The organism is Rhodospirillales bacterium, assembly GCA_014323865.1.
Lineage (GTDB): Bacteria > Pseudomonadota > Alphaproteobacteria > SP197 > SP197 > SP197.
This window is the reverse complement of record JACONG010000012.1, coordinates 1-57,501: the sequence shown is the minus strand read 5'-3', so window position 1 is coordinate 57,501 and position 57,501 is coordinate 1. Positions and strand designations below refer to the sequence as shown.

The 57,501-nt window shown below is 63.0% G+C and carries 53 protein-coding genes, 1 tRNA gene and 3 pseudogenes (1 of these 57 only partly in view); 36 read left to right on the top strand and 21 right to left on the bottom strand.

Translation table 11 applies throughout. The annotated features are described in order from the left end of the window. The 15 genes and pseudogenes from glpX to dusA all read left to right on the top strand — a co-directional run. On the top strand, positions 1 to 143 hold the 3' portion of the coding sequence (gene glpX / locus GDA49_06545; protein ID MBC6440057.1) for a class II fructose-bisphosphatase. 829 nt of this gene lie to the left of the window's left edge; 143 of the gene's 972 nt are visible here — the last part of the coding sequence; its start codon lies beyond the left edge, outside the window; the stop codon is at positions 141 to 143. Then, on the top strand, positions 140 to 1,903 hold the full coding sequence (gene recJ / locus GDA49_06540; GenBank protein ID MBC6440056.1) for a single-stranded-DNA-specific exonuclease RecJ: 1,764 nt from the start codon (positions 140 to 142) through the stop codon (positions 1,901 to 1,903). The genes glpX and recJ overlap by 4 nt, the downstream gene beginning before the upstream one ends. Before the next feature lie 40 nt (positions 1,904 to 1,943). Beyond that, complete coding sequence (locus tag GDA49_06535; protein ID MBC6440055.1) at positions 1,944 to 2,138, top strand: hypothetical protein; 195 nt, start codon at positions 1,944 to 1,946, stop codon at positions 2,136 to 2,138. A gap of 40 nt (positions 2,139 to 2,178) precedes the next feature. Next, positions 2,179 to 2,253, top strand: a tRNA-Glu gene (locus tag GDA49_06530). A 207-nt stretch (positions 2,254 to 2,460) separates the two neighbouring features. Continuing rightward, on the top strand, positions 2,461 to 2,835 hold the full coding sequence (locus GDA49_06525; protein MBC6440054.1) for a 2OG-Fe(II) oxygenase: 375 nt from the start codon (positions 2,461 to 2,463) through the stop codon (positions 2,833 to 2,835). A 303-nt stretch (positions 2,836 to 3,138) separates the two neighbouring features. Then, the gene (locus GDA49_06520) at positions 3,139 to 4,749 is read left to right on the top strand and encodes an ABC transporter substrate-binding protein (protein MBC6440053.1); all 1,611 of its coding nucleotides are present in this window, start codon (positions 3,139 to 3,141) and stop codon (positions 4,747 to 4,749) included. A gap of 203 nt (positions 4,750 to 4,952) precedes the next feature. Further along, the gene (gene betC, locus GDA49_06515) at positions 4,953 to 6,479 is read left to right on the top strand and encodes a choline-sulfatase (GenBank protein MBC6440052.1); all 1,527 of its coding nucleotides are present in this window, start codon (positions 4,953 to 4,955) and stop codon (positions 6,477 to 6,479) included. Positions 6,480 to 6,570: 91 nt separating this feature from the next. Beyond that, complete coding sequence (locus GDA49_06510) at positions 6,571 to 7,425, top strand: hypothetical protein (GenBank protein MBC6440051.1); 855 nt, start codon at positions 6,571 to 6,573, stop codon at positions 7,423 to 7,425. A 165-nt stretch (positions 7,426 to 7,590) separates the two neighbouring features. Next, positions 7,591 to 9,567: pseudogene (locus tag GDA49_06505) on the top strand (site-specific DNA-methyltransferase). Between the two features lie 8 nt (positions 9,568 to 9,575). After that, on the top strand, positions 9,576 to 11,234 hold the full coding sequence (locus tag GDA49_06500) for a putative DNA binding domain-containing protein (protein ID MBC6440050.1): 1,659 nt from the start codon (positions 9,576 to 9,578) through the stop codon (positions 11,232 to 11,234). A gap of 109 nt (positions 11,235 to 11,343) precedes the next feature. Continuing rightward, on the top strand, positions 11,344 to 11,733 hold the full coding sequence (locus tag GDA49_06495) for a hypothetical protein (protein ID MBC6440049.1): 390 nt from the start codon (positions 11,344 to 11,346) through the stop codon (positions 11,731 to 11,733). Between the two features lie 108 nt (positions 11,734 to 11,841). Then, positions 11,842 to 14,937, top strand: coding sequence for a DEAD/DEAH box helicase family protein (locus GDA49_06490; protein MBC6440048.1), 3,096 nt, complete (start codon positions 11,842 to 11,844; stop codon positions 14,935 to 14,937). A gap of 45 nt (positions 14,938 to 14,982) precedes the next feature. Then, entirely contained in the window at positions 14,983 to 15,354 is a 372-nt protein-coding gene (locus GDA49_06485; GenBank protein ID MBC6440047.1) for a hypothetical protein, read from the top strand. A 62-nt stretch (positions 15,355 to 15,416) separates the two neighbouring features. Further along, entirely contained in the window at positions 15,417 to 16,415 is a 999-nt protein-coding gene (locus GDA49_06480; protein ID MBC6440046.1) for a hypothetical protein, read from the top strand. 164 nt (positions 16,416 to 16,579) lie between these two features. Then, on the top strand, positions 16,580 to 17,575 hold the full coding sequence (gene dusA, locus GDA49_06475; protein MBC6440045.1) for a tRNA dihydrouridine(20/20a) synthase DusA: 996 nt from the start codon (positions 16,580 to 16,582) through the stop codon (positions 17,573 to 17,575). A 142-nt stretch (positions 17,576 to 17,717) separates the two neighbouring features. On the opposite strand, the gene GDA49_06470 is transcribed toward dusA, so the two are convergent. Further along, entirely contained in the window at positions 17,718 to 20,114 is a 2,397-nt protein-coding gene (locus tag GDA49_06470) for an aminotransferase class III-fold pyridoxal phosphate-dependent enzyme (GenBank protein ID MBC6440044.1), read from the bottom strand. 473 nt (positions 20,115 to 20,587) lie between these two features. On the opposite strand from GDA49_06470, the gene GDA49_06465 reads away from it, so the two are divergent. From GDA49_06465 to GDA49_06445, 5 genes are all read left to right on the top strand, one after another. Next, positions 20,588 to 20,983, top strand: a complete 396-nt coding sequence (locus GDA49_06465) for a nuclear transport factor 2 family protein (GenBank protein ID MBC6440043.1) — start codon at positions 20,588 to 20,590, stop codon at positions 20,981 to 20,983. A 30-nt stretch (positions 20,984 to 21,013) separates the two neighbouring features. Then, a complete protein-coding gene (locus tag GDA49_06460) occupies positions 21,014 to 21,703 on the top strand; it encodes a sel1 repeat family protein (protein ID MBC6440042.1) in 690 nt (229 codons plus the stop codon). 588 nt (positions 21,704 to 22,291) lie between these two features. Then, complete coding sequence (locus tag GDA49_06455; GenBank protein MBC6440041.1) at positions 22,292 to 22,810, top strand: SocA family protein; 519 nt, start codon at positions 22,292 to 22,294, stop codon at positions 22,808 to 22,810. Between the two features lie 25 nt (positions 22,811 to 22,835). Next, the gene (locus tag GDA49_06450; GenBank protein ID MBC6440040.1) at positions 22,836 to 23,225 is read left to right on the top strand and encodes a hypothetical protein; all 390 of its coding nucleotides are present in this window, start codon (positions 22,836 to 22,838) and stop codon (positions 23,223 to 23,225) included. 135 nt (positions 23,226 to 23,360) lie between these two features. Further along, entirely contained in the window at positions 23,361 to 23,915 is a 555-nt protein-coding gene (locus GDA49_06445; protein MBC6440039.1) for a peptidylprolyl isomerase, read from the top strand. Positions 23,916 to 23,945: 30 nt separating this feature from the next. Here GDA49_06445 and GDA49_06440 read toward each other — a convergent pair. The 5 genes and pseudogenes from GDA49_06440 to GDA49_06420 all read right to left on the bottom strand — a co-directional run bounded on the left by GDA49_06440 (position 23,946) and on the right by GDA49_06420 (position 27,898). Further along, positions 23,946 to 24,242 (bottom strand): annotated as a pseudogene (locus GDA49_06440) (M81 family metallopeptidase). 43 nt (positions 24,243 to 24,285) lie between these two features. Next, positions 24,286 to 24,930 (bottom strand): membrane integrity-associated transporter subunit PqiC, encoded by a 645-nt coding sequence (locus tag GDA49_06435; protein ID MBC6440038.1) that lies wholly within the window; start codon positions 24,928 to 24,930, stop codon positions 24,286 to 24,288. Next, positions 24,927 to 25,955 carry an MCE family protein gene (locus GDA49_06430; protein ID MBC6440037.1) on the bottom strand — a complete coding sequence of 343 codons (1,029 nt, stop codon included), beginning with the start codon at positions 25,953 to 25,955 and terminating at the stop codon, positions 24,927 to 24,929. Before GDA49_06430 ends, GDA49_06435 begins: the two co-directional genes overlap by 4 nt. A gap of 4 nt (positions 25,956 to 25,959) precedes the next feature. Then, a complete protein-coding gene (locus GDA49_06425) occupies positions 25,960 to 26,763 on the bottom strand; it encodes an ABC transporter ATP-binding protein (protein ID MBC6440036.1) in 804 nt (267 codons plus the stop codon). 4 nt (positions 26,764 to 26,767) lie between these two features. Further along, complete coding sequence (locus GDA49_06420) at positions 26,768 to 27,898, bottom strand: MlaE family lipid ABC transporter permease subunit (GenBank protein MBC6440035.1); 1,131 nt, start codon at positions 27,896 to 27,898, stop codon at positions 26,768 to 26,770. A 414-nt stretch (positions 27,899 to 28,312) separates the two neighbouring features. Here GDA49_06420 and GDA49_06415 point away from each other — a divergent pair, with 414 nt between their 5' ends. The 5 genes from GDA49_06415 (at position 28,313) to GDA49_06395 (ending at position 32,130) form a co-directional block, all read left to right on the top strand. After that, positions 28,313 to 28,681, top strand: a complete 369-nt coding sequence (locus GDA49_06415) for a DUF1636 family protein (protein MBC6440034.1) — start codon at positions 28,313 to 28,315, stop codon at positions 28,679 to 28,681. Positions 28,682 to 29,158: 477 nt separating this feature from the next. Further along, a complete protein-coding gene (locus GDA49_06410) occupies positions 29,159 to 29,632 on the top strand; it encodes a 4Fe-4S dicluster domain-containing protein (protein MBC6440033.1) in 474 nt (157 codons plus the stop codon). 15 nt (positions 29,633 to 29,647) lie between these two features. Continuing rightward, positions 29,648 to 31,495: an aldehyde ferredoxin oxidoreductase family protein gene (locus GDA49_06405; GenBank protein ID MBC6440032.1), complete on the top strand. Its 1,848-nt coding sequence runs from the start codon at positions 29,648 to 29,650 to the stop codon at positions 31,493 to 31,495. Between the two features lie 90 nt (positions 31,496 to 31,585). Beyond that, entirely contained in the window at positions 31,586 to 31,837 is a 252-nt protein-coding gene (locus GDA49_06400; protein ID MBC6440031.1) for a MoaD/ThiS family protein, read from the top strand. Further along, positions 31,834 to 32,130 (top strand): hypothetical protein, encoded by a 297-nt coding sequence (locus tag GDA49_06395; protein MBC6440030.1) that lies wholly within the window; start codon positions 31,834 to 31,836, stop codon positions 32,128 to 32,130. Before GDA49_06400 ends, GDA49_06395 begins: the two co-directional genes overlap by 4 nt. 153 nt (positions 32,131 to 32,283) lie before the next feature. Here GDA49_06395 and GDA49_06390 read toward each other — a convergent pair whose 3' ends face one another. Both GDA49_06390 and GDA49_06385 read right to left on the bottom strand, forming a co-directional pair. Beyond that, positions 32,284 to 33,246, bottom strand: coding sequence for a succinylglutamate desuccinylase/aspartoacylase family protein (locus tag GDA49_06390; protein MBC6440029.1), 963 nt, complete (start codon positions 33,244 to 33,246; stop codon positions 32,284 to 32,286). Between the two features lie 19 nt (positions 33,247 to 33,265). Further along, positions 33,266 to 34,033, bottom strand: a complete 768-nt coding sequence (locus GDA49_06385; protein ID MBC6440028.1) for an NAD kinase — start codon at positions 34,031 to 34,033, stop codon at positions 33,266 to 33,268. Between the two features lie 223 nt (positions 34,034 to 34,256). On the opposite strand from GDA49_06385, the gene GDA49_06380 reads away from it, so the two are divergent. Beyond that, positions 34,257 to 34,796: a molybdopterin-guanine dinucleotide biosynthesis protein A gene (locus GDA49_06380; protein MBC6440027.1), complete on the top strand. Its 540-nt coding sequence runs from the start codon at positions 34,257 to 34,259 to the stop codon at positions 34,794 to 34,796. Between the two features lie 107 nt (positions 34,797 to 34,903). Then, positions 34,904 to 35,182: pseudogene (locus GDA49_06375) on the top strand (hypothetical protein). Here the strand turns inward: GDA49_06375 and GDA49_06370 are convergent. Together GDA49_06370 and moaA are read right to left on the bottom strand one after the other, a co-directional pair. Then, the gene (locus GDA49_06370) at positions 35,129 to 36,277 is read right to left on the bottom strand and encodes a hypothetical protein (protein MBC6440026.1); all 1,149 of its coding nucleotides are present in this window, start codon (positions 36,275 to 36,277) and stop codon (positions 35,129 to 35,131) included. The pseudogene GDA49_06375 and the gene GDA49_06370 sit on opposite strands and share 54 nt — an antisense overlap. A 359-nt stretch (positions 36,278 to 36,636) precedes the next feature. Continuing rightward, a complete protein-coding gene (gene moaA / locus GDA49_06365; protein ID MBC6440025.1) occupies positions 36,637 to 37,896 on the bottom strand; it encodes a GTP 3',8-cyclase MoaA in 1,260 nt (419 codons plus the stop codon). Positions 37,897 to 37,906: 10 nt separating this feature from the next. Here moaA and fdhD point away from each other — a divergent pair, with 10 nt between their 5' ends. The 3 genes from fdhD to GDA49_06350 are packed head-to-tail and all read left to right on the top strand — an operon-like array spanning position 37,907 to position 39,658. After that, positions 37,907 to 38,785 (top strand): formate dehydrogenase accessory sulfurtransferase FdhD, encoded by an 879-nt coding sequence (gene fdhD / locus GDA49_06360; protein MBC6440024.1) that lies wholly within the window; start codon positions 37,907 to 37,909, stop codon positions 38,783 to 38,785. Then, positions 38,772 to 39,404: a molybdenum cofactor guanylyltransferase MobA gene (gene mobA, locus GDA49_06355; GenBank protein ID MBC6440023.1), complete on the top strand. Its 633-nt coding sequence runs from the start codon at positions 38,772 to 38,774 to the stop codon at positions 39,402 to 39,404. Before fdhD ends, mobA begins: the two co-directional genes overlap by 14 nt. Positions 39,405 to 39,463: 59 nt before the next feature. Beyond that, positions 39,464 to 39,658, top strand: coding sequence for a hypothetical protein (locus GDA49_06350; protein ID MBC6440022.1), 195 nt, complete (start codon positions 39,464 to 39,466; stop codon positions 39,656 to 39,658). Positions 39,659 to 39,999: 341 nt separating this feature from the next. On the opposite strand, the gene GDA49_06345 is transcribed toward GDA49_06350, so the two are convergent. From GDA49_06345 to GDA49_06325, 5 genes are all read right to left on the bottom strand, one after another. Beyond that, the gene (locus GDA49_06345; protein MBC6440021.1) at positions 40,000 to 40,794 is read right to left on the bottom strand and encodes a class I SAM-dependent methyltransferase; all 795 of its coding nucleotides are present in this window, start codon (positions 40,792 to 40,794) and stop codon (positions 40,000 to 40,002) included. A 7-nt stretch (positions 40,795 to 40,801) separates the two neighbouring features. After that, entirely contained in the window at positions 40,802 to 43,570 is a 2,769-nt protein-coding gene (gene fdhF, locus GDA49_06340) for a formate dehydrogenase subunit alpha (protein ID MBC6440020.1), read from the bottom strand. Further along, positions 43,567 to 45,270 (bottom strand): NAD(P)H-dependent oxidoreductase subunit E, encoded by a 1,704-nt coding sequence (locus GDA49_06335; GenBank protein ID MBC6440019.1) that lies wholly within the window; start codon positions 45,268 to 45,270, stop codon positions 43,567 to 43,569. The genes fdhF and GDA49_06335 overlap by 4 nt, the downstream gene beginning before the upstream one ends. Positions 45,271 to 45,382: 112 nt before the next feature. After that, positions 45,383 to 45,565: a DUF3553 domain-containing protein gene (locus GDA49_06330; protein ID MBC6440018.1), complete on the bottom strand. Its 183-nt coding sequence runs from the start codon at positions 45,563 to 45,565 to the stop codon at positions 45,383 to 45,385. Positions 45,566 to 45,942: 377 nt separating this feature from the next. Beyond that, the gene (locus tag GDA49_06325; protein ID MBC6440017.1) at positions 45,943 to 46,365 is read right to left on the bottom strand and encodes a winged helix-turn-helix transcriptional regulator; all 423 of its coding nucleotides are present in this window, start codon (positions 46,363 to 46,365) and stop codon (positions 45,943 to 45,945) included. A gap of 155 nt (positions 46,366 to 46,520) precedes the next feature. Between GDA49_06325 and dksA the strand changes: the two genes are divergently transcribed. Then, positions 46,521 to 46,937, top strand: a complete 417-nt coding sequence (gene dksA, locus GDA49_06320; GenBank protein ID MBC6440016.1) for an RNA polymerase-binding protein DksA — start codon at positions 46,521 to 46,523, stop codon at positions 46,935 to 46,937. A gap of 180 nt (positions 46,938 to 47,117) precedes the next feature. Here the strand turns inward: dksA and GDA49_06315 are convergent, their stop codons facing one another. Continuing rightward, positions 47,118 to 47,288 (bottom strand): hypothetical protein, encoded by a 171-nt coding sequence (locus tag GDA49_06315; GenBank protein ID MBC6440015.1) that lies wholly within the window; start codon positions 47,286 to 47,288, stop codon positions 47,118 to 47,120. A gap of 362 nt (positions 47,289 to 47,650) precedes the next feature. Here GDA49_06315 and GDA49_06310 point away from each other — a divergent pair, with 362 nt between their 5' ends. From GDA49_06310 to alaS, 3 genes are all read left to right on the top strand, one after another. Next, on the top strand, positions 47,651 to 47,848 hold the full coding sequence (locus GDA49_06310) for a hypothetical protein (protein ID MBC6440014.1): 198 nt from the start codon (positions 47,651 to 47,653) through the stop codon (positions 47,846 to 47,848). A 130-nt stretch (positions 47,849 to 47,978) separates the two neighbouring features. Further along, positions 47,979 to 49,079: a recombinase RecA gene (recA, locus tag GDA49_06305; protein ID MBC6440013.1), complete on the top strand. Its 1,101-nt coding sequence runs from the start codon at positions 47,979 to 47,981 to the stop codon at positions 49,077 to 49,079. Between the two features lie 156 nt (positions 49,080 to 49,235). Continuing rightward, on the top strand, positions 49,236 to 51,899 hold the full coding sequence (gene alaS, locus GDA49_06300; protein MBC6440012.1) for an alanine--tRNA ligase: 2,664 nt from the start codon (positions 49,236 to 49,238) through the stop codon (positions 51,897 to 51,899). Positions 51,900 to 51,907: 8 nt separating this feature from the next. On the opposite strand, the gene GDA49_06295 is transcribed toward alaS, so the two are convergent. The 4 genes from GDA49_06295 to GDA49_06280 all read right to left on the bottom strand — a co-directional run bounded on the left by GDA49_06295 (position 51,908) and on the right by GDA49_06280 (position 54,824). Further along, entirely contained in the window at positions 51,908 to 52,756 is an 849-nt protein-coding gene (locus tag GDA49_06295; protein MBC6440011.1) for an alpha/beta fold hydrolase, read from the bottom strand. 296 nt (positions 52,757 to 53,052) lie between these two features. Further along, positions 53,053 to 54,267: an NADP-dependent isocitrate dehydrogenase gene (locus tag GDA49_06290; GenBank protein ID MBC6440010.1), complete on the bottom strand. Its 1,215-nt coding sequence runs from the start codon at positions 54,265 to 54,267 to the stop codon at positions 53,053 to 53,055. Between the two features lie 118 nt (positions 54,268 to 54,385). Beyond that, complete coding sequence (locus GDA49_06285; GenBank protein MBC6440009.1) at positions 54,386 to 54,505, bottom strand: hypothetical protein; 120 nt, start codon at positions 54,503 to 54,505, stop codon at positions 54,386 to 54,388. Between the two features lie 37 nt (positions 54,506 to 54,542). Continuing rightward, positions 54,543 to 54,824, bottom strand: a complete 282-nt coding sequence (locus tag GDA49_06280; protein ID MBC6440008.1) for a hypothetical protein — start codon at positions 54,822 to 54,824, stop codon at positions 54,543 to 54,545. Between the two features lie 289 nt (positions 54,825 to 55,113). Here GDA49_06280 and GDA49_06275 point away from each other — a divergent pair, with 289 nt between their 5' ends. After that, entirely contained in the window at positions 55,114 to 56,247 is a 1,134-nt protein-coding gene (locus GDA49_06275) for a LysM peptidoglycan-binding domain-containing protein (protein MBC6440007.1), read from the top strand. 13 nt (positions 56,248 to 56,260) lie between these two features. Further along, complete coding sequence (locus tag GDA49_06270) at positions 56,261 to 56,407, top strand: hypothetical protein (GenBank protein MBC6440006.1); 147 nt, start codon at positions 56,261 to 56,263, stop codon at positions 56,405 to 56,407. Positions 56,408 to 57,023: 616 nt separating this feature from the next. Here the strand turns inward: GDA49_06270 and GDA49_06265 are convergent. Then, positions 57,024 to 57,501 (bottom strand): HAD-IIIA family hydrolase (locus GDA49_06265; protein MBC6440005.1); only part of this gene is annotated, 478 nt, incomplete at its 5' end.

The following is a 57,501-nucleotide window of genomic DNA, read 5'->3' as shown; positions in this document are numbered from 1 at the left end:
ACGGCTGGATGCTGCGCGGCGTGCATCACCACGCACAGGGTATATCGACGGAGTCGATTGTCATGCGATCGCGCACCGGGACCGTTCGTGTCGTCTCGGCGGAGCACAACCTGGAGCGCAAGACCTTCGATTTCGGCGGATGACGGGCGCTGTTCTCGGTGTCGAGCGCTCGGTGAGCGGCCGGCGCTGGAGGCCGCGTCTCGATGACGATCGCGCCGCCATGGCGCTCGCCCAGCGTCTCGACCTGCCCGAAGCGTTGGCCCGGGTCCTCGCGGCCCGCGGGGTGACCGCCGAGACCGCCGGGACCTTCCTCGATCCGCGATTGCGCGGTCTGCTTCCCGACCCATCGGTGATGGCCGACATGGACCGGGCCGCCGACCGGCTGGCCGACGCCGTCGAAGGCGGCGAGACGATCGGCATCTTCGGCGACTACGACGTCGATGGCGCGACGTCCTCGGCGCTTCTCATGCATTACCTCGCGGCCGTGGGTGCCGATGCCGAGGTTCATATCCCGGATCGGCAGAAGGAAGGCTACGGCCCGAATATCGCTGCGCTCTGCGCTCTGCGCGATCGGGGGGCAGGGCCGGTCGTGACCGTCGACTGTGGCATCTCGGCCTTCGAACCGCTGCGCCTCGCCGCCGAGGCGGGCATCGAGGTGATCGTGCTCGACCATCACATGGCCGAAGCCGGCTTGCCGCCGGCCTGCGCCGTGGTGAACCCGAACCGGCTCGATGACGGCAGCGGACTTGGTGCCCTGGCTGCCGTCGGCGTGACCTTCGTGACGATTGTCGCGCTCAATCGGGCACTCAGGCGGAGGGGCTGGTTCGCAACGCGCCGGGAGCCCAACCTGATGCAGTGGCTCGATCTGGTGGCGCTGGGGACGATCTGCGATTCGGTCCCGCTGACAGGGCTCAACCGCGCGTTCGCCGCGCAGGGTCTCAGGATGATGGCGCACCGCGGCAACACCGGGCTCACTGCGCTCAGCGATGTCGCGCGGATCGACCAACGACCGACGGCCTATCACGCGGGTTTCGTCCTGGGCCCGCGCATCAACGCCGGTGGCCGCATCGGTGCGCCCGACCTCGGCGTCCGCCTGCTCACCGCCACGGACAAAGACGAGGCAACCGGCCTTGCGCTGCGGCTCGACGAACTCAACACCGAACGCCGCGCGATCGAGGAAGCCGTAAGGGATGCGGCGATCTACGCGGCCGAACGCCAGGCCGATCGATCCTGCATCGTGGTCGCCGGCGAGGGCTGGCATCCGGGCGTGATCGGGATTGTTGCAAGCCGCGTGACCGAACGGTTCAACCGGCCTGCCTTCGTGATTGCGCTCGGAGACGGGATCGGCAAGGGGTCGGGACGTTCGTTGGCGGGGGTGGACCTGGGCGGTGCCGTCACGGCGGCGCGCCAGTCCGACCTTCTGGTCAACGGCGGCGGCCATCCCATGGCCGCGGGCCTGACCGTCGAGGAGGCCAGGCTGCCCGCGCTTGCCGAGTTTCTCGACAGTCGTTTGGCCGATCAGGTTGCGGCGCGCCCCGATGTTCCCGAACTCGGTGTCGACGGTGCCCTGGCTGTCGGTGCGGCGACCGGGGACCTCGTCGGCACGGTCGAACGCATCGGTCCCTTTGGTGTCGGCAATGCCGAACCGCGATTCGCCGTCATGGGCGGCCACATCGTGCGCGCCGATCTTGTCGGCGAGAACCATGTGCGCTGTGTGGTCGCGGGCGGCGATGGCAGCCGGCTCAAGGCCATTGCCTTTCGCGCGGCGGGCCAGCCGATCGGCGAAGCGCTGATGGCGCGCGGCGGTGGCGCTCTCTATCTGGCTGGCCATCTCCGCATGGACCGCTGGAAAGGCAACGAGCGGATTCAGCTGATCGTCGAGGATGTTGCGCAGGCCGGCTGATCCGCCGGGCGGACCGGCTCCGCCGCTTCAGTACCCGGTCGTGCAGACCGATCCCGACCCGATGCGGACCAGGTGGCAGCCGTTCAGCATCGCCGCGCGCGTGGGCATGCAGGAAGGTTCGGTGCACATCGGTTTACATATGCGCATCGGCGTCATGTATTCGGTGAACTGCCGTCAACGACGCTCGCCGGCCGAGGTGCGGATGCGTCGCGTCGGGCGTATCCCGGCCGCTTGATTTCGCCGCGTCGAGCGTTTATCCAGACGCCACCTCCCGCGACCCCTTCGTCTAGAGGTTAGGACACAACCCTTTCACGGTTGAGACAGGGGTTCGATTCCCCTAGGGGTCGCCAAAGTTTCCAGCTTGACAGGGTGGTGGTTCTCGCCGGTGCCATGAGGCGACGAAGCTCGATGTCCCGGGCTGCGACCAGCTGGCCTCAACACGTCCGCTCCGGACCCTGTACGGCTGGAATCCGCTGCGTGATTTCCTCGGCAGGATCCATGGCTACGAGAGCTTTCACAGGTTCGAGGACCCCGTCGGCGGGATCACGATCAACGTCATGAACGACGGTGACAGCCACGGCTGGCATTACGACGAGGCGCAGTTCACGGTTTCCGTCATGTTGCAGGCCCCCGATGGCGGCGGCCGCTATGAATATGTTTCCGGCCTGCGCGGTGAGGATTTCGACGACTATGACGGTCTCTCGCGTGTGCTCGACGGCGATCGCAGCCGGGTGGAGGCCGTTCCGATCACGCCCGGCACCCTGATGCTGTTCGGAGGCCGCCATCTCCTGCACAGGGTCTCGCCGGTCGAGGGGCAAACCACCCGCTACATTGCCACGCTCTGCTACCGCGACCGTCCGGGCATGGCCAACAGCCCCGAGGTTCGAGCGCTGTTCTACGGCCGTACCGAACCCCTGAAGCGTGTCGTCTGACCACAGGGCACGGCCCCCTCTACGGACCGGAATCGGTACGACCCCGCTTGTGGTGCCCAAAACGCGCGAAGTCGGGCAACGTCTGTCCGGATATGGCCAATTCTGCACGCCGCCTCCCCGGCACATGTTCGGAGGAGCGGACCTGGCCGCCATCCCGGCACATTCGGCCCGAAGAAGCGCCGATCCTGCGGGCAAGGTATCCGCACTTGCAACCCGGTAAGTGGCCGCTAGGATAAACCTGCAAAAATGACGGTCCGCGATGGATCGCGGGGGTGCCCCATCAACGATGTGAGGAGGCGTCACGTGGACAGGAAGGAACTGCTGAAATCCGAGTTCATGAAGGACAGGGTGTCGCGCCGCGACTTCAATGCCGGCCTGTTGGGCATGGGCCTGACGGCGGCTGCGGCCTCGACCTTCATCGATGCAACCATCAGGGAAGCCCGGGCAGCGACGCCGCAGCGTGGTGGCCACGTCAAGCTGGCGACCGCAGACGATACGGCCGGCGGCACGGTCGACCCGATTCTGATGGTGAACTGGTCGGACTTCGACCGTAACGGTGCGCTGTCGAACCGCCTGACCGAGACCAGGCCCGGCCAGGGCGACAACGGCCTCGTCGGTGCGCTGGCGACCGAGTGGGAATCCAACGCCGATGCCACCGAGTGGCGCTTCACGCTGCGCAGGGGCGTCGAGTTCCACAACGGCAAGACCATGACATCGAAGGATGTGGTGCACTCGTTCTACCGTCACTGGGTTGAAGACAGTCCGTCGCCGGCGAAAGGCTACATCTCGAGCGTGACCGAGTTCGGCACGGATGGCGACGACGTGCTCGTCGTGAAGCTCGACGCGCCGAACGCCGATCTTCCCACGGTGCTGAGCGAGTATCACTTCAGCGTCCAGCCCGAGGATCACGACGACTACAACCTCGGTTACGTCGGCACCGGTCCGTGGAAGATCGAAGAGCTTGAGTGGGGTATCTTTTCGATCTTCTCGCGTCACGAGAACTACTGGAAGGAAGACGGCGCCTGGACGGAGTCGATCGAGATTTTCGGCATTCCCGACAACGCGTCCCGCTTCAACGCCCTTCTCAGTGGCGAGGTCGACATCATTCGGACGGTCGAGGCGGAGTTTCTGCCCTCTCTCCGGGAATCCGATGCTGCTTCGCCGCTGCTGGTGGCGAGCGGCTCGCATCTGACGTTCCCGATGCGCGGCGACACCGATCCCTTCACCAACAACGACCTTCGCCTCGCGATCAAGAACGCCGTCGATCGCAACAAGTTCAACGACATCGCGTTCAGCGGAACGGGCACGGTCGGTCGCGACCACCCGATTGCGCCGTTCGACCCCATGCACTGCGACGATATTCCGATGCGTGAGGCCGATCCCGACAAGGTCGCCTATCACCTCAAGCGGGCAGGTATGGAGAATGTCGAGCTCGAACTCAACGTTGCCAACAGCATTTTCGGCGGTGCGGCGGCGGGCGAGGCCTATGCTTCGCTGGCGCGAGAGAACGGCCTCAACGTCAAGGCCAGGGTCAACCCGTCGGATGGCTACTGGGGCTCGGTCTGGATGACCGCGCCGTGGTCGGCGTCCTCATGGGCAGGCCGCCCGGTCGCCGACATGATCTTCTCGATTGCCTACAAGGGCGGTGGGGACTGGAACGAAAGTTTCTGGGAGAACGAGCGTTTCGACGCGTTGCTGGTTGAGGCGCGTGGCGAGACCGACTTCGATCTGCGCAAGGAGATGTACTGCGAAATGCAGTGGCTGCTCTACAACGACGGTTCGCAGATCCTGCCCGTGTTCCTGCCGTGGCTCGACGGCAAGTCCAGCCGTATCAAGGGCCTCGAGGCAAATCCCTATGGTGCCATGGGCTACTACTTCTGGGACGAGATGTGGATCGACGAAGGCGCTGCCTGATCCTCATCGCGTTGTGCGTTTCCGGGCCGGTCCTTCGGGGCCGGCCCTTTTCGTTTCCGGCGGCGGGACGGGCGTGAGGCGATGAGCGAACAGCCCGCCGCCCTTCGCCGGGTCAGCGCACAGCTTCCCCGGGACCGACCGCCTGCGTCATTGAACGACTGTTCAATCCGGGCTTCACTGCGCTCTTCGCATGGAGGGGCATCATGGCGCGACCGATGAACATCCTGTTCCTGATGGCCGATCAGCTCGCACCGTTCTTTCTTCCGGCCTACGGCCACAAGGTTGTCAGGACACCAAGGCTCGACGCCCTCGCCGAAAACAGCGTCATCTTCGATGCCCACTACAGCAATTCACCGCTCTGCGTGCCGGCACGCGCCGGTCTGCTGACCGGACATCTTCCGTCTGCAGTCGATTGTTTCGACAGCGGCTGCGACTACGCCTTTTCGACGCCGACCTTCGCGCACTATCTGCGTGCCAACGGCTATGTCACCGTGCAGGCCGGCAAGGCGCACTACATCGGCGCCGACCAGCTCCATGGGCTCGAGAAGCGGCTCACGATGGACATCTGCCCGGCTGACAACTGCTGGTTCGGCATCTGGGACGAGCCCGACCGCCAGCTCGACTGGTTCCATAATCTCAAGAACGTCGTTACGGCCGGCATCGCCGAGCGCGCCAGTCAGCAGGACCATGACGACGACACGGCCCATGCCGCCGTGCGCTGGCTCTACGACCATGCGCGCGGGCCCGACGATCGTCCGTTCCTGCTGAAGGTTTCGTTCACCCATCCGCACGATCCCTATGTCACACCGCCTGCGTACTGGGATCGCTACCGTCACGACGATATCGACATGCCGGTCACACCGTTCATGGTGCCCGGGGAGCGCGACCCGCACGGACAATGGCTCTACGGCCACTACGACCGGGGCGAGTTCGAAGTGACGGACGAGGACATCCGGCGCTCGCGCCACGGCTACTATGGCTCGATCGCACTGGTCGACGACCTCATCGGCAAGGTGCTGGATGCGCTGAAGGCGGCACGGCTCGACGACAACACGGCCATCGTCTTCACCGCCGACCACGGCGACATGCTCGGCGAGCGCGGCTGCTGGTACAAGATGAGCTTCTACGAACATGCCTGCCGGGTGCCGCTGATGATCTCGATGCCGGGAGAAAACGGCTCCAGGCGTGTCAGCCAGTGCACGTCGCTGATGGACCTGATGCCGACGCTGCTCGACATGGCGCTCGACGGCGGAACGGAGAATCTGGTGGAGCCTGTCGAAGGCCGCAGCCTGATGCCGCTCGTGGCGGGCGATGCCTCGGGATGGGCCGACGAAACCGCGTCCGAGATATTCTTCGAGGGTGTCCCCGCACCCGGCATGCTGATCCGGCGCGGCACCAGGAAGTATGTTCACTGGGAGGGCGGGCCGTGCAGCCTCTTCGATCTCGCGAACGATCCCCATGAACACATCAACCTGGTCGACGATTCCGCCTGCAAGGCCGAGGTCGACGCCTTTGAGAACGAAGTCAGGCAGTGCTGGCCGCTGGAGGCGCTCACCGAGCGGATCGTGTTGAAGCAGCGGCGCAACGCGCTGGTCTTCAAGGCACTGATGTCGGGCGCGGTCACGCCGCTCGACTTTCAGCCCCACGACGACGCCTCGAAGCGCTACTACCGCGGCTATGGCAACTGGCATGAGGCCGAGGCGCGCGACGTCCTGCGGTTCGACCGATGAGCGCCTGCGACCATACCGCTACTGGCTCTTTCAGGTTGCATGAGGATTTGGCAGGCTGGTGCAGGATGCAACCTGAGGCCGTGAGAAGGGCATGACAAACACGGAATTCGGGGCGGGGTTTCGGGCAGGCCAGGTCATCGGCCGGGGGCTTTCGACGTTTTTTGCCAACATCGCGCGTTTCGTTCCGCTCATGCTGGCTGCCAGCCTCCCGGGCATCGTCCTGGCGCTTCTGCTTCCGGTGTTTCCGGTCGATCCGGCGCTGTTGAACGCGACGAACGCTGCTGACGCCATGGAGGTGACCGGATCGTCGGCTGTCGGCGGGCTGGCCATGATCGTGGTCTTCATGGGGTGCGCCATGTGGATTTCCGCCGGCGTGACCTACGGTGTCGTCTCGCATCTGCGGGGACGATCGGCGGGCGGGACCGAGATCCTCGTCCGATCCCTGAGTTCGGTGCCGCGCCTTCTGCTTCTGGTCCTGGTCGCAATCCCGGTCGTCATCGTCCTGATCTTGCTCAACATCATCTTGCTCAACGTCATTCCGGTCCTCGGAGCGATCGCCTTTGTTGTGATCGTCTTCTGGCTCTATGCGATGTTCTGGGTCGCGGTGCCGGCCATCGTGGTCGAGGGCGGCGGGCCGATCGCCGGCCTGGGCCGGAGCGCACAGTTGACCAGGGGGCATCGCTGGTCGGTGCTTGGTGTCATTCTGCTGTGGACCGTGCTGTCCCTGGCGATCGGTCTTGTCCTGTCACTGCTCCTCGCCGGCATGGGCATGGCCGTCAGTCCGCTCGGCGGCGGCGCGCCGTCGATTGTCGTCGTGCTGATCTACAGCATCGTCGAGGCCGTGCTTCTGGGGCTTGGAGCGTCGGTCGCGGCGGTCGGCTATCATGACCTTCGCATCGTGAAGGAAGGCGGCGGGACAGGGGGATCCGGTATCGGAAACCGATGAACACGGTCATTCGTGCAGGGGTGCGAGAAGCAGTTCAACAGGCGCGTGGCGATCCATGCCCGCTTGCGCGCGGCAAGGCGGGACCTGGAGCGGATGAGGACAGGCCGTCCCGCCGCCGCCCATGTCGATGCCCGTGTTGATGATTGAGAGATTGAGAGGGTGCGTATGGACAGGCTGAAGATGCACAGCCCCGACCTCAGCCAGGACAACATCGCAAAGCTCCGCACGTTGTTCCCCGGCTGCGTGACCGAGGCGCGGGACGAGGCGGGCAAGCTGCGTCTGGCCGTGGACTTCGATCGGCTGCGTCAGGAATTGAGCGACCACATCGTGGACGGACCGCAGGAGCGTTATCGGCTCGACTGGCCGGGAAAGCGCGAGGCGCTGGTACTGGCGAACGCGCCGATTGCAAAGACCCTTCGCCCCTGCCGCGAAGAGAGCGTTGACTTCGACACGACCGGGAACCTCTTCATCGAGGGCGACAACCTCGAAGCGCTGAAGCTTCTCCAGGAAACCTATCTTGGGCAGGTCAAGCTGATCTACATTGATCCCCCTTACAACACGGGCAAGGATTTCATCTATCGCGACCGCTTTGCCGCGGATCAGGTGGCGCACGAGATTGCCTCGGGAGAACGGAGTGAGGAAGGCGAACGTCTTGTTGCGAACCCGGATGGCAACGGGCGGTTCCATTCCAACTGGCTGACCATGATCGCCCCGCGCCTCAGGCTGGCGAAGAATCTGCTGATGCGGGATGGGGCAATCTTCGTTTCCTGCGACGAGGGCGAACAGCCACGGCTGCGCCTGATCATGGACGAGATATTCGGTCAGTCCAACTTCGTCGCCGACATGGTTTGGGCGGCCGGGCGCAAGAACGACTCGCGGCTGGTTTCCGTCTCGCACGAATACATCGTCTGCTATGCCCGCGATTCAGAATACCTGCGCGAGAACGGGGTGACCTGGCGGCAGCGCAAGAAGGGTCTGGACGATATCCATGCACAGTATGAGCGGCTGAAACGCCAGCATGGCGCTGACCACAAAGCGATGACCAAGAGCATGAAGGAATGGTATCGGTCGCTGGCTCATGGTCATCCTGCGAAAGCCCACAAGCATTATGCCCATGTCGATGCGTGAGGCATCTATTTCCCTGACAACATTTCCTGGCCCGGGGGCGGTGGACCTCAATATGAGGTGCTTCATCCGGGAACCGGGAAGCCTGTAAAGATTCCCTCAAGCGGTTGGAGGATAAGCAACCCAAAGCGCATGCAGGAGTGGATTGACGACGACCGCATTCATTTCGGGGACGATGAGAATTCAGTGCCCTGCATCAAGAGGTATCTGAAGGACAGGGAGTTTCAGGCCCCGTATAGCGTGTTTTATCAGGACGGTCGCGCTGCCTCCAAACGCTTGCGCGCTCTTATGGGGGGCAATTTTTTCGACTTCCCCAAGGATGAACTCGTTCTTCAAGACGTTATCGAGATGATGACGGAAGGCGACGACATCGTTCTCGACTTCTTCGCGGGGTCGTCGACCACTGCGCATTCCGTGAAGCTTCAGAATGCGAAAGACGGCGGGAACCGGAAATTCATCATGGTCCAGCTGGATGAGGCAGTGGGCGAAAGGTCAGAAGCCTTCAAGGCCGGTTTCAGGACGATCCCGGACGTCAGTCGGGAACGCATTCGCCGCGCGGGTGCGAACATCCTCGAAGGCGAATGTCACCCCGGTTGGAACCGCGATGTCGGCTTCCGGGTGCTCAAGGTGGACACGTCCAACATGAAGGACGTCTGGTACCGCCCGGACGACCTGAAGCAATCCGACCTCGTGAACATGGTTGACAACGTGAAGGCGGATCGCACCGCCGAGGACCTGCTGTTCCAGGTGCTGGTCGATTGGGGCGTGGACCTGACGCTGCCCATCCGCCGCGAGACGGTGCAGGGCACAAACAAGGCCGTCTTCCTCGTCGACGACAACGCCCTTGTCGCCTGCTTCGACCCCGTCATCACCGAGGCTCTGGTGAAGGACCTGGCGCGCCACGAGCCCCTGCGCGCCGTCTTCCGCGACAACGGCTTCGTCTCGGACGCGGTAAAGACCAACGTCACCCAGATCTTCCGCCAGCTTTCCCCCACCACCGACATCAAGTCGATCTGACCACACCCATGGCTTCCACCGCCCTGCCCACCCTGCTGACCGGCTTGCTCTCCGATTGGGAAAGCGAGGTTGTCGAGTTCAAGCGCGGCGAAAAGAGCTTTTCCAGAGACAAGTTGGGGAAATACGCTTCGGCTCTGGCCAACGAGGCCAACCTGCGTGGGTATGAACGGGCATGGCTTGTCTTCGGTGTCGATGACAAGACGCGGCAGGTCTGCGGTACCGACTACAAGGAAGCCCCCGAACGGCTGCAAGCAGACAAGCAGCAGGTCCGGGACGGGACGGGCAGCTTCACGTTCCGGGATATTCATGTGCTGACACACGCGGGCCACCGGGTGGTGCTGTTCGAGATTCCGGCCGCGCCGCGCGGGATGGCGATCGGCTGGAAGGGGCATTACTATGGGAGAGCGGGGGAGAGCCTTGTCCCGCTCGGTCAGGAGAAGCTGGACGAGATACGGTCACAAACCCTTGCGACCGACTGGACCGCGCAGATCCTGCCGGACACGACCCTCGCCGATCTGGATGATACCGCCTTGAAGCTTGCGCGCGAGCGCTTCGCAGAAAAGTACGCGAACAGGTTCCAGGCTGACGAGATCGCCGGTTGGAGTGACGCGGTTCTTCTCGACCGGGCAAAGGTCACACAGAATGGCCAGATTACCCGAGCGGCCCTTCTGCTGCTGGGAAAGCCGGAGACGGCGTGGATGCTGAATCCCCATCCGGCCGAGATTACCTGGAAGCTCGAAGGAGAAGAGCGTGCCTACGAGCATTTCAGTCCTCCATTCCTGCTGGCGACATCGGAGCTGTTCTCACGCATCCGGAACGTCCAGCTTCGTATTTTGCCCGGTAATCAACTGCTGCCACACGAAGTCTCAAAGTACGATCAAAGAGTTGTTCTGGAGGCGCTGCATAACTGCATCGCGCATCAGGATTACACCCGATCGGGCCAAATTGTGATCGTCGAGCAGCTTGACCGACTGATCTTTCAGAACGAAGGAGGTTTCTTCGAGGAAAAGAAACCCGAAGATTATGTTCTCGGGGAAAGAGTTCCGCGCCGCTATCGCAATCTGTTTCTCGCCCAAGCCATGACCGAACTGAACATGATCGATCGTATGGGCTATGGCATTCAGGACATTTATCGTCGCCAGCAAGAGCGCTTCCTTCCTCTGCCTGACTACGATTTAACCGAGCCGAATGCCGTGAAATTAACGATTCACGGGCGTATCCTCGATAAGGCCTACAGCCGGATGCTCATGCAAAGAACCGGGTTGCCGTTGGCCAATGTACTGGCGTTGGACCGGGTTCAGAAAGGGCTGCCGATATCCGAAGACAGCCTTCGCCATCTTCGGCGCGAGCGTCTCATCGAGGGACGCAAGCCCAACATTCACGTTTCGGCGAAGGTGGCTGCCGCCACAGCGAGCAAGGCCGAATACATCCGGACACGCGCCCAGGACGATGCGTATTATGCCCGCTTGCTCTCCGACTATCTGGGCAAGTTCGGCAAGGCGGATCGCGCCGAGATCGACCGCCTTTTGACCGGTAAGCTGAGCGACGCCCTGTCTCCGGAGCAGAAACGGGTCAAGATCAGTAACCTTCTGACGAAACTGCGGCGGCAGGGGCTTATTTTTAATGCAGGCGTACGACGCAAGCCTGAATGGAGACTTGCAGAATGACCGACAGCTTTTTCACCCCTGAAATCTCGCAATATCAATAGGTTAGCCCTTTCTGCATCGTTTCTTCGGAAGGCGCTTTGCAGTAAAGAATGCAGGAACAGCGTGCGCCATGAAGCTCAAGTTCAAGGTCCAGCCCTATCAGACCCATGCCGTCAGCGACCTTTGCCATCTTCGGCGCGAGCGTCTGATCGAGGGACGCAAGCCCAACATTCACGTTTCGGCGAAGGTGGCTGCCGCCACAGCGAGCAAGGCCGAATACATCCGGACACGCGCCCGGGACGATGCGTATCATGCCCGATTGCTCTTCGACGATCCGGGCAAGTTCGGCAAAGCGGATCGCGCCGGGATCGACCGCCTTTTGACCGGTAAGCTGAGCGATGCCCTGTCTCCGGAGCAGAGGCGGGTCAGGATCAGTAACCTTCTGACGAAACTGCGGCGGCAGGGGCTTATTTTCAATGCAGGCACGCGACGCAAGCCTGAATGGAGACTTGCAGAATAACCGACAGCTTTTTCACCCCTGAAATCTCGCAATATCACCAGGTTAGCCCTTTCTGCATCGTTTCTTCGGAAGGCGCTTTGCAGAAAGAATACAGGAGCAGCGTACGCCATGAAGCTCAAGTTCAAGGTCCAGCCCTATCAGACCCATGCCGTCAACGACGTGGTCGACTGTTTCGAAGGCCAGCCCATGACCTCCGGCCCGGCCTATCGCATCGATCCGGGCCGCGGGGCGCAGACGGGCACCTTCGAGGAAGGCTTCAGGAACGCCGACCTCGTGCTGACCGATGAGCAGATCCTGGAGAACATCCGGAGGGTTCAGCGACGGCAGAACCTGCCGGACTCGCAGTCGCTGACGGACTTCACGACCTTCGACAGCAAGGGCGTACGCGTTCCCGTCAGGACGGCCTACAGGAAGGACGCGCTGGCCGCGACGCACGTTCACCTCGATGTCGAGATGGAGACCGGCACCGGCAAGACCTATTGCTACATCAAGACTATCTTCGAGCTGAACAAGCGCCATGGCTGGTCGAAGTTCATCGTCATGGTGCCGTCCATCGCCATCCGCGAAGGGGTCAGGAAGTCGCTGCAGATCACAGCCGACCACTTCGCTGAAAGCTACGGCAGGAAGGCGCGGTTTTTTATCTACAACTCCAGGCGTCTGCACGAACTGGAGAGCTTTTCGTCCGACGACGGGATCAGCGTGATGGTGATCAACATCCAGGCGTTCAACGCGCGCGGGGCCGACAACCGGCGCATCCACGAGGAGCTGGACGACTTCCAGTCGCGCAAGCCCATCGACGTGATCGCCTCGAACCGGCCGATCCTGATCCTGGATGAACCGCAGAAGATGGAGGGCGAGGCCACGATGAAGGCGCTGCCGAAGTTCAGGCCGCTGTTCATCCTGCGCTATTCGGCGACGCACCGGACCCTGCACAACCGCGTTCACCGGCTGGACGCGCTGGACGCCTACAACGGTAAGCTGGTGAAGAAGATCGCGGTGCGCGGCATCCAGACCCGCGGGCTGGCCGGCACTCACGCCTATCTCTACCTCGAAGGCATCGACATCTCGAGGAAGGCCCCCGTGGCGCGCATCGAGATGGAAATCAGGCTCGCATCGGGCGAGATCAAACGGCAGCTGAAGCGCCTTGCATATGGCGATAACCTCTTCGACCTGTCCGGCGGGTTGGATCAATACAGGAATGGCTTTTTCGTTGTGGACATCGATGCGCGAACCGACCGCGTCGAATTCACGAATGGCCTGGTGCTTGAAGCCGGCAAGGCCACGTGCGACCTGACGGAACGCGACATCCGCCGTATCCAGATCCGCGAGACGATCAAGGCGCACCTGGACAAGGAAAAACAGCTCTACGCACAGGGCATCAAGGTGTTGTCGCTGTTCTTCATCGACGAGGTGGCGAAGTATCGGGATTACGACCGGGCCGACGAGAAAGGCGACTATGCCCGGGTCTTCGAGGAAGAGTATGACCTGCTGAAGGCCGAGTACCTGTCGGCGCTCGCCATCGACAACGGGGCATACCGGACATATCTCGCCGGCATCGACTCCGCCCGGACCCACAACGGCTATTTCTCGATCGACAGGAAGACGAACCGCCTCAAGGATCCGGCCGTCGGTGCCCGCTCGGGCGATTCCGACGACTTGGACGCCTACAACCTGATCCTCAAGGACAAGGAGCGCCTGCTGTCCTTCGACGAACCGACCCGGTTCATTTTCTCGCACTCGGCGCTGCGCGAAGGGTGGGACAACCCGAACGTCTTCGTCATGTGCATGTTGAAACACAGCGACAACACCATCTCCCGGCGCCAGGAAGTGGGCCGCGGCCTGCGGCTCGGCGTCGACAGGCACGGGGACAGGATGGACCACCCGGCGACGGTGCACGACATCAACGTGCTGACCGTGGTGGCGAGCGAGAGCTACACGGACTTCGTGGCCGGGCTGCAGAAGGAAATCGTGGACACCCTCTCCTCGCGTCCGCGGCAGGCCACCCAAGCCTATTTCACGGGCAAGACACTCACGACCGAACGTGGCCCGGTTGAGGTGACTGCCGCCATGGCCAAACTGATCTACCGCTATCTGGTGAAGCATGACTACACCGACGATGCGGACCGGATCGCAGATGCCTGGCACGAGGCCAGGGCCAGGGGAGAACTGGCCGACTTGCCCGACGGTCTGAAGCCATACGCCGAGCAGGTTTTCCAGCTTATCGAAAGCGTCTTCAGCGACGCGCAACTGCCCGAGGTCGATAACGGCCGCAAGCCAAAGACCAATCCTCTCAACGACAACCTCAAGAAGAAGGAGTTCCAGGAGCTCTGGGCGCGTATCAACCGCAAGGCCGTTTACCGGGTCGAATTCGAATCAGCCGAGCTGATCCGCAAATGTGTCGCCGAGCTGGATAGCAAGCTTCGGGTCACGCCCCTGCAGTATACGGTTCAGAGCGGCGTGCAGAGTGACGCCTTGACCGATGACGAGCTTCATCGCGGCGATGCCTTCACGAGCACGGGCACGACGACCGAACAGGGGGAATCGGTTCGTTCCCCGGTGCAGTACGACCTCGTGGGGAAGGTGGCCGGGAACGCGGCGCTGACCCGAGACACGGCAGCGAACATCCTCGGCCAGATCAAACCGGATGTTTTTGAGCAATTCGCGATGAACCCCGAACACTTCATCGCCGAGGCTTCGCGCATCATCGCCGGGCAGAAGGCTTCTATGGTGATCGAGGGTCTGGCCTACGACGAGGTTGAGGAGCGTTACGACGTGGACATCTTCACGGCGAACCAGGCCGGCCAGGATTTTTCCCGAGCCACGGCTAAGCTCAGGAAACACGTCTACGACTATGCGATCACCGACTCCGATGTCGAAAGGAATTTCGTGAAGGCACTGGATACAAGCAGCGAGGTCGTTGTCTACGCGAAACTCCCGCGCGGGTTCCTCATTCCCACGCCTGTCGGGGGCTACAACCCCGATTGGGCGATTTCCTTCAGGGATGGCAGCGTGCAGCACATCTACTTCGTCGCCGAGACGAAAGGCACCATGTCCACGATGATGTTGCGCGGGATCGAGGACATGAAGATCGCGTGCGCCGACAGGTTTTTCGATGCAATCGGCAAGCATATCGCGGCCAATCGCGTAAAATACGGTGTTGTGACCGACTATGGGAAGCTCATGGACCTGGTGTGCAAATCGTGATGTGAAGCCCGGGGGCAAATTGCAGCACAGAAATGGGAGACATGCGTGAATCCGGTGTCCGGTCGGTCTCAAGGCTGGCGGTGCATCAGGGACGAGACCGAGTTGCTGCGCTGGACGACCGGCGACATGGCGTCGGAAACCATCTATTGCGCCGCCATCATGTCGATGACCGGCGAACCCTGTTTCATCATTTGTGCGCTCGATGAAGCCGCCTATCGCGTGGCCACGTGGTTCGACGAACTTCTGCGTATCGTTCACCCCGGCGGTCTGATTGCCCTCACCTTGGTCCATGACGAAACACCGCCGGGATTCATTGAAGCCATCGACGCGCACACCACGAAGGGCGCTTGGGAGCGCGTCGCGCTGGGTGAGCCCGTCAGCACACTGCCTGGCGAGGATCCGAGCCTTCTTCACTGATACTGGATCTTTCAGGTGAACTGAGCATATGTTAGTATTTCGTCGGCGACAGGAAGGCAGTCATGAAAATCGAGGCGTTTCGAATCGGCTCCGTGCTGGGACGCGGGATTTCTTTGTACTTTCGGAATCTGACACGGTTTCTTCCCGTTCTCTTGGCCACCAGCATACTGCTGGCTATTGTAATAGATTTATTCCTGAATGAGAGTATGGACTCTACGCCGAATTTGCCGACACTACCCCCGTCAAGCTTTGAAGCGTTTATCGACGTGCTCAAAGAACTCGTCAACCTGCTCGGAAATCTCGTCAACCTGCTAATTAAAGAGGAAGTCAGCTCGACGCCCAAAAAGCTGGTCAACCTGATTGTAAAGTTCTTCGGCCTGCAGTCCAAAGATTTAGACAGCATCCAGATAATGTTCGAAGTGAATATTAGATTTATGGCGATATCCTTCTTCTTGTCGGGCGGCATCACCTACGGTGTCGTCTCTCTTCTGCACAGAGGAGAGGCCGACGGGATCAAGATTCTAATCCAGTCCCTGAAGAACGTCCTGCGCCTGCTTTTCCTGATTGTGGTGTTGTTGATTGGATCCATAATCGTCATGGTTCCCTTTTTTCTTCTGACATTAATGGTTCCGATCATCGGTCCGATTGCGGCGTGGGCGCTGCTGCTCTGGCTGTTCGTCCTGCTGTGGGTGGTACTGCCGGCTGCCGTGGTCGAAAAGATAAATCCGTTCCCGTCGATGGGTCGAAGCATTGCGTTGACGAAGGGTTACCGCTGGAAGGTTCTGGCCATCATCATCGCGATCATCGCGGTCTCTCTGGCTGTCTTCGCGATCTTTTATGTGCTCTTTTTCGTCACGATATTCATCACATTATTTGTGTTCGAGGCCGTCGGCGCGTTAGACCTGATACGCGTAAACTTTTTCTCCATCACCATCATCTTAGTGTTCCCACAGTTGATCGGCATAGGGGTTTTGGCATCTGTTGCGGCGGTCAGCTACCACGATCTCCGTGTGCTGAAGGAAGGCGTTGGAACCGAGCAGATCGCACAGCAGTTCGACTGATCCGCACCTTGGCAGGATGTGTGCGGAGGCATGACCATCACCTGGGGGCAGCGTCTTCGGAGCCATGTGAACGGTTCCGTGTGCCTGATGCGAACCGCCGCGCAGGATCCTGCGGGCAGGTGCATGGGACGCCCGCAGGACCATGAACAGATCATGAGCGGACCATGAACGGACCGGACCGCCGCCTCAGCGTTGCACCGATGATGGATTGTACCGATCGCTACGATCGGGCGTTCCTGCGCTGCGTGACGACGCGAACGCTGCTCTACACCGAGATGGTGGTGGCCGAGGCGGTGCGTCACGGCGACAGGGAGCGGCTGCTTGGCTTCGACGTGGTCGAACATCCGGTCGCCCTGCAACTCGGAGGCTCCGACGCCGATGCCCTGGGCGAGGCGGCCCGCATCGCCGGGGATTTCGGCTACGACGAGGTCAATCTCAATGTCGGTTGTCCCAGCGACCGGGTGCAGTCCGGTCGGTTCGGTGCCTGTCTGATGGCCGAACCCGAGCGCGTCGCGCGCTGCGTGACAGCCATGTCGCGGGCCGTCTCCGTGCCGGTGACCGTAAAGTGCCGCATCGGGATCGACGACATGGATGACGAGGAAACCCTGCCGTCGTTCGTTGAACGGATCGCGCAGACCGGCTGCACAAGCTTCACGGTGCACGCGCGCAAGGCCTGGCTGCAGGGGCTGTCGCCCAGGGAAAACCGTGAGATACCGCCGCTGCGCTACGATGTGGTCTACGCCACGAAGCAACGGTTTCCGGAGCTTGAGATCAATATCAACGGCGGCGTTCCGGATCTCGGGACGGCGCTGGAGCATCTCGAGACGGTCGACGGCGTCATGATCGGGCGGGCCGCCTATCATGCGCCGTATGTGCTGGCCGAGGCCGACCGGCTCGTGTTCGGCGACGATCGCCGCGGGCCGACCCGGCGCGGCATCGTCGAGGCCTGGCTGCCGTACCTGGAGCGCAATCTGGCGGCGGGCGTGCCGCTCAGGCGCATGACCCGTCACATGCTGGGCCTCTACCAGGGGCAGCCCGGTGCGCGCGCCTGGCGTCGGCAACTCTCGACCCGGGCCACCGCGCCGGATGCCGGTGTCGATGCAATCCTTGACGCGCTACGCTTCGTCGAGCCGGCGGAAGGGCCTGGCGAGAGTGCCTGAAGGGGAGGGCAGGTGCCCCCGATCGTCGACCAGCAGGCTCACGCTTGCGAGCGTGACCGTCCGGCCCGCCCCTGGAAGGCGACCGCCTTCCCGAGGTCGTCGGTGCCCAATGTGATGTGACTGTACATGCTCCAACTCCCGGTCAGTTCGTTGCGGTCAGTTCGTTGATGGCCTGGTCCATGGCCGTGACAAGGCTGTCGGCGTTGTCCCTGCTGAAGACCATGGGCGGCCTGATCTTGAAGACGTTGCCGTGATGGCCCTCGCGTCCGACCAGCACGCCGAGTTCGCGCATGCGGTTCATGATGGCGGTCGTCATCGGCGCATCGGGCTCCAGAGTCACGCGATTGCCGACGATCTCGACACCAATCACGAAGCCATGGCCCCGGACATCGCCGATGCATTCGTGGCGACCCATCAGTTCGGTCAGGCCCGCCTTCATGTGGTTGCCGGTGATGCGGCAGTTCGCGAGCAGGTCCTCGCGCTCCAGCACGTCGAGCACGGCAAGGCCGGCGGCACAGGCCACGGGGTTGCCGCCGAAGGTGCTGAAGAGGCCCGTGACCTCCATGTAATCGTGCAGGATCTGCGGCGTGGTGACGACGACACCGAGCGGGAAGCCGTCGCCGACCGGCTTGCCGATGGTGACGATATCGGGACGGATGCCGTGGTACTCGAAGCCCCACATGTGCGTGCCGGGGCGTCCGAAGCCGTACTGCACCTCGTCGGCGACGATCATGCCGCCGGCGGCGCGGACCCTGGCGGCGACCTTCCCGAGATAACCTTTCGGGACGTCGGGGATGCCGTTGCTGCAGAACGAGGTGTCGACCATGAGGCACGCCGTGCCATGGCCGCTGGCGTCCAGTTGGGCGATCGCGCGGTCCGCATCGGCGGCGTATTTGTCGGCCAGGCCCTTTTCCCCGCGGCGATAGGGGCCGCGATAGGTATCGGGCGCGATCATGGTGGCGATGTGCGGTGCGACCTTCCCGGCATGGTCGGGCGCGTTCCAGTCGATGCCCGCAGGCGACATGGCGACAGTCGCCTCGGTGATGCCGTGATAGGCGTGCTCCATCACGATGCCGCCGCGCTTGCCGGTCAGCATGGTCGACATCTGCCAGGCGATGTCGTTCGCCTCACTGCCGGAGTTCACCAGGATGCAGCACTGCAGCCTGCCCGGCATCGTGCCCTGCAGGCGTTCGGCATAGTCGGCCAGGATCGCATAGACGTAGCGCGTGTTCGTGGCGAGCGCCGAGGCCTGTCTGTGCATGGCGTTCACCACATGCGGGTGGCAGTGCCCGACGCTGGTGACGTTGTTGTAGGCATCGACAAAGGCGCGTCCGTTGGCGTCGTAGAGGATCGCACCGCGCCCGCGCTCGACATGGATCGGATTCCTGTAGAACAGGCTCAGGTGCCTGCCGAGATACCTGTGCCGGCGCTTGAGCTGTTCCGGCAGGTCGGTGGCCTCGGGCGTGTCGACGGTGCCCATGACGCAGCGTTTCGGCATGCGCAGCGCGTCACGGAAGCGTTCCGTGGCCGCCTCGCGGCCGATTGTGAACATGCGGTCGATGCCGGATATCGCGCGCCTGTCGAAGCCGGGCAGATAGTCGGGCGAGCCCTTGCGGGCGGCGGCGCGGCGGGCCACGATCGCGGCACCGATGGCGAAGCGCACCACGGTCATGTCGAACAGCACGTCAACCTCGTCCTCGCGCAGCGGGAAGACGGAGTCGAAACCCGTCATGACGTCGATCATCCGTTCGACGGGGTCGGGCGCATCCATGGCGAAGCTGTCGGCCGCCATGGCGATCTCGGCGGCGATCGGGCCGTGGATCATGTCGCCGAAGTCGATCACGCCGGTAACCTCGTCCGGCCTGTCGGGATCGACCACCATGTTGGCCTTGTTGGCGTCGTTGTGGATGACCTGGGCGCGCAGGTGGGTCCAGCGCGGCAGGACACGCTCAATGAAGCCGTCGAATGCCCGGTTCGCCAGCCTCTGCCAGGATTTCCTTGAGAGCTCGCCCGTATGAATGCGCAGCTGCGGCGCCTGTCTGATGTCCCACAGCATGGTGTGGAGCCCGGCCGGATGGAAGAAGCCGGCAAGCGCGTGATCGAGCCTGCCGACCATGGCGCCGGCGCTGTGGCGCAGCCGGCGGGTATCCTCGACCTCGTAGAGATCCCGGCCCGGCACCCAGCTCAGCAGGCGCACGATGCTGGTGCGCCCGTCCGGTGCCCTGGCCCTGCCGAACGGCTGGCCCTTTCTGGTCGGCACGACATGCGGAACCGGGAGGCCGGGATCGGTCCCGGCGATGTGCATCAGCGCGCGGGTCTGGAAGTCGATCACCGAGACGTCTTCATCGGGATGGGAGAACTTCAGAACCCACTGGCCGTCATCGTTTCCGAGACGGAAGTTCCGGTCGCGGTCGCTGTCGAGGGGCTTGACGTCGCCATCCCTGCCGAACAGCCGGCGCGCGGCCCTGCGGGCCTCCTCATCGGGGAATTGCGGCGCGGCTGTCACCAGGAATTTGATGTCGCCCGGGATGTCGTTCATGGCCGGCCCCCTGTTGAGCAGGCCGAAGTGTACCACAGCCTCAACCGCCGGAGAAGAGGCGGCCAACCTCCGGGTCGTCCGGAAGGCCCTGCAGCGTCTCTTGCCTCACGCGGGCGGTTCCTGAGGACCCCGCCGCTCCCGGCCCGATCGCGTCATCCGCACCGGAACTGGCCGGCAGGCGAACATCGTTGTAAGGAGCGATTGCAGGACGTGCGGGGAGCGTGCCGTTGCGCCGTCGTCGTGTCATGCACGTTTCCACGAAGGCGGCAGGGTGTCGGATACGGTCGATGCCATTCATGGGATAACCGGGGGGATAACCGGGTTCGTCTGTCCGACGCACACCGGATCGGGAGCATCATGCATAACAACGCGGTTTTCGACGGTGGCAGCATCGGCGGCAGCATCGGGGTCGTCTGTACCAGGATTGTCCGGGCCGACGATCCGGCTGACCTGCACCTGTGGCCGGAGGCGGCATGACCGACGAGGAGGCCGTTCTGGAGGCCAATATGGACTTCTATGTCGCGTTTGCACGCGGCGACATGGAGGCGATGCAACGGGTCTGGTCGTCCACTGACGCCATCACGTGCATCCATCCCGGGTGGCAGGCTCTGGTCGGTCGCACGGCGGTCATGGAGAGCTGGAAAGCGATCCTTGCGAGCCCGCCGGGGGTGCGTTGTGTGGGTGCCCGTGCATTTGTGAGCGGGGCAACAGCCCATGTGATCTGTTATGAAGGCCTCGGCGACGGGATGCTGGTCGCGACCAACATTTTCCGCAAGGAAGGGGCTGGTTGGCGCGTGGCCCATCACCAGGCCGGGCCGAGCCGCACCGTCCAGGAGGCTTCGCCGCCACGCGATGTGTCCGTGCATTGAGTCCGGGCCGAATCCGGGGAGACGATGACCTTGAGACGCCTCGTTATGGCCGCTGTGGCCGTATTCCTTGCGGTGTCGCCTGCGCGCGCCGGAACCTACGGAGATGGCATGCTGGCGTTCAGCCAGCGTCAGTACGAGACCGCGGTGGCAATCTGGACGCCGCTCGCGGACTCAGGACATGCCGCCGCGATGTTCAATCTCGGCCGCATGTATGACGACGGCATCGGCGTCACCAGGGATCGCACCCTTGCGGTAACCTACTATGCCGCCGCCGCCGCGTGCGCGTTCGTGCCCGCGATGGTGCGCTACGGTCTGGTCCTGATCGCTGGCGTTCATGTCACCCGGGACGTTGCGACGGGCGTCGATCACATCGCCCGCGCTGCCGACACGGGCGATGCGGAAGCGCAATTCCAGCTCGGCAAGCTCTATCGCGACGGCGCGCACATGGAACGCGACGACAATCTCGCCGTCCGCTGGTACCGCGCTGCAGCCGAGCAGGGACACGTGCGCAGCCAGTATCGCATGGGCTTCATGTACAGCTCCGGCTACGGCGTTCCCCAGGACTTCGTGCAGGCCTATTATTACTATGGCCTCGCGGCGGAGCATATGCCGATCGGCGCATCGGCTCAGGAGCACCTGACGGAACACATGACGATCGACGAGATCGCCGCGGCCAAAGCACTGCTGAACGACACACCATCCGTCGCATCAAGCGAGTAGACCGCCGCGCCCGGGGTCTCTCGACAACGGCTCGATATGCGTCAACGACGTGCTCGACCGGCGTGTGCCGCGATACACGAGCAATCCCACAGTCCCCGCACTTTCATGACGGTTCAAGCGGTGAGACGCCAAGGCGTTGGCTCGCTGCGCTATCTGAACTCACGGTCATTTTCCCAGCGATGACGCGGCAGTGAAATTGATCCTGATCTATCTGGCGTTCAATGCGACCTCTCAAGAATGAAAAGGAGCCCGAGCAAACCGCCCGCCTGGGTCATTTGAGGCTGAACGCTTGCTGGTTCGCGGCGCGGGTCGTCGAGGTGCGGCTCAAGCGGGGTCTGACGCCCTGGAGGCGGCCATGATTGTCGTGCGCAACCCCGAATGGGGCAAGTGGGGTGGCCGGGTGGTGGCAGACGTGATCGTGGGCGGCCTATCCCTGCATGGGCGACAGCGACAGCGACAACGACGTCGTGGCCTGCGCGTGACCGGACGAACGTCGCGCGGCGCTTGACCTATTTGACCAGTGAACATTGACCAGTGAACGATGTTCCCCTTAAAATCGGGGACTACTACATAAGGGGAGATCCGAGTATGATGCCTTACGAGGCCGCTCATGTTGCGAACTTCTTCCTTGATCGAGCCGACCAGGAAGGTCGCGGCATTGACCCTATGAAACTTCAGAAGTTGGTCTACATCGGCTACGGCTGGGTGTTGGCCACGCTGGGTCGTCAGCTGTTCGACGAGCCGATCGAGGCGTGGCGGCACGGCCCTGTGATTCCGTCGCTGTTTCACGAGTTCAAGCGCTTCCGCAGTGCGCCGATCACGGTTCGTGCGGGCGTGATGAACTGGGAGAACGTGGAATACATTGAGCCGTCCATCCCGGACGACGACCAGGATGTGCGCAGCGTGCTCGGTATGGTGTGGGACATCTACAAGCGGTTTTCCGGTTGGGATCTGCGCAACAAGACGCATGAGGCCGACACCCCATGGAGTGAAACCTATGCCCCGGGTGTGCGCAGCAAGGCAATTGATCCTGATCGGATCAAGGAACACTTCGCGCGCAAGATCGACGGGTATCTGGACGCTATGGCGTCGCCCGTTGCTACCTGATCGACACTGACCTCAGGAGCCGGAGTTGACCGCCGAGCCAACATCCCACGATGAAGCCGAGCGCAAAGACCGGTTGCTCGACCAGGACCACGATACGCTCGCCGAAACGATCCGTAAGAAGGACCGTGAAGCTAAGAAGGATGAGGTTAAGGGTAAGGACCTGGACGGTGATCTCAGCGTCCGCGATGCCCTTCGACGGGTCAAGCGGTGCTTGATCGTCACTGCTGGTGGCGGTGCCGTCTTGTTGACGGTCTCTCTGTTCGGCGCATTGCTCAGCTTGCTCTGGTACTACATCAGTGATGTACTCGAGCAACCTGAAGGTCCCAAAGAGGTGTTGGACGATATCTTGAAGTTCATCTTAACTGTCGGACTGACGCTGGCCGCCGAGCGCCTGCTGAGGCGTCGCCGCAAGTAGGCCGGAATCGTTCAAAAGCGGGACCTGACCAGAGATGATCATGCCCTGACGTTGGAGATGAGGAGGTCCCGCGCGCTGGCCGCTGCCGGACAAGACACCCTGAAGCCCTGCCAACCGGAGTTCCCCGGAGTTCTCATGACAAGACGGTCCCTGTTTCTCGGCACCCTCGCTGCCGTCATGTTGTCGCTGGTTGCCGGATCGTCCGCGGAGGACCGCGAAAACATGCTCTATCTGGACCTTGAAAGCGGTCGCGTCGTGATCGCACTGCGCCCCGATCTGGCTCCCAGACACGTCGAACAGATCAAGACCCTCGCCCGCGAGGGCTTCTACGACGGTATCGTCTTCCATCGTGTGATCGATGGTTTCATGGCGCAGACCGGCGATCCCACAGGCACCGGGCGCGGCAGTTCGCATCTGCCCGATATCGAGGCCGAGTTCTCGCTGGAACCCCACGTTCGTGGTGCCGTATCGATGGCGCGCGCCCGGAATCCCGACAGCGCCAACAGCCAGTTCTTCATCGTGCTCGCCGATTCGAACTTCCTCGACGGCCAGTACACGGTCTGGGGCAAGGTCGTGGAAGGCATGGAGTTCGTCGACCGGATCAGGAAAGGCGACCCCAACGACAACGGTGCGGTGACCAATCCCGATGCAATCGTCAGCATGCGCGTCGCCGCCGACGTCGAGGAGTAAGGCGGTTTCGGACGGCGAGGGCGTCGTCCTGGCCCTGGCGACGGTCTCGGCGAGCGGTTCGGAGTGGAAGATCCACGCGGTCTTCTCCGACCAGGACTCCGTCAGGATGCGCCCGGATGCGGCTTTGGCCTCCGCGCGGTTGGCGTCCGCCACGGTGACCACCGAGAGTCCGGCATTCCCGATGTCGGCGAGCGGGAAACCGCCGAAGACGCTGGCGCCGAGGCCCGTGCCCTTGAAAAGGCGCATGACATCGGTCCCCGTAACCGGGTTGAAACGCTCCAGCGGTGTCGGCACGGGCGAGAAGGTGTTCGTCTCGTGCTCCATCATGGCAACGACGGCACGCCGGGTCATGGCGACTCTCCGACAGGCGTCAGACGTAAACGTCGCCCACAGTCAGGGTCCAGCGCACAAGGTTCCTGAGAACCTTGCCGAGTGCATCGTCGAAGGCCTTGATGATCGCATCCATCGAGTCGGAGATCGCCTGTGTCGATGCCTCGAAGCTGGCGTTATCGACGATCGTGCGGTCAGGCATCTTGATCAGCTTGACGTTGATGCGGACGTGGGCGACCGGCAGGCTCGTTTCGAAGTACTCCGCCTGGAACTCACGCACCTCCGGCAACAGGACGAAGTTGCTGCGCAGACCGGCCGACTGGCGGCCGACCGAGGAAATCATGTTCGAATTCTCGAAGCTTTCGACGATCAGGCCCTGGATCATGTCCGGCGCCCGGTCGATCCAGTTGGCACCGGCGTAGTAGTCGAGCTGGATCGGCGAATACATCAGCGCGATGCGCTGGGTCTTGATCGCGGCCTCGGCATAGGGCGCGTCGACCACGAGCTGCCAGCTCACCGGCGTGAGATCGTCGCCGAAGGTGCTCTTCGGCGTCAGGCGGTAGAGTTTCGGCGGCGGCTCCGGCGTGGGCAGCAGTTCCTGGCAACCGCTCAACGCGGTCGCCGCGGCCAGGCCGGCGCCCGCCTGAAGGAAGAGTCGACGTTGCATGGTGCGCCCGTGCGTCATTGTGCCTGATATCCCGATTGTGCCCCGCCGAAGAGGAACGAGGCCGGATCGCGCTCCAGCTGGATCGCGACCTGTGTCAGCGAGGCGACCAGCGAGCGGGTGTCGGTGATCAGCGCAGTGAGTTCAAGGAGACCGGTCGAAGCGAACTGATTGATCGACGCCTGATTGTTCTCGAGGATGTTCTCCGCGGTCTCCGACGTGCTGCGGATCGACGCTGCGGTGGCGCGGAGATCGACCAGTGTGGCCTGGATCTCGGGCTCGGCGTTCACCAGGACGTTGTCGGCATGTCCCAGCGTCGTGCGCAGGCTGGCGAGCGTCTCGCTGGCGTCCTTCATCAGCGTATCGATATCGGCGCTGAGCACGGCGCTGACCTTCTCGATGTTCTCGCTGGTGCCGCGCACGCTTTCCAGCGTCGCCTGGGCATCAAGCATCAGTGAGCTGATCGCCTCCCTGTTCCGGGCGACCTGGCCGGTGATCTGGCTGACGTCCGACAGGATATCGGTGACATAGGCGCGGTTTTGGTCGCTCAGAAGCTCCGATCCGCGGTCCATCAGCCTGATGGTGGCGTTGATCATGTCCGGGGCCGATTCGAACAAGGCGGACAACCCGGATGCCTCGGTCCTGATTGTCGGAACGCTCTGGCCGGGCTCGGGGCCAAGCGACGGCGCATCGTTGCTGCCGCCGCTCAGCTGGACATAGGCGACGCCGGTGATGCCCTGCATCTCGACGGATGCCGTCGTGTCGGTCCGGACCGGCGTCGTGGCCTCGACCTCGATGGTGATGCGGATCTTGTCGATGTCGTTCGGTGCGATGCGGATATCCGTGACGTGGCCGACCGGAATGCCGCGGTAGCGCACGGTGGCATCGGAGCTGAGGCCGGTCACCGATCCCGAGACGAACATCTGATAGGTGTCGAACCTCACGTCGCTGGAGAACTTCGCGAGCCACATGATGAAGCCCGCACCTCCAAGCATGAGGATCAGAACGAAGGTGCCGACAAGTGTATAGCTGGCGCGTGTTTCCATGATCTCAATTGCCGAATGCGGCGCGCGCACGCGGTCCGCGGAAGTATTCCTGTATCCAGGCCTGATCGCACCCAAGAAGCTCGGGAATGGTGCCGACCACGATCTTTTTCCCGATCAGGACGGCAACACGGTCGCAGATGGCAATCAGCGAGTCCAGATCATGGGTCACCATGACCACGGTCAGGCCCAGGCTCTGCCGAAGACTGCGAATCAGCTGGTCGAAGTTCGCCGCACCGATGGGATCGAGGCCGGCGGTCGGTTCGTCCAGGAAAACGATGGCGGGGTCGAGCGCCAGAGCGCGAGCGAGACCGGCGCGCTTGCGCATACCGCCCGAGAGCTGGCCGGGGTACTTGTCGCCCGCCTCGACCGGGAGCCCGACCATCGTGACCTTCACCTTGACCAGCTCCTCCATGAGCCGGTCATCAAGGTCGGTGTACTCCCTGAGCGGGATCATGATGTTCTCGGCCACGGTCAGCGAGCTGAAGAGTGCGCCGTTCTGGAACAGCACGCCCCAGTGGGAGCGGAGTTCCCTGGCCTGCCTGTGGTTGAGCTTGCGACTGTCGCGCCCAAGCACCTCGATCGTGCCGCCCTGTGGTTCCCGGAGCCCGATGATGGTCCTGAGCAGAACCGACTTGCCGGTGCCCGATCCGCCCACGACGCCGATCACCTCGCCGCGTCGGACATCGAGATCGAGGCCGTCGTGCACGGTTTGCGTGCCGAACCGGTTGATCACGCCGCGCAGCCGGATGACCGCATCGTGTTCGATTTCGCCTTCAGGTCCGGGTTCGATGCGTGCGGGTTCGGCCATGGGGTCAGATCCCGATGAAGGAGAAGATGACCGAGGCCATGGCGTCGATCACGATGACGAGGAAGATGGATTGTACCACCGCGCGCGTGGTCATCTTGCCCACGCTTTCGGCGCTGCCGCCGACCTTCAGGCCGTTGTAGCAGCCGACCATGGCGATCGCGAAAGCGAACAACGGCGCCTTGATGATGCCGACCCAGAAGGCCCATATCGGCACCGCGCCGTTGAGCTGTGTCAGGAACTGCGCGATCGAGAGATCCAGTGCCACGATCGACATCAGCGCCCCACCGGTGAGCCCCGCGATGTTGGCGAAGAAGCCCAGCAGAGGCATCACCAGAACCAGAGCGATGACACGCGGCACGACCAGAAGCTCCAGCGGATTGATACCGAGCGCGCGCATGGCATCGACCTCTTCGTTCACCTTCATCGTGCCGATCTGAGCGGCGAAGGCGCTGCCCGAACGGCCGGCGATGATGATGGCGGTCATGAGGATGCCGGTCTCACGAAGAAATGAAATGCCCAGCAGGTTGACGGTGAAGATCTCGGTGCCGAACCGGCGCAGCTGATCGGCCCCCTGGAAGGTCAGGACAACGCCCACCAGAAACGTCAGAAGTCCCACGATCGGCAGAGAGTTGATGCCGACCTGTTCCATGTGGCTGATGATCGAAACGACCTTGAGACGTCGCGGCTGCATGAGGACGCGAATCATGGTCAGGATCAGCTCGCCGAAGAACGACATCATGTCGCGGACTTCGAGCCAGGTCTGACAGGCGTGATAGCCGGTCCGGTCGGCCAGGCGCTGGAAGGGGCGGAAGCGCCGCATCGGCATCGGCGGGTGCTCGTTGCACACTCCGATATGGTGGAAGAGGCCCTCGTGGCTGTCGCCCAGATGAGCGAAGCTGGCGTCGCAGCCTTCGCTGCGCAGGCGTTCCCGCAGGCGGAACAGGACCCAGGCGCCGGCGGTGTCGAGCAAATCGACGGCACCGAGATCGATATTCACCGGTTTCCGGCGATCCGGCTGCAGGGCCCGCACGTCACTGTCGAGGCCACTGACGGTCGCCAGTGTCCACGATCCCCTCACGACGATCACCGAAGCGCCGTCGCCCGCCTTCAGTTCAATGCTGGTCGCGTCTGCCATCTCAACGTTCAGAACCCGGCGCCTCCCCATTCTGCCCCGACCATAAAACGATGACGGCCTCCAAGGCGAGTGCGGTGATCACGGAAGTTTCACGTTTCGAACCGCTCGCGATAATGGCCGCTGACGATCCCGCTGGGGCACGCGCGCGAGGTGGCAGGCGGATCCAGCCAGACGTCGTCGAACCGCAAGGCATCGGACGCCTGCGCCATGACTCGGCAATTCTCCAGCGTGCTTTTGTGCCATGGCTCTCCCTCTTCCGCGGGAAGGCTTGAACGAAAGCCGACGTCCTGCGGGTCCTTTCGCAACGCTTGCAGTGGCGCAGCGGTTTGTGCAGCATCGTGCGCCAGGTTTTCGGAGCGAGCGGTGTTGGATCGAGGCAAAAGGCGCGGACGCGGCGCATCGGCGACGCTGCGCGTGTGTGTCACATGCCGCTGGAAGGCGCTCTGCGCCATGGAGAGCGAGGCGATCCGGCCGGGTCAGCGGCTCTTCAATCTCGTCATGGAAGAGGCGACACCCCAACAGAAGAAGAGCGTGCAGGAGATCGTCTGCCTGACCCATTGCATGAACGCGTGCAACGCTGTGGCCATGCAGCGCGGCAAGACCCCGCTTCTGATGACCCGGATGGCGCCCGATCGCGAGACCGCGCGCGCCTTGCTCGCGATGCTCGGCCATTTCGAGGAGTCCGGGACCGGCATTGTCGACGACGACAAGGTACCCGAGGCGATTCCGCTGGCGCGGCCTCTGGTGCCCCCCGCCGCATCGCGCACGAGGAATCGGGCATGAGTGCGGTTGGCCCCCGGGTCGTCGGTTCGGCGCAAGGAGGGTCGGCGCTTCCTTACCAATCGCGGGCGTTACATCGGCGACCTTGTCGTTGTGCGTTCGGATCACCCGCATGGGATCATCAGGTCGGTTGACCTCGAAGAGGTGTGTGCGATGCCCGGGGGGTGTTGCGGTGCACAACACTCTCCCGTGCGCCGACGATCTGCCGTCATTTTGCGATGCGCACGTACGAGACGCGCTGCACCACCAATCCGCTGGGTGTGAAGGGGGCGACGAGGCCGTTTCTGGTGCCCGTGGTGTCGAACACCTCGACATGCCGGTCACCCCGGAGGTGCTCTGGCGGACCAGCCGAGACTACATCCAAGTTATTGATATTGCGAAGCATTTGCAACAAAGGCGACAATTAACATCTACCAATCCGGAAACGTTCTTCCTATGATGGCAGCAACCGCCAGCAGCGGCGGAACAGGGAGGGTATTCATGCACAAGTCGCTCTTGATCGACCCGAACAAATGTACGGGTTGCCTGCAGTGCGAGCTGGCCTGCTCGCTCGACAACGAGGGGACGTTCAATCCCTCGAAGTCGCGAATCAAGGTCTTCAATTTCGAGGGCAAGGGACGCTTCGTCCCCTATACCTGCACCCAGTGTGCCGAAGCCTGGTGTGCGGAGGCATGCCCGACCCATGCGATCTCGGTCGACAAGGCGACGGGCGCCAAGGTCGTGAGCGATTCGCTCTGTGTGGGCTGCAAGGTCTGCACGATTGCCTGCCCCTTCGGCACGATCAACTACAACGCCGACACCGGTAAGGTCATCAAGTGCGACCTCTGTGGTGGCGATCCCGAGTGCGCAACGGCGTGCCCGACGGATGCCATCACCTATGTCGATGCGAACTGGACCGGTCTCGAAAAGATGCGTGCCTCGGCGGCCACCGCCGATGCCGCCGCGCAAGCCTGAGGGAGGAACTGAACGATGGCATGGGCTGGAAAGATACTGCGGGTGAACCTCACCGACGGCACCTGCACCTCTGAACCCCTGAACATGGAATGGGCGCAGGCCTACCTCGGCCAGCGCGGTCTGGCGACGAAGTACCTGGCCGAAGAGATCGACCCCAGGGTCGACCCGCTCTCGCCCGACAACAAGCTGATCATGACCACCGGTCCGCTGACTGGAACATGCGCCTCGACGGCCGGCCGCTATTCGGTCGTGACCAAGGGCGCGCTGACCGGCGCGATCGCCTGTTCGAACTCGGGCGGCTTCTTCGGCAACGAGATGAAGAACGCCGGATGGGACATGATCATCTTCGAGGGCAGGTCCCCGAACCCGGTCTACCTGATGGTCAACAACGGTGACGCCGAGCTCTGTGATGCCTCGGCCCACTGGGGCACCTCGGTGTGGGACACCGAAGAGGCGATCAGGGAGAACCACGGCGATCCGATCATCCGTGTGGCCTCGATCGGCATCTCGGGCGAAAAGGGTGTCAAGTACGCCTGCATCGTTAACGACATGCACCGCGCCGCCGGCCGTTCGGGCGTCGGCACCGTCATGGGTTCCAAGAACCTCAAGGCGGTTGCGATCCGCGGTACGCTGGGCGTGGGCGTCAAGGATCCCAAGCGGTTCATCGCGGCGACCAATGCCGCCAAGCAGGTGCTGGCCGACAACGCCGTGACCGGCCAGGGCCTGCCTGCCATGGGTACCCAGGTGCTGATGAACGTGATCAATGAGGTCGGTGCGCTGCCCACCCGCAATCATCGCGACATCCAGTTCGAAGGCGCCAACAACATCGGTGCCGAGGCCATGGCCGATGTGCGTGAGAGCGACGGCAAGCCGAATCTGGTGACCAACGCAGCCTGTTTTGGCTGCACGATCGCCTGCGGCCGTGTCTCCGAGATCGACCGCACGCATTTCTCGGTCGCCGAACGGCCGGAGTACCAGATCATCTCGGGCGGTCTCGAGTACGAGGCGGCCTGGGCCCTGGGTGCGGCCACGGGCGTCGACGATCTCGAAGCGCTGACCTTCGCCAACTTCATCTGCAACGAGCAGGGCATGGACCCGATCTCGTTCGGTGCCACGGTCGGTGCGGCGATGGAGATGTTCGAGGATGGCAACATCACGACCGGGCAGACCGGCGGTATCGAACTCAAGTTCGGCAACGCCGAAGCGCTCTGTGCGGTCGCCGAGCTCACCGGCAAGGCCGAGGGCTTCGGTGCCGAGATCGGTCTCGGCTCGAAGCTTCTGTGCGAGAAGTACGGTCGTCCGGAGCTGTCGATGGCGGTCAAGGGCCAGGAGTTCCCGGCCTACGACGGTCGCGGCATTCAGGGCATGGGCCTGACCTATGCCACCTCGAACCGCGGCGCCTGCCATCTCCGCAGCTACACCGTGGCCTCGGAGATTCTCGGCATCCCTGAGAAGACCGACCCCTTGGTGTCTGACGGCAAGGCCGGTCTTGTCCGCGCCTTCCAGGACGCCACGGCGGCCGTCGACAGCTCGGGCATGTGCGTCTTCACGACCTTTGCCTGGACGCTGGAGGATTTCGCTCCGCAGATCGACGCGGCCTGTGAGGGTGAGTGGACGGCCGAGCGTCTGGCGCAAGTCGGCGAGCGCATCTGGAACCTGGAGCGTCGGTTCAATCTGGCCGCCGGGTTCACGGGCAAGGACGACACGCTGCCCGAGCGCCTGCTGAAGGACGCGGCCAGGACCGGTCCGGCCGAAGGCAAGACCAGCGGCCTCGATACCATGCTGCCGGAGTACTATGAGATCCGCGGCTGGACGCCCGATGGCGTGCCCAGCAACGAGACGCTCTCGCGCCTCGGGGTCTAGTCTCCGCCACATCCGTTACCATCCGGAGCGGGGCGGTCGCACAAGCGGCCGCCCCGTTCCTTGTCTCACCGAGGCGATCACGAATTCGCGATGCAGGTCACACTGAAACTCTTTGCCTCCCTGGCCCCCTACATGCCCCCCGGTGCGGTCGAGAACGCCGTCCGGATCGAGGTCGATGAGGACACCACGATCAACCAGGTGTTCGATCGCTACCAGGTGCCACACAAGATGGCCCATCTGGTCCTGATCAACGGCATCTATGTCGCGCCGGGCGAACGTGCGACTCGCGCGCTGGTCGAGGGCGACGCTCTGGCTGCCTGGCCTCCGGTTGCCGGCGGATGAGTGGCGACGCTGTCGCGATCGTCAAGGACATGGCGATCACCGTGAAGGACTTCTTCCGTCTTCTGCCCCGCGCACTCGATGGTGAGGACTACACGGTCGACGGTCACCGCGTGGACGTTAACGGCGATGGACGCCATGTCGTCATCACCATCACGCCGTCCGAACCCCGCCGCATCGCGCTCGTCGTCATCGAACGCTGCGAGGTGTCACTGACCTTTACCGGACACACCGAGGAAAGCCGCGACGCCTTCCTCTTCCTCTTCGACCGCGCCTATCGACGCGGAGGGGGTTAGAACCTCAAGCACTGTCGTCTCGGCCGACCAACGGGAGAGTCGGGACCCATGCCGGAGCTTTGCGGCCGGTCTGTTATGGGTTGAAACGCTCCGGCATGGGTCCCGGATCTGCGGCCTTCCGGGCCTTGTCAGGGATGACGATGTTGAGACTGCCTAGACCAGCCGACCGAGCCTGACCGCCGTCTTGCCCTTCACCGGTTCGCGGGCGGGCATGACCATGATGCAGTCGGGGTGGGGCGTGCGGCGTTCGACTCCGTCGTCGGTGCCGATCAGCGTGCCTTCCTCGGGCACAATCTCGAAAGCCTCGAAGACACGATCGAAGACAAAGTTGTCGGTCTCGATCGTGACCGGTCCCGAGACCTCGACGAAGAGCTGGGCCTCGTCATCCGATGTATCGCCCAGGTGTTTGGTGATGAAGGCCGGGTCGATGGCGTCGTAATGGCGCAGGAAGCGCAGCGAGGTGTCGATCGCGATGTCGGCGGCCTCCCGACAGAAGTGATAACCGCACTCGACCAGCACGCTCTGGTGCGGCTCGGCGGGATCGTCGAACCGGGCATAGTCGCGCAGACGTTTCCCGGCGACGTGGCCGGAATCAATGATGACGTGCCTCGGCTTGCCCATACTTTCGGCCAGCGCTCGGCATTTCGCTGTGACACCCGACATCAGCATGGTCGGTTGCGGCAGCTCGACCGAATGAATGTCGAGCAGATGGTCGACCTGATCGACGGCCGGGCGCAGCGCGCGGGCCCGGCGCAGCTCGATGCTGTCGCGGTCGCCGTCCAGCGTTTCCTCGTTCCACAGCCGGTTGAAGTCCTCGTCGACGAAGCGGGAAGCGTAGGGGTCGTCGGCATCAAAGGACTCATAGGCATCGACGTTGGCGAAACTGAACGTCAGCTTGCCCTTCGTCGGACGGACCTCGTGATCGAACAGGAACTTCAGCGCATGGGCCCCGCAGACCTCGTTGCCGTGGGTCAGCGCGTTGATCATCAGGTGCGGCCCGGCGACGCCGCTGTCGAATGTCGTGACGTAATCGATTCCAGTGTTGCCGGCCTTGTAGGGCGTGATGGCGATCGGCAGAAGGTCAACGCCATAAGGCGCGGCGGGGTTGGAGGCCATTGTCCTCGTTCCTCTGTTTTCAGGTCTCGAACTGTTCCATCAGGATGCGGTCCTCGAGATCGTGTTCGGGATCGAACAGCAGGCGCACGGCGCAGTTTTCATCGGTGGCGACCGAGACCTGCACCACATCGCGCACCTCGGTGGAATCCGCGACGGCACTGACCGGACGCTTGCCGTGATCGCGCACCTCGAAGCTCACTTCAGTCTGCTCGGGCAGGATCGCACCACGCCAGCGGCGGGGGCGGAAGGCGCTGATCGGCGTCAGGGCGAGAGTACGCGAGCCTATCGGCAGGATCGGTCCGTGCGCCGAGAGGTTGTAGGCGGTGCTGCCGGCCGCGGTGGAAACCATCACGCCATCGCACATCAGCTCCTTCATCCGCACCACGCCATCGATGGTGATCCGGATCCTGGCGGTCTGGCGGGTTTCGCGGAACAACGCGACCTCGTTAATGGCGACGGCCTCGGTGATCGCGCCGTCGATATCGGTCGTCACCATGCGCAGCGGATTGAGAACCGTTGTTTCCGCCGCCCTGATGCGTTCGACCAGGCTGTCTTCCTCGTAGGCATTCATGAGGAACCCGACCGAGCCGCGGTTCATGCCGTAGACTGCGATGTTCCTGCCGAAACACTGATGCAGTGTCTCGAGCATGAAGCCATCGCCGCCCAATGCGACGATCACATCGGCCCGATGCGCCTCGCGCGCGCCGTAACGCTCCTCCAGCCGCTTCCTGGCGCGGCGGGCCTTCGGCGCAATACTGGAGACAAATGCGATCTTCGGCTTGGTCAACGGGTTCTCCTGATCCCAGGGAGTCGCACTATAAAGGGGAACGGGGGAAGGTGAGTAGGGCTATGGCTTTGCCCGATCTGAGACTTCCAATGGCGGCTGCGTCATGTCCGCGATAAAGTTGAGCCCGGTGCCCACACGGGATTTTGATCTTCTTCTGTCTCCCGCAAGTGGCAAGGCGCTGGGCCCTGCGGCATGCTCCGCAGGTGCAAGGAGGAGATGAACGGTGCGATACCTGACGACATTTTCTGTGGTTGCGGTGCTGGCCCTGTTCATTGCCGGGTTCATTGCTGCGGTCCCGGCTGCCGCCCAGGACGTCGACGACGATTCTCTCGATGGCACGGTGGACGAGACAAGCGACCGACATGCTGGTTACTACTATCCGGAACCGCAGACCCAGGAGGTCTATGTCGCGCGCGCGCAGACCCTGCATGACAGCGATCGCACGCGCCGTCTGGCCTTCGTCACGGCGCTGACGCAGCAGCAGCTTGTCGCGCCCTATCCTCCGGGGCTGGCGATCTTCGCCAAGGGTGACGAGGCCGATAAGCTGATCATGGTGGCCCTGCGTGACGATCTCTTCGACAGTGTCTACCGGATGCGCGGTGTTCTGGCGGTCATGACCGCGTCGGCGCGGACCTCCGATCTCTTCCGCAGCTACAACGTTCAGGACATCTTCACCTTCTTCGATCTCCTCAAGCTGCTCGGGTTCAGGAAGCTCACGCTGACCGACGGCAAGGACCTCGCCCACGTTGTCTATCTGAAGTAGTGCCGACTGAAGTAGCGCCGATGCCGCGTTTCGCCGCCAACCTCTCCACCATGTTCGGCGAACTGCCGTTCCTGGAGCGCTTCGCGGCGGCCAGGGCCGCGGGTTTCGACGCCGTCGAGGTGCAGGAAGCTGCGACCACCAAACGCCTCGATCAGCTCGACCGCCGCATGACCCGGATGGAACGCGATGTCGGCATCGCCGTCGAGACGCTTGCGGTCTTTGTCCGCTTCTGGCTGACGACCAACCCGCCACTGCCGGAACCGGCACAGGCGGCAGCCCGTGCCAAGGCCGGCGAGCGCTATGATGCCTTTGTGACCGCCCTCGGCCGGCGTTTAGCCAAGGGGCCGAAGCTTGATTTTTCCCGAAGAAATCGAAAAACGTCGTAACTTGATCGACAGAGTCGTCAGAGATTTCTCTAGATCATCCGCTATCGACCCCTTCGGCAGAACCAGGGTTCGCTTGACGCCAGGACCAGCTTCGGCGGAGTGACTGAAGAGTTGCCCGATAGCGGTATAGATCGACTGCCTATCAGTGCTTGTCTTGACCTCGTAGATTTCCGTCATGGATTGCCCCTTACGCACATAGAGGTCAATGAGTCCGTTGTTGCAGACCTCTTCACCGTCAGCGCGGTCGGCGTTGCGTTCTTCATACAGCCGTTGGACCACATCGCCATGGTAGGAAATGTAGTCGATTTCGGAGCGCCTGCGCCCGCGCCGCCGGCCAGAACCTTCGCTTTTGAAACTCTCCTCCCATTCCGCGATCGCCTCTTGCATGTCCGGGGCATCCAGATCGCCACGCTCCACGGCATCCTTGAAGCCTTTGACAAGTTGAACGAATCGCCAGATCCGACCAGCCAGATCATCGGAGTTGACTGGCCCTATGATTATACCCGCCCGGTCGTCACCATTCTCGCAACCGACGTCTTCGAGCGTGGTTTTCGACCAGGCAAGAAAGGCGCTTTTCCCGACACCGGGCTTGCCGCCGCCGATTCCGCCATCGTGCATGAGATAGACTTTATCGGTCGCCGGGTCCCGGGCAAAGAATCCCGCGACATGGGCGGAGTTGGATGTGGTCGGAATATTGATCTCAACGGTGATGTCCTGCGCGCGTTTCTCCGGTTCGAAGACGCCAAAGACATTCCAGCGACGGGGAATGCGTTCATCAACCAGATTGCCGAAAGCCGCCCACCACGTGCCTTGGCCATCCGCATAGACGCGTGCAGGCGTATTTCCACCTCGGTAGCCAATGTTCTGCATCCCTTTATCATGTGTCAGATGCTTTTTAACAGAAGCTTCCAACTTCTTTTGCGCGTCTATCTTGTCGCCAGCATTTTCGACCATCAACAGCATGGCATGACTTTCCCCTATGGTGGCGAACTTCTTATATCCGATAACTTCGATCTTGTCAACATCAATTTCCGCATATGTGGTGCAAACAGGCAGCGGGCCACCGTTCGACCTCTGGCAGCCCACAGCCTTCATCCTCAGGATCATCAAGACCTCTGGACCCAGAAAAAGGCGGTACAGGTTCCGTGCAAGGCCGTTGCACCGGGTGTGCGACGCCTGCGAAACTCTCGACCCCATGGCCGGTCTCTGCCACCTCCGCGTCGATCAGATGGAACGCGAGGAGTGCCTCAGCCGCTTCCGGCTCGCTGGCCAGAAGGCCGGTAATCCGTTGAGCGGGATGCGGCTGCCGGGGGAACCGGGCACGCAAAGGCGTCTCATCCAGAACCGTCATGCCCTGGCTTGACCGGAGCTTCCATCCTGATGCTGCAGATGTCCGCGCCGACGGACGATGGATTGCCCGGTCAAGTCGGGCGATGACGGAGGAAAGTGAGGCTTCAGCCCCCCGTCACGCTCATATGCCGTGAGACGCTTGGCTTGTTTGTGCGGCGGTCGATGACGAAGTCGTGGCCCCTGGGTTTGCGGCCGATGGCTTCGTGGATCGCGGTTTCGAGCAGCTCGTCGCCTTCCGACGCGCGCAGCGGGGTCTTGAGGTCGGCGGCATCGTCCTGGCCGAGGCACATGTAGAGCGTGCCGGTGCAGGTCAGGCGCACGCGGTTGCAGGATTCGCAGAAGTTGTGAGTCATCGGCGTGATGAAGCCCAGCCGCCCGCCGGTCTCCTTGACGCTCATGTAGCGCGCCGGCCCGCCGGTCCTGTAGGGGATGTCCTCCAGGGTCCAGCGCTCCTTCAGGTCGGCGCGGACCATGGAGAGCGGCAGGTACTGGTCGGTGCGGTCGCCGTCGATGTCGCCCATCGGCATGGTTTCGATGAAGGTCAGATCGTAGCCCTGGTCGCCGCACCACCGGATCATGTGGTCGAACTCGTTCTGGTTGACGCCCTTCATGGCGACGGCATTGAGCTTGATCCGGAGCCCGGCCTTCTTCGCGGCGGCAATACCGTCCATCACCTGGTCGTGGCGGCCCCAGCGGGTGATGGCCTTGAAGCGGTCGGGATTGAGCGTGTCGAGCGAAACGTTGATCCGGCGCACGCCGCAGTCATGGAGCGCGTCGGCGAAGCGTGCGAGCTGGCTGGCGTTGGTGGTAAGTGTCAGCTCGTCGAGCCCGCCGCCGTCGAGGTGACGGCCGAGTTGGCGGAAAAGCTCCATGATGCCCTTGCGCACGAGCGGCTCGCCGCCGGTGATCCGGATCCTGCGCGTGCCAAGCCGCACGAAGGCGCTGCCCAGGCGATCGAGCTCCTCCAGCGTCAGCAGGTCCTTCTTCGGCAGGAAAGTCATGTCCTCGGACATGCAGTAGACGCAACGAAAATCGCAGCGGTCGGTGACCGAGATGCGGATGTAGTCGATCGTGCGGCCAAAGGGATCGACGAGCTGTGTCATGGCAACCTTTGCAGGTTTGGAAAGCGATGAATTGAATATAGGAAGCCCTGCGCCAGCCGTCCATGGTGCCCCGCCCGCTCCCGACGGTCGCGTCCGGACTGGCGACGAGTGCCGACCTCTCCAGCCAGTCCGGAGGGCGCGTCCGCGAGGGTTGTCGTCCGAAATCTCGAACCTGCCGTGCCGGAGGGCGCACTGGCGGTTGACGCGCTGGTGGTGTCGGGGGAGACGCCGTGCCTTGGCGCAGGCCGCCTGCGTCACCATACTTGTGAGCATGACTGCGTATCTGGTGAAGCCCGATCCGGGCAATGAGCGTCTGACAAGGCGGGTTTCGGGCATCGATCACGAGGGATTGGCGGTCGAGACCTCTGTGACCATGGAACGGCCGCTGACCCTGTTCCTGAACGGCCAGGAAATCGTCACGATGATGACGATCGGTGACCATCCGGATTGCCTTGCCGTCGGCTACCTCCTGAACCAGGGCATGCTGCAGCCTGACGACAGCATCACCGGCATCGACGTCGACGATGAGATCGACACTGTGGTCGTGCGCACCAGACGGCAGACCGACTACGAAGACAAGCTCAGGAAGAAGACGCTGACGTCAGGCTGCGCCCAGGGCACCGTGTTCGGCGATCTGATGGACGAGATCGAGTCCGTTCGCCTCGATCTCGATGCCGAAGTCCGCACGTCGTGGCTTTATGCGCTCTCAAGGCAGATCAACACAACGCCCAGCCTCTATCTCGAAGCCGGAGCCATCCACGGCTGCGTGTTGTGCGAGACCGACCGGCCGCTGATCTACATGGAGGATGTCGGCCGACACAACGCGGTCGACAAGATCGCCGGCTACATGGCGCTCAACGGCATCCCTCCCGACGGCAAGATCTTCTATACGACCGGCCGGCTGACCAGTGAGATGGTCATCAAAACCGCCAGGATGGGTGTCCCCGTGCTGGTGTCGCGCTCAGGGTTCACCGCCTGGGGCGTGGATCTGGCGCGTCAGCTCGGCATGACCCTGATCGGCCGCATGAAGGGAAAGCGTTTCCTGGCGTTGGCAGGAGAGCATCGGGTGCGCTACGACGCCGACCTCTCCTGTGTCGGGGATGAAGAACGGTGCCATCAACGCAAGGGGGCTCGTGATGACGCAAGCTGATGACGTGGCGGCCAATGTCGTCGGTGTCGTGCTGGCCGGTGGGCTGGCGCGCCGCATGGGCGGTAGCGACAAGGGTCTGCTGGAACTCGCCGGCCGGCCGATCCTCGATCATGTGATCGATCGGTTGCGGCCGCAGGTGCGCATGATCGCGCTCAACGCCAATGGCGATCGCGCGCGTTTTGCGCGCTGGCCGTTCCCGGTGGCTCCAGATGTGCTGCCCGGCAATCCCGGGCCGCTGGTCGGTGTCCTGACCGGTCTCGACTGGGCCTTTGCCAATCTGCCGGGGATTTCCTGGGTCGTCACCGTGCCGACCGACGCGCCGTTCTTGCCCGCCGATCTGGTCGCGCGCATGGTCGCGGCGGTCGATGAAGGGGGGGCCGAGATGGCCTGCGCCACGTCGAACGGACGACGGCATCCGGTGGTCGGGCTGTGGCCAATCGCTCTGCGCAACGAGCTGCGCCACGCCCTGATCGACGAGGGTGTGCGCAAGGTCGATGTCTGGACGAGCCGCTACAAGGTGGCCGATGTCGCCTTCGCCGGTGATCCCGTCGATCCCTTCTTCAATGCCAACGACCAAAACGATCTTGCCAGGGCGCGAGGGCTCGCCTCGGGGGGCTGAAAAACACGTTGTCCTGATTCCTGCTGCTTCCGGTCGACGCCCGACCTCGTGGTGCTGGCTTGGCGCTGGTCGAAGCGATAGTCCTGATGCTGGTGCCGTCGTTCGTGACCAATGTCTGGCAGGCCTTGGCGGGTGGTCATCCCGTCGCGATCCTGCGGCGCTTCCGGTTGTTCCTGTTGCCCATGGCGTTCGCGATCCGGCTGGCCTCGGGCCTGCTGGCGGCAGCCGATGCACGCCTGGAACGGTATCAATGAAGACGTTGCGGAAGATAGTAGTGAGGCCGAATGGCATAGCTGCACAGGGAATGACATCTCTCAGTGTTACTAAAAAAGATAACAATAAAACAGTGCATCTGCTGCAACTTCTGATGTGATGGCGTAAACAAGGTTGTTGATATAAACAAAGTCAAGAAAGTCTTCCGACTTTACTATTTAAGTGATCATGTCAATAATTTCCCATGTACCTATGCGAATAGGGGGCAAAGAAAACAGAAGAATGCTTACTCGGAACAGTTTTCCAAGGGTAAGTATTGGAAGTTCTTCTTTCCAGGTTTCACCGCGAGAACGATATTGGAGGTATAGGCGTGGCTGGTCAATCAGCCGAATCGCGCCAGGGTCGTGACGGTCTCGTAGGGCACGCGAAGGATGCCGTTGTCGTCCGCGAACGGCGCCATGGCGTGCTCCAGCTCGGCGAGCAACCTGGTCTCCGGCATGGTTCGCAACGCGGCCTTGTAGTGGGACGTCGATCGGATGTAGCCGATGAACTCGGGCAACGTGCGATCCCAGTCCCAGACATGCCGGTGCTGCTCGACGTCTCTGGTCTCGGGATGATCCCGAAGCTCGCCGTAAGTGTCGTAGTCGCGATAGCCGCGCCAGTAGCCCGGCGAGACACGTTCAAGCAGCGCTTCGTGCGCCTGGGCGATCGCCGACCCCTTGATGCGGTTGTTGTAGAACACGGCCAGCGTGTCGCCGGGATGCAGCACACGACGGCACTCCTGATAGAAGATCGCGCGGTCGAACCAGTGCATGGCCTGGCCGACCGCGATGAGGTCGATACTGTCGTCAGCGAACGAGAGCGACTCGGCGCGGGCCGCCATCCAACGGATGCCGAATGCGACATCGGTCTTGCGCGCTGATTCGATCAGCATGTCCTGGCCCGGTTCCGCCCCGATTATCTCGGATCCCGGAAACACCGCACGCAACGACCGCGTCAGAATGCCGGTCCCGCTCGCCAGATCGACCAGCCGGTCGACCGTTCCCGCATAACGACGGGCATACTCCAGCGACGCCACGGCATAGTGTGGCCGATACCGATCGTAGTCGTCGGTCAGACCGTCAAAGATCTCCTTCGGATCGGCCCAGCGATCGGTCCAGATGTGTTTGGCGGTCAACGGCGGACTACTCCGCGGCCTCCGGCAGTGCTGCCTTGTCGACGCGGACGGCGCAGAACTTGAACTCCGGGATCTTGCCGTAGGGATCAAGTGCGGCGTTGGTCAGCATGTTGGCGGCTGCCTCGACGAAGCAGAACGGCACGAAGACCATGCCGGGCTGAATGCCGGCGTCGATCCGCGCCCTGGCCTCGATCGTGCCGCGCCGGGTCGAGATCCGGATCTGCTCGCCCGGTGCGAGGCCGAGCTTCTCCATGTCGGACGGTGCCATCGTGGCGATGGCTTCGGGCTCCAGGCTATCGAGCAGCGTGGCGCGGCGTGTCATCGCACCTGTGTGCCAGTGCTCCAGCATTCGGCCCGTGGTCAGCACCATGGGGAAGTCCTCGTCCGGCGTTTCGTCGGGCGAAATGACCGTTGCCGGCACCATCTTTCCGCGTTTGCTGGGCGTGGGGAACTCCTCGGAGAAGACGATCGGCTGGCCGGGATCGTCCTCGCTCAGGCAGGGGTAGATCACCACGTCCTCGCGGGTCACGCGGTCCCAGGTGATGCCGGTGATCGACTGCATCGACTGGCGCATTTCCTCGTAGACCTCGGAGACGTCCGTGAAGCCCCAGTCGAGGCCCATCCGGTTAGCGATATCGCAGATGATCTCCCAGTCCTGTCGCGCCTCGCCCGGGGCGTCGACCGCCTTGCGGCCGCGCTGCACCTGGCGGTTCGAGTTGGTCACCGTGCCGTCCTTCTCCGGCCACGCCGTGGCGGGGAGCACGACGTCGGCATGCATCGCGGTCTCGGTCAGGAAGAGGTCCTGCACGACCAGATGATCGAGCTTGGCGAGCGCCTCGCGCGCATGGTGGACGTTGGGGTCCGACATCGCCGGGTTCTCGCCCATGATATACATGCCGAAGAGCTTGTCGTCGTGGATCGCGTTGACGATCTCGACCACGGTCAGGCCCGGGTTGTCATCGAGTTCCGTCTTCCAGAAGTCCTCGAAACGCGCCTTGTTATCGGGGCTCGCGACGGGCTTGTAGTCCGGATAGACCATCGGGATCAGGCCCGCGTCCGAGGCTCCCTGCACGTTGTTCTGGCCGCGCAGCGGGTGGAGGCCCGTGCCTTCACGGCCGGTGTGGCCGGTCATCAGGGCAAGGGCGATCAGGCAGCGGGCGTTGTCGGTTCCGTGGATGTGCTGGCTGACGCCCATGCCCCAGAACACCATGGCGCGTTCGGCCTTGGCGTAGGTCCGGGCGACATCGCGCAGCGTTTGCGCCGGGATGCCGCAGACCGGCTCCATGGCTTCGGGCGTGTAGTCCTTGAGATGCTCCCTGAGCTCGTCGAAGCCCTCGGTCATCGCCTGGACATACTGCACATCATGGAGCTCTTCCTCGACGATGACGTGCATGATGGCATTCAGCATCGAGACGTCGCCGCCGGGCTTGAACTGCAGCATGTGCGTGGCGTGCTTGTGCAGGGCCTGGCCGCGCGGGTCCATCACAATCAGCTTGGCGCCGCGTTTTGCGGCGTTCTTGAAAAAGGTCGCCGCGACCGGGTGGTTCTCGGTGGGATTGGCGCCGATCACGATGAAGCAGTCTGAGTTGAGCGCCTCGGTGAAGGGTGCGGTCACGGCACCCGAGCCGATCGTCTCCATCAGCGCCGCCACAGAGCTTGCGTGGCACAGGCGCGTGCAGTGATCGACGTTGTTGGTGCGGAACCCGGTGCGGACGAGCTTCTGGACGAGATAGGCCTCCTCGTTGGAGCCCTTGGCCGAGCCGAAGCCGGCCAGGGCATCGCCGCCGTGTTCGTCACGGATCGTGTTGAGGCCTGCTGCGGCCTTCTCCAGCGCCTCTTCCCAGGTCGCTTCGCGGAAATGGGTGAAGGGATTGGAGGGATCGACCCACTCGTCGGCACCCTTGGGCGCGTCCTCAAGGCGGATCAGCGGCTTGGTCAGGCGCTGCGGGTTGTTGATGTAGTCGAAGCCGAAACGGCCCTTGACGCAGAGCCGGCCGTGGTTCGCAGGGCCTTCCTTGCCCTTGACCGCGACGATGCGGTTGTCCTCGACCTGATAGGTCAACTGGCAGCCGACGCCGCAATAGGGGCAGACGCTGTCGATCTTCTTGGACGGTGGGGGCTTGCCGATCCCGTTCTCGTCGACCAGCGACTTCTCCATCAGAGCGCCGGTGGGACACGATTGCACGCACTCACCGCAGGCAACGCAGGTCGACTCGCCCATGGGATCGTCGAAATCGAAGACAATCTTGGCGCGATGACCGCGATAGGCCATGCCGATGACGTCGTTGACCTGGATCTCACGGCAGGCGCGGACGCAGCGGTTGCAGTGGATACAGGCGTCCAGGTTGATCGCCATGGCGGGATGGCTAAGGTCAGCTTGGGGTGCGCCGCGGCGCGGGAAGCGTGAGAGGTCGATCCCCATCGACTCCGCCCAACCCCAGAGCTCCGAGGTCGTCGTGTGCGCTTCCTCAATGACCGGCTGATCGGCGACCAGGAGTTCCAGAACCATGTTGCGCGCCTTCTCGGCGCGCTCGGTATCGGTCTTCACGACCATGCTCGTCATCGGCTCGCGGATGCATGAGGCGGCCAGGGTTCGCTCGCCCTCGATTTCCACCATGCAGATGCGACAGTTGCCGTCGGCCCGGTAGTCCTGCATCTCGGTGTAGCAGAGGTGCGGGATCCTGATGCCGTTGCGTTTGGCAACCTGCAAGATGGTTTCGCCCGCTTCGGCGGTAACCTCATTGCCGTCGAGCGAGAAGGTGATCTGTTCGCTCAAGATATGTCCTCCGGAAAGTACTTCAGCACAGTCAGGATGGGGTTGGGGGCGGCCTGGCCGAGACCGCAGATCGAGGCGTCGATCATGGTCTCGCTCAGCTCGTTGAGAATCTGGCTGTCCCAGGCGCCGTTCGACATCAGCTTCACGGCCTTCTCACAGCCCACGCGGCACGGCGTGCACTGCCCGCAGCTCTCGTCCTCGAAGAACTTCAGCAGGTTCAACGCCGCATCCTTCATGCTGTCCTTGTCGGACAGCACGACGACCGCGGCCGAACCGATGAAGCCGCCGTGCGGTTGGATGGTGTCGAAGTCGAGCGGAACGTCGCCCAGCGAGGCGGGCAGGATACCGCCCGAGGCCCCGCCGGGCAGGTAGCCCTTGAACTCGTGGCCATCGGCCATGCCGCCGCAGTATTCATCGATCAGCTCGCGGATCGTGATGCCTGCGGGCGCGAGCTTCACGCCCTGCTCCTTGACGCGGCCCGAGACAGAGAAGCTGCGGAGACCCGTGCGCCCGTTGCGGCCGTTGCCGGTGAACCACTCTGCACCCTTTGTGAGGATCTCGGGCACCCAGTAGAGCGTCTCGACGTTATGGACCAGTGTGGGCTGACCGAAGATGCCGACCTTGGCAACAAACGGCGGACGGTGACGCGGCAGGCCGCGCTTGCCCTCGATCGATTCGATCATCGCCGACTCTTCGCCGCAGATGTAGGCACCCGCGCCACGACGGAGATGAATCTTTGTTGCGCTATCGAGGCTGGCCTCGCGCACCTTCCGGAGTTCGGTTTCGAGCGCCGTGCGGACGCCCGGATACTCGTCGCGCAGGTAGATGTAGACGTCGGTCGCCTCGACCACCCAGGCGGCGATCAGCATGCCCTCGACGAACTGATGCGGTTTGCGCTCCAGGTAGAAGCGGTCCTTGAAGGTCCCGACCTCGCCCTCGTCGCCGTTCACCGCCATCAGACGCGGCGTGGTCTCCATGCGGACGAACTTCCACTTGCGGCCCGCCGGGAAGCCCGCACCACCGAGGCCGCGCAGATTCGAGGCCTCCATGGTCTCGATCAGCGCCTCGGGTGTATGCTTGCCGCCGAGGACGTCCTTCAGCAGCGCATAGCCGCCGTCAGCGACGTAAGCGTCGTAGTCCTGGTAGTCCGGCACGCGAGTCTCGATGTCGCCCGCTTCGATCGCGCCGGTGACGTTCTCGACCGTAGCGTTGTCGATGTCGTTGAGGCCGGCCTTCACAGCCGGTGCGCATTCGCAGCGGCCCATGCAGGGCACGCGGACGATGCGTGCATCCGGGCCGAGCTTGCCCTCGAGGGCGGCGATCAGGTCCCCGCTGCCCGCCATGGCGCAACTGAGGCTCTCGCAGACCCGCACCGTGATAGGGGCAGGGGGCGTCTCGCCTTCCTTCACCACGTCGAAGTGGTGGTAGAAGGTCGCCACCTCGAAGGCCTCGGCCATCGGAATCCGCATGATCTCGGCCAGCGCCTGCAGGTGACGCGCCGAAATGTGGTGATAGCGGTCCTGAATCAGGTGCAGGTGTTCGATCAGGAGATCGCGGCGACGCGGCCGGTCTCCCAAGAGTTCGGCGACCTCGCGAAGGGCGGCGGGATCAACCTGGCGGCCCTTGGCGGTGGGCCTCATCTTGCGCTTTCCGGCACCGGGATGCCGAATCTTCGCGACTTCGCCTGTCGGGGTCGTCATCGACTTCCTCGCACAACATCGGAATGGGAACGGTTCGGGGCGAAACCTGCGTGTCGCCTCCGGGCGACAGCGGCCTGCCCCTGATTCGCGGCGGAAGATGCCCGAAGGTCACCTAAAAGTCACGTTCAGGTTCGACCACTTCGAGGCTCACGATGTCGCAATCGAGCACAAGTTTGCCGGCATTCTCGAAGTTGACGGTCACGCGGTTCCCGACGGCGGACTGGACCTGGCCAATGCCCCAGTCCGGTTGTCCGCCATGGCGCACGATGGCGCCGGGCACGATCCACGAGTCCATGGTATCCTGTTCCTCTTCGTCGACTGGCGTGGAACACGATAGGATCATGATCGGATTCGGGCCAGATCGGAGGGGTGAATCGCCAGGGATTGAGCCGTTTGTTGTCGGGTCTGGTGAGCTCAAGGCTCTGCCACGACGTGGTCGGCCCGGCCGGCGCCATCGCCAACCGTCCGGGTGGCGGGGACAGTTCTGTAGCGGAGGGGCTGACCTGGGACGGGACACAGGATCTCGTCCGTCGCTGCGTGGACGGCGGCCGGCACGGCCTGTCATGGCAGCGCAGCGAAGCTCCTGCCAGACCCGGGGACGGCCTCGGCAAGCTCGCGCTCAACATGGCCCTGTGCTCATGGCTTTGCTGCCACCGGGCAACGATATTGGCGTCACCATCGACGGCGGCGGCAGCAGCGGTCAGCGCGGAAGGAACCGTGGGCGATCTGACCGCGATGCGGGCCGCTTGCGACTTGCCGGATCAGCTTCCGACCGACCTTTCGCCGCGCGATATCCAGCCTTACCTGACCGCGCTGTTTGCCGCCGGTCTGGCGCGCTATCTTCTGGCGCAGCTTGCAGACAAAGACATCAATGATCTTGAGGTCGGGCTCGTCCATGCCGCCATAGAGGTGATTGAGGAACTGGTCCTTGGTAACGGTCTGGCCGTGATGCAGGGCAAGCAGCTCCAGCACGCCGAACTCCTTGCCGGTCAGCTTGACCGGCTCGCCATCGACTTCGTACCGGAAGGACGCGCATGGACCGATCTCCCGTTGCGCAAGTCTACGCCATGGCGCGCGCCACAAGGCCGGAACCATGGATGAAGTGACGCCGGCTAGATGGGCCGGTGTCGCTGTTTTGTCGTTATCTGACGCTTGCGGAACACTGACGTTCCAGTCTATATCGCGCGCCGTCGGTGATTCCCGTTGTCGCCGAACAGTTACCAATAACGACAAAAAGAGGACGCAGGCCGATGGCTGTCAGAATTCCCAAGGGATACAAACCCAAGGAGAAAGAGACATTCATGAACGCCAAGCAGAAGGAGTATTTCAGACGCAAGTTGAACGGTTGGCGCGACGAGCTCCTTCAGGAATCGACGGAGACGATCAAGCATCTCCAGCAGGATGCGGTGGCTGAGCCGGACCTTGCTGATCGGGCGTCGACCGAGACCGATCGTGCAATTGAACTCAGGACCCGTGACCGCGAGCGCAAGCTGCTCAACAAGATCGACGAGGCCCTGCGCCGAATTGATGAAGGCACGTACGGCTACTGCGAAGAGACCGGCGAGCCGATCGGCATCAAGCGCCTGGAAGCCCGTCCGATCGCCACGCTGAGCCTCGAAGCGCAGGAACGTCACGAGCGCCGCGAGCGCGTCTACCGCGACGATTGACCGCCAGGCCTGCCGCCGGCCTGCATGCCATCGCTGACCGATCGTCAATCTCCCGCGACTGTCAGGCTGCTCGGCCGCGCGAGAAGCTCTACAAGCGCTACCGCGCCGCCATTCGCATCGCGTTGATCAATGCTGTGCTGTTCCTTGCGGGCGCGGCCAGCGCCTTATCTTGCCCTGATGTCACCCGCCGGTGAGGTGGTCGCCCTGATCGCGGCCCTGTGCGCGGAGAGTGACGATCTGGCGAGCGGCTGGATCGGCTTGCTCGAAGGTGCTGCCGTGGGCCTGGCCCAGGTCGATGCGGCCGGCCGGATTGTCGCAAACCGGGCCTTGCGCCGCCTCGTCGGCAGTCAAGGAGCTCGCGCGCAGCGGGCGATGTCGCCAAACCCCTTGCGGTCCGGCTGAGCGGCGAGGACAAGCTGGCCGTCACGTTCTTCGTCACCGGCCTCAAACGGGACGGCAAAGCCCTCCAGGGTGCAATCCTGCACGCCCACGACTTCAAAGCATCCTGACGGCGATCACTGGGTTCTGCGATTTGCTCCTGGTGCGCCATCCGTCGGGCGCCCCCCGTTGTTTGGCGAGATCATGCAGATCAAACAGGATGCCGGCCGGGCCGCCAGCCTCGTGCGCCAACCCCTGTTCCGAGACTGGATGCGACCGAACTTGAGGCGTTCACGATCCCGAGCAAGGGAGACAACGAGGCCGACACGGGTGAGGTGCGCATCCTGCTTGTCGAGGCGGAAGGCTCCGAGGATGCGCTCGCCACGCTTTTTGTATCCGGCTATTCGGAGGACGCCTCGGGCGCCGACCGGATCAAGAGTGCCGATTTCCTGCCCAAGCCGTTCGGTCTGGAGCAGCTTGCGAACACGGTGCGTGACGCCCTGGCGCGACATGATTCGGCCACGGCCGCCTGATCCGTCACGGGTCCGCTATTCTCTTGAGCCTTTTTTGTTTTAACTTCGTTCTTGATTTGCAAGAACAAAACTTGTACAAACAAGTTTCGTTGCGCCGCCCCGCGTGCGTGTGGAATAAAGGAGAGGCTTGATGACGACAGCACCCCAGCTGCGAGTGGTTGAAGGAAAAGCGATGGAACGGGACAAGGCGCTTGATGCGGCGTTGAGCCAGATCGAACGGGCTTTCGGCAAGGGCTCGGTGATGCGCCTTGGTCAGCGCGATCAGGCGGTAGAGATCGAAGCGATTTCCACCGGCTCGCTGGGCCTCGACATCGGTCTTGGTATCGGCGGCCTGCCGCGCGGCAGGATCGTGGAGATCTATGGGCCGGAGAGTTCGGGGAAGACCACGCTGGCGCTTCATGTCGTTGCCGAAGCGCAGAAGACGGGCGGTGTCGCGGCTTTCATTGATGCCGAGCATGCTCTCGATCCGGTCTATGCTCGGAAGCTGGGCGTCAATATCGACGATCTTCTGATTTCGCAGCCCGATGCGGGTGAGCAGGCGCTCGAGATTGCCGACACCCTGGTACGGTCCGGTGCGATCGACATTCTGGTGGTCGATTCGGTTGCAGCACTGGTGCCCAAGGCCGAGCTTGAGGGCGAGATGGGCGACACCCATGTCGGCCTGCAGGCACGCTTGATGAGTCAGGCGCTGCGCAAGCTGACCTCCTCGATCGCGCGCTCGAACTGTCTCGTGATCTTCATCAACCAGATCCGCATGAAGATCGGCGTCATGTTCGGCAGCCCCGAGACCACGACGGGCGGCAATGCACTGAAGTTCTATGCTTCGGTCCGCCTCGATATCCGCCGCATCGGCCAGGTCAAGGACCGAGACGAGGTCGTGGGCAACCAGACCAAGGTGAAGGTGGTGAAGAACAAGGTTGCACCACCGTTCAAGACGATTGAGTTCGACATCATGTACGGCGAAGGCATCTCCAAGATGGGCGAGATCATCGATCTCGGCGTCAAGGCTGGCGTCATCGAGAAGTCGGGCTCGTGGTTCTCGCACCAGGATCAGCGCATCGGGCAGGGCCGTGAGAACGCCAAGCAGTTCCTGCGCGACAATCCCGAGATCGCCGAGGCGATCGAGCAGGCCATTCGCGCCAACGCAGGTCTCGTCGCCGAAGAGATGATGACCGGGCCCGAGCCCGGGGGCGATGACGACGCAGCAGCACCGGAACTGGCAGGGACATGATCTGACCGTACCCACGGACAGGCTCCGAAGCGGGCGTCGGCGGATTAGGCCGGCGCCCGTTTTCTTTGCTGGCATGGCTTCGCCTTCGGCACCACATCCGGTTCCGCGACCGGGGAGAATGATCTAGAACCTACGCACAAGACCCATGAGACGACGATGATCAGCGTTAACGAGGTCCGTTCGACCTTCCTCGACTACTTCAAGCGGCACGGCCACGAGGTCGTGGCCTCGAGCCCGCTTGTGCCCCACAACGATCCGACGCTGCTCTTCGCCAACGCAGGCATGGTGCAGTTCAAGAATGTCTTTACCGGCGTTGAGAGCCGCAACTACAACCGCGCGACGACGGCCCAGAAGTGCGTGCGGGCGGGCGGCAAGCACAACGATCTTGACAATGTCGGCTATACCGCGCGGCACCATACCTTCTTCGAGATGCTCGGCAATTTCTCGTTCGGCGACTACTTCAAGGAGCTGGCGATCGAGCTTGCTTGGAATCTGACGACCAAGGAGTATGGGCTCTCGCCTAACAACCTGTTGATCACGGTCCATTCTTCCGACGAGGACGCGGCGGCAATATGGCGCAAGGTTACCGGGTTCCCCGATAGCCAGATCCTGCGCATTCCGACCTCCGACAACTTCTGGTCCATGGGCGCGACCGGGCCCTGCGGTCCGTGCTCGGAAGTTTTCATCGATCAGGGCCCCGAACTGCAGGGTGGTCCTCCGGGCAGTCTCGACGAGGACGGAGACCGGTTCCTCGAGTTCTGGAATCTCGTCTTCATGCAGTTCGAGCAGGTCACGTCCGACGAGCGTGTCGACCTGCCCAAGCCGTCGATTGACACCGGCATGGGCCTTGAGCGCATGGCGGCGATCCTGCAGGGCGTGAAGAGCAACTTCGACACCGATCTCTTCCAGACCATCATCCGCGCGACCGAGGAATGCGTGGGCAAGGAGGCGCGGGGCGACGACCGCCCGTCCTTCAACGTTATCGCCGATCACCTGCGTACCAGCGCCTTCCTGATCGCCGACGGCGTCCTGCCGTCGAACGAGGGCCGTGGTTACGTGCTACGCCGCATCATGCGCCGCGCGATGCGGCACGCGCACATCTTGGGCTCGCAAGAGCCCGTGATGCACCGTTTAGTGCCCGTGCTGACGTCCGAGATGGGTCAGGCCTTCCCGGAACTTGTGCGCGGCCAGGCGTTGATCGCCGAGACCCTGAAGCTTGAGGAGACCCGGTTCCGCGAGACCCTCGAACGCGGCCTGCGCCTGCTGGCGGATGAGACCGACAAGCTTGCCGACGGTGCCGACTTGCCCGGCGACATTGCCTTCCGGCTTTACGACACCTATGGCTTCCCGCTCGATCTGACTGAAGACGCGCTGCGCCGCGAGGGCCATGGCGTCGACCAGGCGGGGTTCGATTCGGCCATGGCCGAGCAGCGCGCCAAGGCGCGTGCGGCGTGGTCCGGCTCGGGTGCCGCGGTCACCGAGGCGCTGTGGTTCGACCTGTGCGAGCGGGTCGGCGCGACTGAGTTCCTGGGCTACGGCGCGACCGAAGCCCGAGGGCAGATCGTTGCGCTGATCCACGACGGCGCTGAAACCGAAGACGCGACCGACGGCGACGAGGTCTCTGTTGTGCTCAACCAGACCCCCTTCTACGGCGAGTCTGGCGGCCAGATGGGGGACACCGGCCATATCGAGACAGCGGACGGCGGTGTCGTCGAGATCGCCGATACCCTGAAGAAGCTCGGCGACCTCCATGTCCACACGGGCAAGGTCGTCGCGGGCAAGGTCCGGGTCGGCGACGATGCGACGCTGACCGTTGACGTTGACCGCCGCGACCGGCTGCGCGCCAATCACTCTGCGACACACCTGCTGCACGAGGCTCTGCGCCGCCGGCTCGGCGATCACGTGACGCAGAAGGGTTCGCTCGTCGCGCCAGATCGGCTGCGTTTCGATATCAGCCACCCCGCGGCCGTGAACGACGACGATCTCGCGACGGTCGAGGCCGCGGTCAATGCTGCGGTCCGCCGCAATGGCGAGGTCACGACCCGCCTCATGACGCCTGACGAGGCGATTGAGGAGGGCGCGCTGGCGCTTTTCGGTGAGAAGTACGGTGACGAGGTCCGTGTCGTCTCGATGGGCGTGCCGACGGGCGGCAAAGAGAGCGAGAAGGACTACTACTCGACCGAGCTGTGCGGCGGCACACACGTCCGGCGCACCGGCGACATCGGCGCCTTCAAGATCGTCTCCGAGAGTGCGGTGGCATCAGGCGTGCGCCGCATCGAAGCACTGACCGGCGAGGCCGCGCTGGCTTATCTCGATGACCAGGACCGCCGGGTCCGTTCGCTCGCGGGCCGACTGAAGACCTCGCCCGCCGATCTCGAAAGCCGCATCGACGCGATGGTCAACGAGCGCAAGAAGCTCGAACGTGAGATTGCCAGCCTGCGGCGCAAGCTTGCAACCGGCGGCGGCGCGTCGGAGGGGGACGAGAGCAAGGAGATCGCCGGCGTAAAGGTCGTCGCGCGCACGCTCAATGGCGTACCTGGCAAGGAACTGCGCGGTATGGCCGATCAGATCAAGCAGCAGCTGGGCTCCGGTGTCGTCGTCCTTGTTGCGACCGACGAGGGCAAGGCCGCGATCGTCGCAGGCGTCACCGACGACCTCACCGAGCGCTTCAACGCGGTCGATCTTGTCAAAGCGGGCGTGAGCGTGCTCGGCGGCAAGGGTGGCGGAGGCCGTCCCGACATGGCCCAGGGCGGCGGCCCCGACGCCAGCCTGGCGGGCGAGGCGGTGGCCGCCGTGGAGGCCTTGCTCGGCGCGGCCTGAGGGTCGCCTCAACCCAACACGGACGTCACGATCTCACGGATCTTGTCGGCCACCACCTTCGGGCGGTGGCGCACCATGGAGACGTGGCCCAGCTCCGGCACCTCGTGGAACGTGCCGTCTTTCGCAAGGTCGGAGACCATCTTGCACATGCGCGGTGCGGTCTGGACGTCTTCGGAGAACGCGATCACGTGGAACGGGACCGGACAGTGCGGCAGATCCTCGCGCACGTCGAAATCGAGGCAGGCCTGCCACTGGTTGATTGTGTCCTTGGCCTCGCGACTGCCGAAGCGCGCCGTGTAGGCGCTCTTGATCTGATCCCAGAGCTCGGGGTCGTGCAGCGCCTTGGCCGGATAGGCGTAGACGGCGTAGTGCACCGGCAGGAAGTATTCCGGCAGCTCGACACCTTCGCGGCGCAGGCGGATCTCCGCCTCCATCCAGTCACGCGTGAAGCCGTCGATGTAGGCCGAGGTGCCCATCGGGATGGCCAGGCGCACCGTGTCGGGATGGTCGATCGCCAGTTGTTCGGTGATGAGTCCGCCCATGGAGAGTCCGCTCACGACCGTCGGGCCGTCGCACAGATGCTCGATCAGACCGGCGCAGTCGTTGGCGAAGTCCGACATGGTCCACGGCGCGGGCGGAGAGTCCGTGCCCTGAATGCCGCGCGGATCGAAGGCATAACAATGGAAGCTGTCGGTCAGCTCCGCGAAGATGTGGCTGTAGCCCTCCGCCGGCTGATCGCCGCCCGGAATGAAGACAATCTCCGGGCCCTCGCCCTCGTCGACCACGCGCATTGAGACATCGCCCACCTGGATGCGTCGGGTACGGGCATTTGGACCGAAACCGGGAAAGGCACTCATGGCTGTTCTCCTCACCGAGTTTGAGCTGCCGGAAGACTGGGACGTAAAGCTTTTGAGTTTATTACATCGCTGATTGTTAAGACGACAGGACGTCCACGATGCTGATAGCCCCCGTCTCCCGGGACCGAGAGAGGGTTGACCAGCGCAGTCTGCAGAGCAGGTGCATCATGTCGATCCGGGCAAACCCTCACCCGCTCGGCTAAGGCGTGGCGAGGCCACACCAAGCCAAGCCTCGCTGCACTCTCCCCACCGGGATGAGGGGGACCGTCACCGCTCTACCTCTACGGTCGACGCCTTTACGCCAGCTTCTTCTGCAACCCTTCGTCGAGCGCCGCGAGGAACTTCTGAGTGGTGAGCCAAGACTGTTCCGGGCCGATCAGGAGCGCCAGATCCCTGGTCATCTGGCCGCCTTCGACGGTCTCGATGCAGACCTCCTCAAGCGCCTTGGCGAAGTCGGAGACGTCGGGTGTGCCGTCGAACTCGCCGCGGTAGGAGAGACCGCGGGTCCAGGCGAAGATCGAGGCGATCGGGTTGGTCGAGGTCTCCTTGCCCTTCTGGTGCTCGCGGTAGTGGCGCGTCACCGTGCCGTGGGCGGCCTCGGCCTCGATCGTGCCGCCGTCGGGCGTCATCAGGACCGAGGTCATCAGACCAAGCGAGCCGAAGCCCTGTGCGACGGTGTCGGATTGCACGTCGCCGTCGTAGTTCTTGCAGGCCCAGACGAAGCCGCCTTCCCACTTCAGTGCTGCAGCAACCATGTCGTCGATCAGGCGGTGCTCATAGGCGATGCCCCTGGCTGTGAACTTCTCGGCGAACTCGGCGTCGAAGACCTCCTGGAAGAGGTCCTTGAAGCGGCCGTCATAGGCCTTGAGGATCGTGTTCTTGGTCGAGAGATAGACCGGCCAGCCGAGGTTGAGGCCATAGTTCATGCAGGCCCGGGCGAAGCCGCGGATTGAATCGTCGAGGTTGTACATCGACAGCGCGACGCCGCCGCCGGGGAAGTCGAAGACCTCGCGGCTGATCGTCTCGCCGTCGTCGGCAGGCTCGAAGGTCACTGTGAGCTTGCCCGCACCCGGCACGACGAAGTCGGTGGCACGGTACTGGTCGCCAAAGGCGTGACGGCCGATCACGATGGGCCTGGTCCAGCCCGGTACCAGGCGCGGGACGTTCGAGCAGATGATCGGTTGGCGGAACACGGTGCCGCCCAGAATGTTGCGGATCGTGCCGTTGGGCGAACGCCACATATTCTTGAGATCGAACTCCTCGACGCGGTCCTCGTCCGGCGTGATCGTGGCGCATTTTACGCCCACACCGTGCTGCTTGATGGCATTGGCGGCATCGATCGTGATCTGGTCGTCGGTCTCGTCGCGCTTCTGGATCGAGAGGTCGTAGTAGTGCAGGTCGATGTCGAGATAGGGCAGGATCAGCCGGTCCTTGATGAACGCCCAGATGATCCGGGTCATCTCGTCGCCGTCGAGTTCGATCACCGGGTTCTTGACCGCAATCTTTGCCATCGTCTGTTACTCCGCGTTCGTGACATGTCGGTTTGTTGCGCTGCAACATAATAGTCCGGCGCATCCGCGCATAGACCTAGATCAATCCGCCCTGTCCCCTTTGACCAGTCCCTGGCGCTCAAGCGAGAGTGAGCGCGTGGTAGAGGTCGGCGATCACGTCCAGGATGAACGGCATGCCGATGCAGACCATCAGGAAGCCGAAGATGCGCGTCATCGCGCCGATGCCTGACTTGCCCATGAAGCGCAGCAGTTTGAGTCCAGGCTCGGAAGGTGAATTAGGCGATCGTCAGGGTGAGGACGCCACCGATCCCGAAGCCCGGGAAGATCAGTCGCCACTCGTCGGCATAGTCGTGATGGGCGTGGCTGGCTGCGGCCAGGGTTACGGAGATGCTGCCCGGCACCATCAGACTCGGCATGGCGAGCGGGTGAACGCGACGTCGATGCTCTGTTCCTTGGAATCGTCCGCCATCTCGCTTGCCGTCGAGGTAGAGCAAACCGAACCCGGCGTCTATGCGTTCCGCGTCACCGTCGAACATGCCGACGAAGGTTGGGATCACTCTGCCGACCGTTGGGACGCCGTCGCACCGGACGGAACGGTTCTGGGCGAACGGTGTTGTGGAACCTCCATGTCGACGAGCAGCCGTTAACCCGCATTCTCACCAGCGTGGTGATCGCCGACGGAATCGATCGGTCACTCTGCGCGCCCACGACAGCGTGCACGGCCTTGGCGGTGCTGAAATCGCGGTTGATCTGCTCCAAGAACGCCCGCACGGCGTGGATGGGGCTCTCCCTGATGCTCCGCAATCGTGCTAGAATGCGCACCAAGGTGGCACTGGGACATACGACGTGAAGCAGGGTCTTGCGGCACTTGCCGTCTTTGCGGTTCTGATAGTGATCGTCATCGCGATGATGGGCGACGACGATGCGCCGACGTCGACCGGCAGCGCCAGCTCGTCGTCGAGCAGTAGCGCGGCCAACTCCAAGACGGCCAACTCCGAGACGACGGAAGCCGAAACCGCGGACGAAACGGTGGCTGACGACGCCGAACCCGTGGCGGCCCCCGACGAGATTGTGCCCGGCTTCGATATCGTGCGTGTCGAGCCGAGTGGCGATGCCGTCATAGCCGGAACGGCCGAGCCGGGCGCCGATGTCGCGGTGATGACCGCCGCCGGCGTGATTGGCACCGCCCAGGCCGATGACCGTGGCGAGTGGGTTGTCATCATTGATGAACCATTGGAGCCCGGCGCCCACGAAATCTGGCTCGAGGCCAACGATGGGGGCGGCGGCACGGTCGAATCCACCGAGATCATAGTGATGTCGGTGCCGGAGGCGGCGGACGTTGCCGCGGTTACGGACGGCTCCGACGTCGTGGCCATGGCTGAGACGACAGCCGATGACATCGTTGCGTCGATCGAATCCGCCAGCAGCGCCGAGGTGCTTGCCGTGATCGTTCCCCGAGAGGGCGAAGGCGATGTCGAAGTGCTGCAGGCGCCTGGCAGCGGCGTTGGCCTCTCGGGCGGCGGCGATCTGACGCTGAAGAGCTTGAGCTACGACGAGGAAGGCACGGTGTCCCTATCGGGTCAGGCTGAGCCCGGCAGCACCGTGGTGCCCTATCTGGACGGCAAGGCGGCGGGCGAGGCCGTGGCCGACGAGGAGGGCAACTGGCGGCTCACCCTCGGCGATCCGCTCGAAGAGGGCCAGTACGACCTCAGGGTCGACGAGGTTAACGAGAGTGGGGATGTCGTGGCGCGGCTTGCGACCACGTTCCAGCAGGCGCCGTTGACCATGCCGACCACGGATGCCCTGCTGGTCGTGATCCAGCCTGGCAACAATCTCTGGCTCATCGCGCGTCAGGTCTACGGCGGCGGCATGCACTACACCCAGATCTTCGAAGCCAACCGCAACCAGATCGCCGATCCTGATCTCATCTATCCCGGCCAGATTTTCGTTCTGCCCGATGCGGTCACCACCGATGGCTGATGGAGGGCTGCCGATGTCCGCGCTGAACCGCACGCCGATCTATGAACCGCCGGGGCCCGTGAACGAGGCCTTTGCCTCCCATTATGTTCGTCACCTTGTGCAGCGAGCGATCGATCAGGCCTTCAAGCTGCCGGCCGCATCGACGACCCGTCCGCAATAACGCGGCTGATTACCTCCTCATATTGTGTGCAAGACGACAACGTGGCCAGGCTGGTTCCCAGCGTGGAGACATGGTCTTGACGATGATCGGTGACGTGGCTGTAGTGCACAAATGCTGCGTTCGTCCCACAGTTGAAAGATTAAGCAATCAATAGGTTGATGGACGAGCCCGTTAGCTGCAAACACTAGAACTTCGCACACGAAATGGCGAGTGCGGGCTACCTGATAGTGATGAGGAAATCCCACCCGAGGATGCAGATGCTGCCCATTCCCGAAATCCTGGAGGGCAGGCGGTTTGAAACGCCAAACATGGTGGGGCGTAAGCGGAAGACCGGAAAAACCCGGCGGAACTTGACATGTGAGACAAAAGCCCGCGACCCGTCATCTCATGAAAATCCGAAATTCGAAGAGGCAGGAGATTTGAATGTTCGGAGTTCTTGAGCGCAAGCGTCACCCGCTGTTTGCAGGTGTCGACCAGCCGGGCGAACGGTTCTTTTAGCGTGGCGCGCGTTGCGGAGACGGCTGTCTCGTGCTGGTCGAACTCGGCTTTGTAAAAATGAGCAAGGTCCATGAACACTCCGAACGTTGCGCCCGCTTAGCGCTGCGTTGCAGTTGATTCAAGCGTTTTTCAGGAATGGCAGGTGCATGAGGGCTTGATGGGGTTTGGCGATGGGGCGCACCGCATAGCTGTCGCTTGCATGCGCCAGGGCGTTCATGATTTCGTCGTCGTCGTAGCCGTTGCCCACGAAGAGACCGCCCTCGATCCCGGCGCGCTGTCCGGCTTCCATGTCGGTGGCGCGATCGCCCAGGATCCACGAACGCTCGAGGTCGAGATCGAAGGCTTCGGCGCCGGCGAGCAGCATGCCGGGATGTGGCTTGCGCATGGGCCAGTTTCCGGGCGGGAACGGCGATGCGAAGACCGCATCCCACCGCGCATGCATGTTGGCGAGATGCCTTGCGATCTCAGACTGGACGGCGTTGAAGTCGGACCAGCCATAGAGACCGCGCCCCACGCCCGACTGGTTTGTCACGATCACGACCGGGACGGCACGGCTGTTGGCGGCAGCGATCAGGGCGGCGATCCCGGGCACCACG

What these genes read in the sequence shown, in the direction of transcription:
- GDA49_06510 (MBC6440051.1), top strand. Translation starts at nt 6,571, where the DNA reads ATGACAAACACGGAATTCGGGGCGGGGTTTCGGGCAGGCCAGGTCATC.
- GDA49_06335 (MBC6440019.1), bottom strand. Translation starts at nt 45,270, where the DNA reads ATGACGACCCCGACAGGCGAAGTCGCGAAGATTCGGCATCCCGGTGCC.
- GDA49_06490 (MBC6440048.1), top strand. Translation starts at nt 11,842, where the DNA reads ATGAAGCTCAAGTTCAAGGTCCAGCCCTATCAGACCCATGCCGTCAAC.
- GDA49_06400 (MBC6440031.1), top strand. Translation starts at nt 31,586, where the DNA reads ATGCAGGTCACACTGAAACTCTTTGCCTCCCTGGCCCCCTACATGCCC.
- GDA49_06390 (MBC6440029.1), bottom strand. Translation starts at nt 33,246, where the DNA reads ATGGCCTCCAACCCCGCCGCGCCTTATGGCGTTGACCTTCTGCCGATC.
- GDA49_06430 (MBC6440037.1), bottom strand. Translation starts at nt 25,955, where the DNA reads ATGGAAACACGCGCCAGCTATACACTTGTCGGCACCTTCGTTCTGATC.
- GDA49_06330 (MBC6440018.1), bottom strand. Translation starts at nt 45,565, where the DNA reads ATGGACTCGTGGATCGTGCCCGGCGCCATCGTGCGCCATGGCGGACAA.
- GDA49_06395 (MBC6440030.1), top strand. Translation starts at nt 31,834, where the DNA reads ATGAGTGGCGACGCTGTCGCGATCGTCAAGGACATGGCGATCACCGTG.
- GDA49_06455 (MBC6440041.1), top strand. Translation starts at nt 22,292, where the DNA reads ATGATGCCTTACGAGGCCGCTCATGTTGCGAACTTCTTCCTTGATCGA.
- GDA49_06285 (MBC6440009.1), bottom strand. Translation starts at nt 54,505, where the DNA reads ATGGGCAAGTCAGGCATCGGCGCGATGACGCGCATCTTCGGCTTCCTG.
- GDA49_06410 (MBC6440033.1), top strand. Translation starts at nt 29,159, where the DNA reads ATGCACAAGTCGCTCTTGATCGACCCGAACAAATGTACGGGTTGCCTG.
- GDA49_06270 (MBC6440006.1), top strand. Translation starts at nt 56,261, where the DNA reads ATGTCCGCGCTGAACCGCACGCCGATCTATGAACCGCCGGGGCCCGTG.
- GDA49_06290 (MBC6440010.1), bottom strand. Translation starts at nt 54,267, where the DNA reads ATGGCAAAGATTGCGGTCAAGAACCCGGTGATCGAACTCGACGGCGAC.
- GDA49_06370 (MBC6440026.1), bottom strand. Translation starts at nt 36,277, where the DNA reads ATGAAGGCTGTGGGCTGCCAGAGGTCGAACGGTGGCCCGCTGCCTGTT.
- GDA49_06435 (MBC6440038.1), bottom strand. Translation starts at nt 24,930, where the DNA reads ATGACGCACGGGCGCACCATGCAACGTCGACTCTTCCTTCAGGCGGGC.
- alaS (MBC6440012.1), top strand. Translation starts at nt 49,236, where the DNA reads ATGATCAGCGTTAACGAGGTCCGTTCGACCTTCCTCGACTACTTCAAG.
- GDA49_06525 (MBC6440054.1), top strand. Translation starts at nt 2,461, where the DNA reads ATGAACGACGGTGACAGCCACGGCTGGCATTACGACGAGGCGCAGTTC.
- GDA49_06500 (MBC6440050.1), top strand. Translation starts at nt 9,576, where the DNA reads ATGGCTTCCACCGCCCTGCCCACCCTGCTGACCGGCTTGCTCTCCGAT.
- GDA49_06470 (MBC6440044.1), bottom strand. Translation starts at nt 20,114, where the DNA reads ATGAACGACATCCCGGGCGACATCAAATTCCTGGTGACAGCCGCGCCG.
- GDA49_06295 (MBC6440011.1), bottom strand. Translation starts at nt 52,756, where the DNA reads ATGAGTGCCTTTCCCGGTTTCGGTCCAAATGCCCGTACCCGACGCATC.
- GDA49_06445 (MBC6440039.1), top strand. Translation starts at nt 23,361, where the DNA reads ATGACAAGACGGTCCCTGTTTCTCGGCACCCTCGCTGCCGTCATGTTG.
- GDA49_06425 (MBC6440036.1), bottom strand. Translation starts at nt 26,763, where the DNA reads ATGGCCGAACCCGCACGCATCGAACCCGGACCTGAAGGCGAAATCGAA.
- GDA49_06480 (MBC6440046.1), top strand. Translation starts at nt 15,417, where the DNA reads ATGAAAATCGAGGCGTTTCGAATCGGCTCCGTGCTGGGACGCGGGATT.
- mobA (MBC6440023.1), top strand. Translation starts at nt 38,772, where the DNA reads ATGACGCAAGCTGATGACGTGGCGGCCAATGTCGTCGGTGTCGTGCTG.
- fdhD (MBC6440024.1), top strand. Translation starts at nt 37,907, where the DNA reads ATGACTGCGTATCTGGTGAAGCCCGATCCGGGCAATGAGCGTCTGACA.
- moaA (MBC6440025.1), bottom strand. Translation starts at nt 37,896, where the DNA reads ATGGTGACGCAGGCGGCCTGCGCCAAGGCACGGCGTCTCCCCCGACAC.
- dusA (MBC6440045.1), top strand. Translation starts at nt 16,580, where the DNA reads ATGAACGGACCGGACCGCCGCCTCAGCGTTGCACCGATGATGGATTGT.
- GDA49_06420 (MBC6440035.1), bottom strand. Translation starts at nt 27,898, where the DNA reads ATGGCAGACGCGACCAGCATTGAACTGAAGGCGGGCGACGGCGCTTCG.
- GDA49_06495 (MBC6440049.1), top strand. Translation starts at nt 11,344, where the DNA reads ATGAAGCTCAAGTTCAAGGTCCAGCCCTATCAGACCCATGCCGTCAGC.
- GDA49_06325 (MBC6440017.1), bottom strand. Translation starts at nt 46,365, where the DNA reads ATGGTTCCGGCCTTGTGGCGCGCGCCATGGCGTAGACTTGCGCAACGG.
- dksA (MBC6440016.1), top strand. Translation starts at nt 46,521, where the DNA reads ATGGCTGTCAGAATTCCCAAGGGATACAAACCCAAGGAGAAAGAGACA.
- recA (MBC6440013.1), top strand. Translation starts at nt 47,979, where the DNA reads ATGACGACAGCACCCCAGCTGCGAGTGGTTGAAGGAAAAGCGATGGAA.
- GDA49_06405 (MBC6440032.1), top strand. Translation starts at nt 29,648, where the DNA reads ATGGCATGGGCTGGAAAGATACTGCGGGTGAACCTCACCGACGGCACC.
- GDA49_06465 (MBC6440043.1), top strand. Translation starts at nt 20,588, where the DNA reads ATGACCGACGAGGAGGCCGTTCTGGAGGCCAATATGGACTTCTATGTC.
- recJ (MBC6440056.1), top strand. Translation starts at nt 140, where the DNA reads ATGACGGGCGCTGTTCTCGGTGTCGAGCGCTCGGTGAGCGGCCGGCGC.
- betC (MBC6440052.1), top strand. Translation starts at nt 4,953, where the DNA reads ATGGCGCGACCGATGAACATCCTGTTCCTGATGGCCGATCAGCTCGCA.